The sequence below is a fragment of the Arthrobacter sp. T572 genome (assembly GCF_056780115.1).
This window is the reverse complement of the sequence record NZ_JBRAZQ010000002.1, coordinates 4,209,042-4,252,523: the sequence shown is the minus strand read 5'-3', so window position 1 is coordinate 4,252,523 and position 43,482 is coordinate 4,209,042. Positions and strand designations below refer to the sequence as shown.

At 62.5% G+C, this 43,482-nt stretch carries 34 protein-coding genes (1 of these 34 cut by a window edge); 23 read left to right on the top strand and 11 right to left on the bottom strand.

Annotation, left to right across the window (positions count from 1 at the left end):
• Window positions 1-465 precede the first annotated feature (465 nt).
• The 8 genes from rpmH to ACUYMZ_RS20885 all read left to right on the top strand — a co-directional run bounded on the left by rpmH (window position 466) and on the right by ACUYMZ_RS20885 (window position 6,117).
• Window positions 466-603 carry a 50S ribosomal protein L34 gene (gene rpmH, locus ACUYMZ_RS20920; protein ID WP_011776797.1) on the top strand — a complete coding sequence of 46 codons (138 nt, stop codon included), beginning with the start codon at window positions 466-468 and terminating at the stop codon, window positions 601-603.
• 41 nt (window positions 604-644) lie between these two features.
• Window positions 645-1,055 (top strand): ribonuclease P protein component, encoded by a 411-nt coding sequence (gene rnpA, locus ACUYMZ_RS20915; protein ID WP_426004995.1) that lies wholly within the window; start codon window positions 645-647, stop codon window positions 1,053-1,055.
• A 67-nt stretch (window positions 1,056-1,122) separates the two neighbouring features.
• Window positions 1,123-1,494, top strand: a complete 372-nt coding sequence (gene yidD, locus ACUYMZ_RS20910) for a membrane protein insertion efficiency factor YidD (protein WP_426007630.1) — start codon at window positions 1,123-1,125, stop codon at window positions 1,492-1,494.
• Window positions 1,495-1,510: 16 nt separating this feature from the next.
• Window positions 1,511-2,485: a membrane protein insertase YidC gene (gene yidC / locus ACUYMZ_RS20905; RefSeq protein ID WP_426004994.1), complete on the top strand. Its 975-nt coding sequence runs from the start codon at window positions 1,511-1,513 to the stop codon at window positions 2,483-2,485.
• Window positions 2,485-3,036: a Jag family protein gene (locus ACUYMZ_RS20900; protein ID WP_481605784.1), complete on the top strand. Its 552-nt coding sequence runs from the start codon at window positions 2,485-2,487 to the stop codon at window positions 3,034-3,036. Before yidC ends, ACUYMZ_RS20900 begins: the two co-directional genes overlap by 1 nt.
• Before the next feature lie 6 nt (window positions 3,037-3,042).
• A complete protein-coding gene (rsmG, locus tag ACUYMZ_RS20895) occupies window positions 3,043-3,693 on the top strand; it encodes a 16S rRNA (guanine(527)-N(7))-methyltransferase RsmG (RefSeq protein ID WP_481605782.1) in 651 nt (216 codons plus the stop codon).
• An 87-nt stretch (window positions 3,694-3,780) separates the two neighbouring features.
• Complete coding sequence (locus ACUYMZ_RS20890; RefSeq protein ID WP_426004991.1) at window positions 3,781-4,836, top strand: ParA family protein; 1,056 nt, start codon at window positions 3,781-3,783, stop codon at window positions 4,834-4,836.
• A 66-nt stretch (window positions 4,837-4,902) separates the two neighbouring features.
• Window positions 4,903-6,117: a ParB/RepB/Spo0J family partition protein gene (locus ACUYMZ_RS20885; RefSeq protein WP_481605780.1), complete on the top strand. Its 1,215-nt coding sequence runs from the start codon at window positions 4,903-4,905 to the stop codon at window positions 6,115-6,117.
• A gap of 6,113 nt (window positions 6,118-12,230) precedes the next feature.
• Here the strand turns inward: ACUYMZ_RS20885 and trxA are convergent.
• The 5 genes from trxA to ACUYMZ_RS20860 form a co-directional block, all read right to left on the bottom strand.
• The gene (trxA, locus tag ACUYMZ_RS20880) at window positions 12,231-12,557 is read right to left on the bottom strand and encodes a thioredoxin (RefSeq protein WP_426004988.1); all 327 of its coding nucleotides are present in this window, start codon (window positions 12,555-12,557) and stop codon (window positions 12,231-12,233) included.
• 33 nt (window positions 12,558-12,590) lie between these two features.
• Complete coding sequence (gene trxB / locus ACUYMZ_RS20875) at window positions 12,591-13,547, bottom strand: thioredoxin-disulfide reductase (RefSeq protein ID WP_426004986.1); 957 nt, start codon at window positions 13,545-13,547, stop codon at window positions 12,591-12,593.
• 240 nt (window positions 13,548-13,787) lie between these two features.
• Window positions 13,788-15,500 (bottom strand): ABC transporter substrate-binding protein, encoded by a 1,713-nt coding sequence (locus ACUYMZ_RS20870; protein ID WP_481605777.1) that lies wholly within the window; start codon window positions 15,498-15,500, stop codon window positions 13,788-13,790.
• A gap of 139 nt (window positions 15,501-15,639) precedes the next feature.
• The gene (murJ, locus tag ACUYMZ_RS20865; RefSeq protein WP_442423238.1) at window positions 15,640-17,643 is read right to left on the bottom strand and encodes a murein biosynthesis integral membrane protein MurJ; all 2,004 of its coding nucleotides are present in this window, start codon (window positions 17,641-17,643) and stop codon (window positions 15,640-15,642) included.
• 26 nt (window positions 17,644-17,669) lie between these two features.
• Window positions 17,670-18,173 carry an NUDIX hydrolase gene (locus ACUYMZ_RS20860; RefSeq protein WP_090822121.1) on the bottom strand — a complete coding sequence of 168 codons (504 nt, stop codon included), beginning with the start codon at window positions 18,171-18,173 and terminating at the stop codon, window positions 17,670-17,672.
• 196 nt (window positions 18,174-18,369) lie between these two features.
• Here ACUYMZ_RS20860 and ACUYMZ_RS20855 point away from each other — a divergent pair, with 196 nt between their 5' ends.
• From ACUYMZ_RS20855 to ACUYMZ_RS20835, 5 genes are all read left to right on the top strand, one after another.
• The gene (locus ACUYMZ_RS20855) at window positions 18,370-19,833 is read left to right on the top strand and encodes a CCA tRNA nucleotidyltransferase (RefSeq protein WP_426004983.1); all 1,464 of its coding nucleotides are present in this window, start codon (window positions 18,370-18,372) and stop codon (window positions 19,831-19,833) included.
• A complete protein-coding gene (locus ACUYMZ_RS20850; protein WP_426004982.1) occupies window positions 19,834-20,415 on the top strand; it encodes a histidine phosphatase family protein in 582 nt (193 codons plus the stop codon).
• Window positions 20,416-21,026: 611 nt separating this feature from the next.
• On the top strand, window positions 21,027-21,176 hold the full coding sequence (locus ACUYMZ_RS20845; RefSeq protein WP_426004981.1) for a hypothetical protein: 150 nt from the start codon (window positions 21,027-21,029) through the stop codon (window positions 21,174-21,176).
• Window positions 21,177-21,322: 146 nt separating this feature from the next.
• Window positions 21,323-22,834 carry a glycosyltransferase family 87 protein gene (locus ACUYMZ_RS20840; RefSeq protein ID WP_481605773.1) on the top strand — a complete coding sequence of 504 codons (1,512 nt, stop codon included), beginning with the start codon at window positions 21,323-21,325 and terminating at the stop codon, window positions 22,832-22,834.
• Complete coding sequence (locus ACUYMZ_RS20835; protein ID WP_481605771.1) at window positions 22,827-24,272, top strand: phytoene desaturase family protein; 1,446 nt, start codon at window positions 22,827-22,829, stop codon at window positions 24,270-24,272. The genes ACUYMZ_RS20840 and ACUYMZ_RS20835 overlap by 8 nt, the downstream gene beginning before the upstream one ends.
• On the opposite strand, the gene ACUYMZ_RS20830 is transcribed toward ACUYMZ_RS20835, so the two are convergent.
• Window positions 24,269-24,874, bottom strand: a complete 606-nt coding sequence (locus ACUYMZ_RS20830; RefSeq protein WP_481605769.1) for an NAD(P)-dependent oxidoreductase — start codon at window positions 24,872-24,874, stop codon at window positions 24,269-24,271. The two genes, ACUYMZ_RS20835 and ACUYMZ_RS20830, sit on opposite strands and share 4 nt — an antisense overlap.
• 84 nt (window positions 24,875-24,958) lie before the next feature.
• Here ACUYMZ_RS20830 and ACUYMZ_RS20825 point away from each other — a divergent pair, with 84 nt between their 5' ends.
• On the top strand, window positions 24,959-25,354 hold the full coding sequence (locus ACUYMZ_RS20825) for a winged helix-turn-helix transcriptional regulator (RefSeq protein ID WP_426004976.1): 396 nt from the start codon (window positions 24,959-24,961) through the stop codon (window positions 25,352-25,354).
• 48 nt (window positions 25,355-25,402) lie between these two features.
• Here ACUYMZ_RS20825 and ACUYMZ_RS20820 read toward each other — a convergent pair whose 3' ends face one another.
• On the bottom strand, window positions 25,403-26,101 hold the full coding sequence (locus ACUYMZ_RS20820) for an ABC transporter ATP-binding protein (protein WP_481605767.1): 699 nt from the start codon (window positions 26,099-26,101) through the stop codon (window positions 25,403-25,405).
• A 23-nt stretch (window positions 26,102-26,124) separates the two neighbouring features.
• Complete coding sequence (locus ACUYMZ_RS20815; protein ID WP_481605765.1) at window positions 26,125-27,201, bottom strand: ABC transporter permease; 1,077 nt, start codon at window positions 27,199-27,201, stop codon at window positions 26,125-26,127.
• A gap of 194 nt (window positions 27,202-27,395) precedes the next feature.
• Here ACUYMZ_RS20815 and ACUYMZ_RS20810 point away from each other — a divergent pair, with 194 nt between their 5' ends.
• From ACUYMZ_RS20810 to ACUYMZ_RS20780, 7 genes are all read left to right on the top strand, one after another.
• Window positions 27,396-28,688, top strand: a complete 1,293-nt coding sequence (locus tag ACUYMZ_RS20810) for a sensor histidine kinase (RefSeq protein ID WP_481605954.1) — start codon at window positions 27,396-27,398, stop codon at window positions 28,686-28,688.
• A complete protein-coding gene (locus tag ACUYMZ_RS20805) occupies window positions 28,685-29,341 on the top strand; it encodes a response regulator (protein WP_481605763.1) in 657 nt (218 codons plus the stop codon). The genes ACUYMZ_RS20810 and ACUYMZ_RS20805 overlap by 4 nt, the downstream gene beginning before the upstream one ends.
• A 184-nt stretch (window positions 29,342-29,525) precedes the next feature.
• On the top strand, window positions 29,526-33,371 hold the full coding sequence (locus ACUYMZ_RS20800) for an NPCBM/NEW2 domain-containing protein (RefSeq protein WP_481605761.1): 3,846 nt from the start codon (window positions 29,526-29,528) through the stop codon (window positions 33,369-33,371).
• Between the two features lie 118 nt (window positions 33,372-33,489).
• Window positions 33,490-35,472 (top strand): penicillin-binding transpeptidase domain-containing protein, encoded by a 1,983-nt coding sequence (locus ACUYMZ_RS20795; protein WP_481605759.1) that lies wholly within the window; start codon window positions 33,490-33,492, stop codon window positions 35,470-35,472.
• A gap of 44 nt (window positions 35,473-35,516) precedes the next feature.
• Window positions 35,517-37,199, top strand: coding sequence for an ABC-F family ATP-binding cassette domain-containing protein (locus ACUYMZ_RS20790; protein ID WP_426004968.1), 1,683 nt, complete (start codon window positions 35,517-35,519; stop codon window positions 37,197-37,199).
• Window positions 37,200-37,300: 101 nt separating this feature from the next.
• Entirely contained in the window at window positions 37,301-38,068 is a 768-nt protein-coding gene (locus ACUYMZ_RS20785; RefSeq protein ID WP_426004967.1) for a DeoR/GlpR family DNA-binding transcription regulator, read from the top strand.
• A complete protein-coding gene (locus ACUYMZ_RS20780) occupies window positions 38,065-39,258 on the top strand; it encodes an MFS transporter (protein ID WP_442423229.1) in 1,194 nt (397 codons plus the stop codon). The genes ACUYMZ_RS20785 and ACUYMZ_RS20780 overlap by 4 nt, the downstream gene beginning before the upstream one ends.
• Here ACUYMZ_RS20780 and ACUYMZ_RS20775 read toward each other — a convergent pair.
• The 3 genes from ACUYMZ_RS20775 to ACUYMZ_RS20765 are packed head-to-tail and all read right to left on the bottom strand — an operon-like array spanning window position 39,203 to window position 41,345.
• Window positions 39,203-39,907, bottom strand: coding sequence for a phosphatase PAP2 family protein (locus ACUYMZ_RS20775; RefSeq protein ID WP_481605756.1), 705 nt, complete (start codon window positions 39,905-39,907; stop codon window positions 39,203-39,205). The genes ACUYMZ_RS20780 and ACUYMZ_RS20775 overlap by 56 nt on opposite strands.
• A 35-nt stretch (window positions 39,908-39,942) precedes the next feature.
• Window positions 39,943-40,965 carry a cation diffusion facilitator family transporter gene (locus tag ACUYMZ_RS20770; RefSeq protein ID WP_481605952.1) on the bottom strand — a complete coding sequence of 341 codons (1,023 nt, stop codon included), beginning with the start codon at window positions 40,963-40,965 and terminating at the stop codon, window positions 39,943-39,945.
• A 2-nt stretch (window positions 40,966-40,967) separates the two neighbouring features.
• Entirely contained in the window at window positions 40,968-41,345 is a 378-nt protein-coding gene (locus ACUYMZ_RS20765) for an ArsR/SmtB family transcription factor (RefSeq protein WP_426004964.1), read from the bottom strand.
• Window positions 41,346-41,414: 69 nt separating this feature from the next.
• Here ACUYMZ_RS20765 and ACUYMZ_RS20760 point away from each other — a divergent pair, with 69 nt between their 5' ends.
• Both ACUYMZ_RS20760 and ACUYMZ_RS20755 read left to right on the top strand, forming a co-directional pair.
• Window positions 41,415-42,920, top strand: a complete 1,506-nt coding sequence (locus ACUYMZ_RS20760) for a phosphatase PAP2 family protein (RefSeq protein ID WP_481605754.1) — start codon at window positions 41,415-41,417, stop codon at window positions 42,918-42,920.
• 143 nt (window positions 42,921-43,063) lie between these two features.
• Window positions 43,064-43,482, top strand: the start of a protein-coding gene (locus tag ACUYMZ_RS20755; RefSeq protein ID WP_426004962.1) for an ABC transporter ATP-binding protein. 526 nt of this gene lie beyond the right edge of the window; only the first 419 of its 945 coding nucleotides appear in the window; the start codon lies at window positions 43,064-43,066; its stop codon lies beyond the right edge, outside the window.

Below are 43,482 nucleotides of genomic sequence, written 5' to 3'. Positions count from 1 at the left end.
CATTTACGTTCCTCGTACTTGCTTGCCGGCATTGCTGGCAGCCGAAAGTGTCTCCGACTGGGCGTTGCTCCGGGGTAAATCCACAGAGTTATGCACAGCGGGTGGACAATGGGCTACTGAGCCACTCTAGGGGATGATTTCCCCAGAAGATAGCTGGGAAGTTGCTTGTGGATAATTACACGGTTGTGGTTCGGGAACGGGGCCTGTGAGCCACTTCATCCACAGGCTGGGAGCCGTTGTTTGGCACAGCTGTGGATAGCTTCGGGCAGTCTCCCCGGTTTGACTGAGGGCGTGTTTTTGCCCTAACGTTGTGAAGTCCTTTGTGTCCGCTTTTGCGATCAGTTGCACCTCCGCGCGTTCTTCGTGCGGGCAGCAGCGGCGGCAGGCACATACAAAACTTAGCGTCGGCCAGTTCTTCCCCTTTTGATCGGGTGGGCGCACCTTTGATCCACTGGAGTAACTAACGTGAGCAAGCGGACTTTTCAGCCGAATAACCGCCGTCGGGCCAAGAAGCACGGCTTCCGCCTTCGTATGCGCACCCGTGCCGGCCGCGCCATCCTGGCTGCCCGTCGCGGCAAGGGCCGCGTCGAGCTGTCGGCCTAAATAACTGACTTGTCGGTCAGAGTCCTTTCGCAGGTTCGTCGGTGCTAGCCACCCCTAACCGTCTCCGGACGTCTACCGACTTTTCAACAACTGTACGTTCCGGCGTCCGCAATGGACGCCGGAACTTAGTGTTATATACGGCCTCTATCGGGGCCGGGGAGCCCAGCCGGATTGGCTTCATTGTCTCCAAAGCCGTCGGGAACGCCGTGACCAGGAACCTCGTTAAGAGGAGACTGAGAGAAGCAGGTGCATTGTCCTTGCGTGTGCATGGGACTGGCCTGGCGGTAGTGGTCCGGGCGTTGCCTGCAGCTGCATCGGCCAGCTGGGAGCAACTGCTGTCCGACTACAACGCCGCACTGGCAGTGACGACGAAGCGACTGGCTGGCTCCGCTCCAGCGAACGCTTCGCCGGAACAAAACGGCACCACAACGGAAGGGACACCGCGTGCGTAACCGCAGCACCGCCGTCGTTCCTTCCCCTGGTGACCCGGCGCCTTCCGCCGGGCATCCCGTCGCAGCAGTGCCGCCTTCCCGCAACGTGCCGGCGGCGGTGGGTGCTTTCCTTTGGGACTTGCCCCGGAACATCCTGATCCTCCTGCTGAAGGCCTACCGCAAGGTTGTCTCGCCCCTTTATGGCCAGGTATGCCGTTTCTTCCCCTCCTGTTCGGCATATGCCCTGGAGGCGGTCACGGTGCATGGCGCGGTGAAGGGCAGTTGGCTCGCAGCCAAGAGGCTCGCCAGATGCCACCCTTGGAATGCCGGCGGAGTGGACCATGTCCCCGCCGGCCACCGTCATTGGCCCGAAGGCCGGACGCCCACAATTGTTGTACTGAACAATCCGGACAAGTTCCTGGCTGCTCAGGCTGATGAAGAAGGCCGCTCCGCGGCCTGACGAATAGGGATATCGTATGGACTTCTTTGAAACAATCATGTTTCCGTTCAAGTGGTTGGTGTCAATCATCATGGTTGGCTTCCACGAGGGACTGAGCTTCCTTGGAATGCCCGCCGCGAACGGTTGGACCTGGACCCTGTCCATCATCGGCCTGGTGCTGGTGATCCGTGCTGCCCTGATTCCGGTCTTCGTCAAGCAGATCAAAGCCCAGCGCGGCATGCAGCTGCTCCAGCCGGACCTGAAGAAGCTGCAGACCAAGTACAAGGGCAAGACCGACCAGCTCAGCCGCCAGGCCATGGCGCAGGAGCAGATGGCCCTGTACAAGAAGCACGGAACCAACCCGTTCTCAGCATGTTTGCCGATGCTGATCCAGATGCCGTTCTTCTTCGCGCTGTTCCAGGTGCTTTCGGGTGTCACTGCCGCCCGCAATGAGGGCGAGGGCATTGGGGCCATGAGCCACGAGCAGGTCGTTCAGTTCGATCAGTCGAGCATCTTCGGCGCCCCGCTGTCCGCCTCCCTGCTGCACGGCGATCCCAGCGGCGGCAACACTGCCGTTGCTGTGTGGGTCCTTTCCATCATCATGATCCTCGCGATGACTGCCTCGCAGTTCATCACCCAGAAGCAGATCATGGCCAAGAACATGTCCGAGGAAGCCCTCGCCAGCCCGTTCATGCGCCAGCAGAAGATGATGCTCTACATCCTGCCGCTCGTCTTCGGTATCGGCGGCATCAACTTCCCCATCGGTGTCCTCATCTACTGGACCACCACCAACCTCTGGACCATGGGGCAGCAGTTCTTCGTCATCCGCCGCATGCCCACCCCGGGTTCCCCGGCCGCAAAGGCCCTGGAGGAACGCCGTGCCGCCAAGGGCCTGCCGCCGCTGCTGGGCGGTAAGAAGAACGACGACGCCGAGGCTGCCGCCGCCGCTGCTGCGGCTGAAATCCGCAGCCAGCGCGTCCAGCCACAACGTAAGAACAGGAAGAAGAAGTAATGTCTGCTGAGAGCACCGAAGAAGTAACCACGGCTGTGGCCGAAGACCAGGACGACGCGCAGGAAGCGACTTTGTCCAAGTCCGCCAGCCGGCTGGAAGAGGAAGGCGACATCGCAGCCGACTACCTCGAAGAACTTCTTGATATCGCGGATATCGACGGAGACATCGACATCGAGGTGCGCAACGGCCGTACCTACATCTCCATCGCTGCCGAGGAAGAGTCCGCCGCGCTGGAGAACCTTGTGGGCCGCGACGGCGAGGTCCTCGAAGCCCTCCAGGAACTTGCGCGGCTGTCTGTCCTTTCCGCTACCGAGAACCGCTCCAGGCTGGTGCTGGACATCAATGGTTACCGCAAGGACCGTGCCGGTGTGCTCCAGCAGATCGCAGAGGATGCCGTGGCCAAGGTCAAGGAATCCGGTGGCACCGTTGCTTTGGAGCCGATGAGCGCTTACGAGCGCAAGATCGTTCACGACGCCGTTGCTGACCTTGGCTTCGTTTCCGAGTCCGAAGGCGAAGGCTCCGGACGCCACATCGTGGTTTCGGCCGACTAACGGCCCATGGTTGAGATTACCGACGCTGAACTGCAGGCGGCCGAGAAGATCTTCGGCGACAGGCTGGATCTGGCCAAACGCTACGTTGAGCACCTGGCCACGTCCGGTATTGAACGGGGCCTGATTGGGCCCCGTGAAGTTCCACGGCTGTGGGGTCGCCACGTTCTTAACTGTGCAGTCATCGAGTCCGCCATCGCCAAGGACAGCCACGTCGCGGACGTTGGTTCGGGCGCCGGTCTTCCCGGTCTCTGCCTGGCCATTGCCCGCCCGGACCTCGAGCTGACACTCATCGAGCCCCTGGAACGCCGCGTGATCTGGCTCCAGGAAGTCGTGGATGATCTGGGTCTGGACAACGTGACCCTGATGCGGACACGTGCCGAACTCGCCGTGGGCCTTGTGGATGCGGACGTGGTTACCGCGCGTGCCGTCTCAGCCCTGACCAACCTTGCCGGCCTCACCATCCCCTTGCTCAACGGCAAGGGCGAGGTTGTGGCCATCAAGGGCAGGAGCGCGGCCGAGGAAATCGAGAAGGCCAGGAAGGTCATCCGCAAGCTCGGAGGTGTGGAGACGTCCGTTGTGGTGTGTGGACAGGAACTCCTGGAGGAACCCACCACCGTGGTGAGGATCATCGTCAACAAGCCCGGAAAGACGGAGTAGACGCCGCTTGGTTTCCCGCGTGTCGCCGGGTGAGCAGTTAGGCTAGAGAACGGCAGCATGCGCCGAATGAGAGTGAGAGTGTGACCAGTGGGCAGTAGCGAAACCTCAACGCAGCGGATACCCCCGTTTATGTCTTTGGGGTCCGCACGCTCCATCGCCGCTTCTTCTCCTGCACCCCAAATTCCAGTGGTTCGCACGGAATCGGTTGATGTTTCCGCCGTTTCACGTGAAACCCTGACGGACGGAGTTCACAACGTCATGGACTCCATTGATGATTCCAGTCCCATCGCGCGGCAACTGGCCAACGAGACACGACGCCGCGAACGGCTGATCGGACGCGAATTGCCCAAACCTGAACGGACACGAATCTTCACGGTGTCCAACCAGAAGGGCGGCGTAGGCAAGACCACCACCACGGTCAACATTGCCGCTGCCCTGGCGTCCGCTGGACTCAACGTTCTGGTCATCGACATCGATCCGCAGGGTAATGCGTCCACTGCACTGGGCATTGAGCACCACGCCGACGTCGACAGCATCTACGACGTCCTCATCAACGACCTTCCCCTGAAGGACGTTGTGGCTCCTTGCCCCGACATCCCCAACCTCATCTGCGCCCCGGCCACCATTCACCTGGCCGGTGCCGAGATCGAACTGGTCTCCCTTGTGGCCCGCGAACAGCGTCTTCGCCGGGCTATTGACGTTTACGCCAAGGAGCGGGAGAAGAACGGTGAGGGCCGTTTGGACTTCATCTTCATCGACTGCCCGCCCAGCTTGGGCCTGCTCACAGTGAATGCTTTCTGCGCTGCCAGTGAAGTCCTTATACCCATCCAGTGCGAGTACTACGCGCTGGAAGGCCTCAGCCAGTTGTTGAAGAATATCGAGATGATCCAGAAGCACCTCAATGCTGACCTGGTGGTCTCCACCATTCTCCTGACCATGTACGACGGTCGCACCAACCTTGCGGCACAGGTGGCCTCCGAAGTCAGGCAGCATTTCCCGCAGCAGGTATTGAGCGCTGTGGTTCCGCGCTCCGTGCGCATCTCTGAAGCGCCCAGCTACCAGCAAACGGTCATGACGTACGATCCTTCCTCGAGCGGTGCACTTTCCTACATGGAAGCCGCAGCTGAAATCGCTGAACGCTAGAATTCTTGAAACACTGCAACAGCTTGGGCCCGGACGTGCTCAGCAATCCATCGGAGGGATGAATCAATGAGCGAAAAGCGAAGGGGCCTGGGCAGGGGTCTTGGGGCTCTCATTCCCAGCTCTGCTGCGGCCGGGGCTCAGGGCAACGGTTCGTCACCTTCCCGTCCGGTTGACCTTTTCTTTCCTGAAGCGCGAAAGACCGTAGAGCCTCTTGACGCACCCGAGGCCGATGCTGCCCCGGAACCCAAGGACCGTAAGGCTCCCGCGCCGCGAACCAGCACGTCCAAGTCGCCTGCTGCCAAAACACCGGCTGCGAAGGAGTCGTCCGCAAAGCCGGCCACCAAGCGTGGAAGCGGCGCGCCGGCTTCCGCCGTGGATTCTGAAGAAAGCACGACGGCGGCTCCCGCACAACCGCAGGAACCCTCGGCTGCCTCCGGCGCACGTGAGGTTGAGCTTGTAGAGGTGCCAGGTGCCAGGTTCGCCGAGATCCCGGTCAAGGACATCCATCCCAACCGCAAACAGCCCCGAAGCGTCTTCGATGAGGACGACATGGCCGAGCTGGTGCACTCCGTCAAAGAAATTGGCGTACTCCAGCCAATTGTTGTTCGTACTTCAACCGAAAAAGGTGGAGAACCGTACGAGCTTGTCATGGGCGAGCGTCGATGGCGCGCAGTACAGGCTGCCGGACTCGATACCATCCCTGCCATCGTTAGGGATACGACTGATGACGACCTCCTGCGGGACGCGTTGCTGGAGAACCTCCACAGGAGCCAGCTGAATCCCTTGGAAGAAGCTGCTGCCTATCAGCAGTTGCTCGAGGACTTCGGTACCACTCACGAGCAACTGGCGGACAGGATCGGTCGCTCGCGCCCTCAGGTCTCCAATACACTTCGTTTGTTGAAGCTTCCGCCGTTGGTCCAGCGCCGCGTGGCTGCCAGTGTGCTGTCAGCCGGTCACGCACGCGCGCTGCTGTCGCTCCCGGATGCCGCCGCCATGGAACGCCTTGCCCAAAGAATCGTTGCCGAGGGTATGTCAGTTCGTGCGACAGAAGAGGCCGTTGCCCTCTACCAGGAGCCGGCTACTCCCACTAAGAACTCGATCCCCAAGCCAAATGCCCGGCATGAGCGACTGGATTACCTGGCTTCTTCTCTTTCCGACCGTTTGGATACGAACGTCAAGATTACCCTTGGGGCCCGCAAGGGCCGGGTGAGCATTGAGTTTGCCAGCGTGGAGGATCTCAACCGGATTATGGACGTGCTGAGCCCCGGGGCGGAAGAGTAATCGTGGTGAGCTGACGGAAAGGGTCTGTTTCTTGGAAACAGGCCCTTTTTGTTTATGGTTGGCACTGTCGTAGCAATCTTCCGAACCCAGACAGGACGCAGTGCACGCATAACGACATATGGGAGCGTCAGATGGCAACCTATGGGTGGTGTTCTTTGGCTGCAAGCAGTGTGGCTGTTGCCACCCTTGGTGTCTCGTTGGGCGTCGTTTCTTCCGTGCGCGTCTAGTCTAAGGAAGTCTGTAGTCCTGGGGATGATCCGGCGTGGACTGCGTTTCACGTGAAACATAGGGGTTAGAGACTATGTCGTGACGGGTGAGCCGATGCGCGGAGTGCTGGGCTGTCCTGCTTTGCCGTGAGGAATTTGCACTCTTTTCTGGCGATATCGCATTCTTCGGCTGACGTCGAGATGATTCAGTGTAGGGATTGTGTCGTATAGAGGGCCTGGAGCGTCTTTACAGCCTCGGAGCCCTCCCTAACGGTGTTGAGCGCCTGAGACCAACCCGGTGTTCTTCCAGGAGCCTGTGGGGCCACTCAGGCCTCCTGTAGGCGTGCCCTAGTAGCGTTTGCCTCAGCGTCACCTCTGAAATCCTGAGAGGCACAGGTCCGGGGATGGGTTGTTTGTCAGACGTCCAGGGTGGCTGAAGCCTAGTGGCGTGCAAGAACCTACTCGTCGGACTGCGGTTCACACGTTGCGCTGATGTCGTTAAACCGCGGGTAGCTTGTGTTCCGTGACCTTGGACCGCTCCGGCCTCCTTTCTGAAGGCCGCGCTCGTTGATATTCCTGCTCATCTGGCCAAAATTGGTTGGATCATGCCGCCCGCTAGCTCGTCCGCGAGTTGTTGTAACCGGGCTGAACGCTTTGGATCCTCTGTCGACGTGGTTCATTCCGCCCCTCCCCTCACATCTGTTGGTTGCCCGCCAAGGAGCAGGCGGATCCCGGCGATCGATGCGTTCGCGTACGCTGACTACGACTGTTTCCGGTCTTCTCGGGTGGCGCCATTGGTCGGTTATTACGGCACCGCCATTTCTTCTCGTCCTGGCACTTGACCTTCTTCCGCGTGTTGATCATTCGAACTTTCGGACTTCGGAACTCCACGCACGGTCAATCCGGGTGCGTGCCCAGCTACACAGCGTCTTCCCTGCATTGCGGCGTAGTCGTTAGCGCCCTCTATCCGGGCGCGATGACGGGGCCGAACGAGTCTCCTTGCCGACCGTCTCCCCGATACGAGGAACCTTTGGAGATTTCCGCCCTACGCTCCCTCACCGTGCCTAGAGACTTTCGTGGATGGCGCGTCTGCTTAGGACGAGCCAGCGCTCTAATGTTTCACGTGAAACGTGAACGCTTAGCAAAAGGGATCCAACCTCCCCCGAAGGTGCGTCGTGGGCCGCCATCCACGCAAGTTGCGAGTGGACTCGTGCTTAGCGCGGTCTGCGGTGACTGGGACAACCGATAAAAAGAGGGTTGTTTCACGTGAAACTTCCGCTCAGTCCTACCGGCGTTCGGGATTCGTCGACGGCGCTCCACACGGTGAGCATTGTCCCGCCATTCGATGTCCACTCACTATCTGGCTGGATTCACGTGAAACATGACTGCGACAAGGAGGGCACTCTGGTCTCAGGCCTGAGGATACTGATGCGCCCTTCTCTCGCCTATGAACCTGACGTCTTATGCGAGAAACTTCTGCCCCGTTGTGGCAGGCTATGCCGGCCTATACGACAACCCTCCGGGATAGTCGAGTCACTGGATTAAACCATAGGGTCTGATCCATCATCTTGCAAGGATGATGCCATGTTCGTGGCGGAGAGACACACGGGTGTGTGCGCCGGTTCTTCTTGGAGGGTGATATCCGGGCCATGTGCAAAGGGGTGATATCTGGGCGTTGTCTCGCTCCGTTCAGCCGCCTGCTTTGCATGCCAGTGCTGGGGACCCTTCACCAGCCGCTACTTTCCTATCACCTGCGCTGCGAGCCTACTGAAGGCACCCAAATCGTGGCCGGCGGACCCCATCGGCGCGAGCTCTCCGCCCCGTCCCTCGCTGCGGGCCCTAAGGCGGCAGTATTCGGCAGGTCAGACTGGAACGGTGCAGGGAATACCAGCTAATGGTTCATCGACCTCAGAGGCAGTGGCGGGCCGGGAGCCCCACGCCCTGCTGCCCTGCTGCGATCGGCTCGACAACACTTCCGCAGTGATGCTTGCGTACGCCTTCACAGGCTTCTTCCAGTGGTCCAGCGATCTGCGGCAGTCGTCGTTGATGTTCAACCTCGCCACTGGCCACTGTCGGCCCTCAATACCTCTGGTTCCAGGAAGGGCCGGGACAGAGGTCCAATGTGTCTGGATCAAAGCGCTGCAGTACGACCTTTGGTGGGGTGAATACCACAGGACGTGATCGCGTCTCAGTAGTGGGTTGTGGCGCTCCCATGGCGCAAACGATCAAGGCAACGGATCAGAGAACTTAGCAGCTCTCCAGTCTTGCAGGAAATCCGGTAAGGCGACTCACTGTTGGCACACCCCGTTGTCAGCAGTGTGAAGTACATCATTGATCGGATGTTGTACTGGTATCGAGGACGGTCGAACTCAACCTGGACTTCTGCCGTAATCAGGCGCGGGCCAGGTTATGTTCCTTCTCTGCCATGATGTGTATGAGCGGCAAGGAAATCAGCGAGGCGCTGGCAGGTGTGACCTGTCATGAGCGCAACTGGTGGTTGGGCTGGAAGAGCGGAGCGAACTGATCCCCACGGCGAAGCATGCTTGTGGAGTGGGCCACAGCCCGGTGGATATCTCTGTGGATAACTTTGGGGACAACTTGGCGGTTTACGACCGTCTCAATGCGCGGCAAGCAGGAGTGTACGGCTCCGAACGGCAATGGGGTGCGCGGTCTATACGTCACCGTCGCTGATGTTTCACGTGAAACATTGCGCAGCTCGGTGGAAGAGGACCTCAGTGACCAAAAAACGCGCCTGGATGGTGCTTTCTGTGGATTTTAGTCCACATTCCAGTCGTTTGACGCCCTCCCCCGAGCCGAGTGGGAAGGGCTCGCGTGTAGGTTTTGTGTAGCCCTCCTGCTTTCATGTGTTAGGCAGGCGAAGGGGACATACCAACATCCATGAGATTTGCAGATGTTCCGCCTGTGGGCGACGGTGGATAAGCCTGTGGATAACACTGTGCATAAATAGCGACGAAAGTCCCAGGAGCACTAGCCTCACCCCGGTCCAAGAGACCTCCTTAGCAAATGGCCGGACGCCCATTTTGGTTAGACGCCGATGCACAAGAGCGGATTCAAACCTGCGTGGCCGCCGGTCACGAAACTCGTCAACGGCACAGTAGAGCGCGTGTGTTCATCTAGACCAGAACCAAGAGAACGGACAGTGCGGTGTATAGGGCATCCCTTCAGGAGGAGCCCGGAAGATCGGATGTTTGTATATGGGTGAACTACCTTCGCGGGAGTAGTCTTAGCGATGCTCCCAACCCAAGTGCCTGCCCTTAGCCCGTGAATGATGGTGGTGCATGGGTGTGTCCCCGTGGTGTCAGTCCCGCAGCGTGCCAGGGTCGATATGAAGCTGACCGCCTTGGGGGCCCGGCCGGATAGACCTGCCAAACGCCTCCCCCGCGGAGCCAGTAATCACTTCTTGGCTTTCCCACGGACTTATCCTCAGCGTGTCGTGGTGTCGTGGTGTCGTGGTGTCGTGGTGTCGTGGTGTCGTGGTGTCGTAGTTCGTGATGCTTGTGCTGTCCCGCAGGTTGAGATGACCACCACCGTCGATCAGGGCTCTGTGGTGGCCAATACTTATGGAGTCTGCAGTACGGATATGATGCTCCGACGATGTGGACGCCGATACGGAGCTGGTCGTGTGCCATTATCGAATGAGTCTGTCTTTACTCGGGGTCCAGATCGAGGACCGATTGGTATGTTTCACGTGAAACATAGGGGTACAGCCCACGGCATGTGGGGCAGCGGTACACAGGCTCTCTTCGGATCTTCCGCGTCGTGGAAGAGACCGAACCGCCGGATGCTGTCCAAACGGGGCGCCGGCTAGGAGCGGCTGCCCAAACCACCAGTCGCACCTCGGTGCTGTGTAACAATCCGTCGTTCCGGCAATGAACGTGCTGACGGACGCCCTACGGTTCATGGGGATGGAGGGAACGACCACGCACCGGCCAAGACGTGGGCACCTGATGTTCGCTCGTGGGTCATGCGCATAGGGAACCTTCAAGGTGCCTCTCAGTGGGTCACCTGGGGCGGTGTTTCACGTGAAACACAGATCGACGAGCCGCCCTATCTTTGCGAGGCTCAGACGTACCAGAGCGGAGAATGCGCGAATTGGGCACAGTGATCCCCCGCAAAACCACAAGGGGTCGACGGGCGGTAGCAGTTGGTGGAGTCACCACAAGGTGTATCGAGCGCTCTCCCGCGTAGAAGATGCAGCTAACAGGCTCCCTAAGCTGGGCCAGGCACTGCCGTCAGCCCTCGAGACACTGTAACCCGCTCTATGCAGTTATTAGCGTTCGTCTCGCAGACATCAAGGTTTGTGACGTACTTAAGTCAGCAGCCAGATGCGGTTACCTCTCGATCGAGCAGTGACGTGTCCACCTGCATCCCGAATCAATACTATCGACCGATCGATTCGGCTTGCAGATACGGAACTTCTGAGGAATCAAAGGAGCGCATAAGTCCCTATGTGGCTGTATTGGGGCCTATCGGAGGGCCGGGCAGCATCAGGGCGGCCGCGGAATTATCGGAGCGCCCGCATCGATCAGCATGCCGGCGGTGCTTAGAGTGCACTGGTTTGCTCGGCCGGACCATTGAGCGGTCGCTTAGGACTTATCGAATGGGTAGCGGTCTCTCATGACAACACACCCCCGAGGGCCGATCTGTCGGCGGCTGTCGGTCGATGTATTGGATCTCTGGGCTGCCTGCCACTTTTGACCTGACAGTTTTATGAGGGGCTTCGAACTGACGGAAAGAAGCACCTGTCGAAGCATGTACCTCGAGAAACATGGGTAGGAAACTCAACCGGGGTGAGTAATCCGCCGCTTTCGAGTGCTCTGTAGGTTTAAGTCGCCCCTTCCATCTGAACTTAGGGCTGAGTAGTCAATGAAGAACGCCCTCAGCTGAGCGACCCGCGGGACGAACTACCTAGTGGCGGTGAAGGAGGGATCCTGGAAGTCCGAAAACAAAGGCCAACATCAAGGCCAACCTCCAGGCAAAAAGACTCGTTGCTGGCGACCCGCTATCTGGCTCCAACCAGACTAAGGCACAAATGACATCTTGGGCTGTGGACGTTTGCGTGGGTCAGTGGCTGCCAAAGCGATGTCAGAGGCTTCGAAGCTGAGAATGCCATGCCATGGGCTCATTTGTCCGCTCATCTGATGGGCGGGCTTTGCTCGTAAGCGCCGTGGACCCATGTTTCACGTGAAACAGCGGTCTTTGTCGGCGTCCCCAGCTGTTAGGTTCCTACAGTAGGAAGCAACGGACGTGTAGGCCCAGGCCTTCCTCTTAGGAAGGCGTAGTGGAGGCGGTCGGGGTGAGGGGCTCGCAGAACCGGCATCCTTTTAGCCAAAGCAGGGGCCTGCGGTAGTGATCAAGCACCATGTAATGCACTCACGCGTCGGTGCCGAGTTCCCTCCTCCAATCGAGGCATACGCGATCGGCGCAGAAATGCCGGAAGGGCCGAACTACGCCTTGGCCGCTTGCAGGGGGTCGTTGCTGTTTCACGTGAAACATCATTCGCGGCAGCCATCAGCAGCCAGCAGCCGTCAGCAACCGAACGCCCAGCCTGGCCAGGTTCTTCTGTACCCAGCTTCTTCTGTACCTTGCCGGAGAGAGGCATCACTTCCGCCGCTGGCGGTTAGTCGCGAAGCATTTCTCAGCTGCAGTGGACTTCACCCTGCCAGGAATCCACACGAATCCTGCACTGCGTGGACCGTGCAAGTTCCACCGGACTGGGGAGACAGTCCCCAGGTGAGTTGACCTGCGATCTAAGGATGAAGCACGAGCACCTGGAGGAAATACGCGAATAACACAACCGACAGGGGATGCAGAGACAAAAAAGACGACCTCCGCTCCCGGGTGGGAAGCAGAGGCCGTCGGATGTGGGCCCGAAAGACCCCGGAATCAGGACAGGACGTCCGCGAATTCCTTCTCGAAGAACTGCTTGGGCTTGGCGCCGATGACGGTGCTTTTCACTTCTCCCCCGCTGAAGAGGTATACGGCGGGGATGGAGGTGATTCCATACTCAGCGGCAATGGCCGGGTTGTCGTCCACGTTGAGCTTCACGACATCGACCTTGTCGCTGTACTCGACAGAGATCTCATCGAGGATGGGTCCGAGCTTACGGCAGGGGCCACACCATTCTGCCCAGAAGTCTACGATGACGGGCTTCTCGGAACCCAGGACATCTGTGCTGAAGCTTGCGTCGGTTACGTCTTTGGCGTTGCTCATAACTTTCCCTTCTTGGAGTTTGCTTGAAGCAGCTTAGGAGTGCAGGTCTGCAAGGTAGTGCTCGACGTCCAGTGCGGCCACGCAACCCGAACCGGAAGCCGTGATGGCCTGGCGGTAGGTTGGGTCGATGACATCACCGGCAGCAAATACACCCTTGATGCTGGTCTTGGAACTGCGGCCCTCGACGGCGATGGTGCCTTCGGGCGTCAGTTCCACCTTGCCCTTGACCAGGTCGGTACGCGGATCGTTGCCAATGGCCACGAACACACCCGTCACAGCGAGCTCGGATTCCGTGCCATCCACGAGGTTCCTCAGCTTAAGGCCCGTGACCTTGTCCCCGCCCAGGACATCGTCCACTGCGGTGTTCCACACGAAGTTGATCTTTTCGTGAGCCTGAGCGCGGTCGCCCATGATCTTGGAAGCCTTGAGGGTGTCGCGGCGGTGGACCACAGTCACGGACTTGGCAAACTTGGTGAGGAAGAGCGCTTCCTCCATGGCGGAGTCACCGCCACCGATGACCGCGATGTCCTGGTCCTTGAAGAAGAAACCGTCACAGGTTGCACACCAGCTGACGCCGTGGCCGGAAAGGCGCTTTTCGTTCTCCAAGCCAAGCTCGCGGTAGGCCGAACCGGTGGACAGGATAATGGCCTTCGCCTGGAAGGTCTCCCCCGTTCCAATGGTCACGGTCTTGATGTCGCCGTCGAGGTCCAGTTCGGTGACGTCCTCAAAGAGGATCTCTGTACCAAAGCGGGCTGCCTGCTTCTCGAAGTTCTCCATGAGATCCGGGCCCATGATGCCTTCCGGGAAACCCGGGTAGTTTTCAACGTCGGTGGTGTTCATCAATTCGCCGCCGGCGGTGACTGAACCGGCGATGAGCAGAGGCTTCATGTTGGCGCGGGCGGTGTAGACGGCGGCGGTGTAGCCGGCCGGACCGGAACCTACGATGATGACGTCACGCACCTGCGATGCGCTGGTTTCTGCAATGCTCACGTGGCGTGAACCTCTTCCTTTTATCGATGCTGCCGCTTTCGGGGCAGCCACCTGACTCAACCCTTGGAAAGCTCCAAATATTCCGTTGGTTTTTGAGGGACGCTGAAGACCCTAAAACCCACCGTCATTCAGGGTACCGGTAGAGGGGCGGCCGAATCGAAGCGGCCAAACAAAACCAGGTAGCAGTAGAGGCCGTTCTGATGGTTCAAAACGGCCCCTACTGCTACTTAGTTGGGTGAGTTACTGGACGGTAACCTCGGCCAGGCGGAGACCGAATCCGAAGCGTGTCTTAGGGGCTGCCAGCTTGGGCAGGGTCTTGATGACAACAATGACGTACTGGGCCTGGGTGGGCGCTGCCAGCGGCATGGTCAACTCGGGCGACGTGAAACTGTTGGTCCCCACCAACTTGGCACCGTCCATTGCGGGGCGATCGTTGGTGTAAACGCTGATGCTGCCGCCGGAACCACCCAACTGGTTGAGGACCACGGACTTGATTTCGGCCGGCTCCTTGAGCTTCACGACCAAGGGCATCTCGTCCGTCAGTCCCCCGCCCCAGTCAGCGGACGCGAATTCCATGTCCGACCAGTAGCTTGCAGCATTGCCGTCGAATGCCTTGACCAGGTCCTTGTCGAATGCAGCGGCGAAATCGAAGTTACCCAGTCGGGTAATGTCCTCGATGGCCGGAGGTGCTGCCGGAGCCGCTGTCTCCGACGGCGTGGGCTCGGTTGTCCCGCTGCCTGTGCCGTTGGATTGCGGCGCCGTGGTGTTCTGGGTCGCCGCAGGAGAGCCGCTGGGGAGCAGGCTTCCGAGGTTAGTCACTGCCAGAACAAGGCCCACGATCAGGACGGCGGCAAGAAGACCGCCCACCAGCCAGCGCATGGACCGCGGCTCACGTTCCGGTGTGTCATCTTCATAGTCGTCGTCGGTCTGGTAGTCCTCAACAGCAGCCGACGCCGGGAAGCTGCTTGCCGCGCGGTCGTACCCGGCGTTGGAGGTACTGGCCGCGGCACCACCGGCAGCAGCGCCACCGGCGAAGCCATAGTCTTCCTCGGACCACAATGAAACCTTCGGCTCCGCAGGTTCCCGTTCCGGCTTGGACTGCGGAGAGGGTTGGCGGGCAGCAGGCTGTGCATTGACTGCCTGGGTAGGCGGCTGCACGGGAGCAGCGGGCGGTTGCGCAGGGGCCGCGGGAGGCTTCGCGGGAGCGGAAGCAGCAGGCGAAGCGCCCGCTGCTTGTGCGTTGACGGCCTGTGTTGGCGGTTGGGCAGTGTCAGCAGGACCAGGAGCAGCCTGGGCTTCCTGGTTCTTGGACCCAGTCCCCTTCTTCAGGGCAGCAGCAGCGGCAACGCCTGCGGCTCCAGCACCCGCAGCTGCAGCGGCGAGTTTACCTGCCAGGCCCCCGCCGCTCTTGGATGATGACGGGTTGGACGCGGGCATGGGTGGGACGTGGCCGGCAGCTGCAGCCGGCTCGTCGGCGTCGTGCTCACGCTGGACGGGGTATCCATCCTGGTCGTACTGGATGTACTCGGCCTCGTGCTCGTCGTCCTCGTAGAGGCCGTCGTAGGTTTCGGGTTCGTAGGTCCTCGATTGGCCGAAAATTTCACTGCCCAGGGTTTCCGTGAAAAACGGTTCGACATAGGGCGGGTTGGTGGCGACCACCAGGTCCAGGAGGTCCGGGGCCGTGCTGTGGTTGGTGATCAGGTAGGTGGTGTTGTCGCTGACGCCGAGGTCCAGGATCTGCACGTTTCCGGGGCGCTCCCCAGTGGCTACCTCGCGGGCGCTTTGAGCTACTTGTTCGGCATTTCCGGGACCGGCTACGAGGATGCTCACGGGACGGTTGAGAACCTGGTCGACGCCGTCGAGCACCAGATCTTGGTCATGCGAGGTCAGTACCGTGGCTGTGACCTTGTAGCGGCCGCCAAGTACTGATCCGACGTCGATCGGGTGGGACACGTGTTCCTCCTAGGCTGTCCGGGAGCTGCGGGTCCTGCATGCTGGCCACCCGCTGAGCCGGGTAAAACCACTTTTGCAACTACCTGTATTGGTTTCTAGCCTAACGGATTGAGGCCCTTCGCCCACGTTGGCGGCGCCGTTACTCCTTGTCGTCCCCGGGGACAGGGAAGTATGGATTCCGTCCGGGGTCGCCTTGGTAGGTGCGGCGCCCAGGCAACGGAACCTGCGGACGGAAGCGGCTGCCTTTGGCCGTGCTGGGCACATCTTCCTCGGGAAGGTAGCTCTCGGCGCCCTCCGCAGGCGCTTCGGGCTCCGGCTGCAAGGCCGGCCCGGCCCTGAAGGAGGCTGCGTCGAATTCGCCCGAGATGCGCGGAATCAGGCCAGTGTCATCCGAGACCGTGGCGCGCGCCGGCGTCGTGGGTGTTGCTGCGGTGGCAGGACCGGCGCTGACGGGGACGCCGCGGCCCAGGCGGCCCAGCAGCGGCCGCAGGAGGTCGCGGAGTTCACTGACGCGGAAGACCTTCAGCAGGAACAGGTATGCAACCAGCATGACAGGCCCGACGACGACCACGGTCACCAGGGCGGCTGGCCGGCTGCTCCAAGCGAAGCCGTCGGCCCGGTAGCTGCCCAGCAGCCAGAGCGCGAGGGCACCGGCAAGCGCGGAACCGAGGCCTGCGTAACCCATGCGGATGTAGGAATTGGCAATGCGGGGACCATCCAGGTGGCCGAGGAGTCGACGGAGGAACACCACGCTGATCACCACTGACAGGATGTTGCCCAGGGTGTAGAGGATGGCGATCGCGTAGATGATCTGGCCGACGGGGAGGAACTGGATGAAGAATGCGCCCACCACGTAAATCAGGGCCAGCAGGAGCTGGACATACAGCGGCGTGCGGGCGTCTTCGTTGGCATAGAACACGCGCGACATCATGAAGTTCGCGCTCAGGAACGGAGTGCTCAGCGCAAGGATGGTGAGCGTTTGGGCCAGCATGACGCCGTCCTGGGGTTTGCCACCGGAGAAGAACATACCCAGCGGGCCGGCCAGGGCGAACAACGCCAAGGCACCGAACACGGTGGCCACGGCCATGGTCCGCAGGCCGTGGGAGAGGGCATCGCGCAGCTCGGCCTTGTTGCCGTCCTGGGACGCGCGTGTCATGCGGTTAAAGAGGACGGTGGCCAGCGACAGCGCGATGATCGAGTGCGGCAGCAGGTACAGCTGGCTCGCTACTTCCAGGACGGCGTTGCCGGGCAGTACAGCCGCGGCTGCATCGTCTCCGGCGTTGTCCAGGCGCAGCCGCTCGGCACCGGGAATCGTGGCAATTTTCATGACGTAAAGGAACGCCAACTGCCCGACGGCGGCAGTCAGCAACGTCCAGATGCTCAGCTTGGCTGCCTGGCCCAGTCCAACCCCGCGCCATCCGAAGCGGGGCCTCAGCCCCAGCTTCAGGCGAAGAACAGGGATGAGCAGAATGGCTGTTTGCGCCACAACACCGATGGTGGAGAAACCGGCCACAAGGAATGTCTGGGTTGGCCCCCAGTTGTCCAAGGTGTGCGGGTTGGTGACGTTGTCTCCCAGGATCCAGATGAACATCCCCAAACCGGCGATAGCCACCAGGTTGTTAAGGATGGGTGCCCACATGGCCGGCCCGAAGGCACCGTGGGCGTTGAGTACCTGGGTCAGCAGGGCGTACAGGCCGTAGAAGAAAATCTGGGGCAGGCACCAGAAAGCGAACGTGACAGCCAGCGCCTTCTGTTGCTCCGAGTAACCCTGCGTGGTGAGGTCGATGACCAGCGGAGCCGCCAACGTCACAAGTGCAGTGAGCCCGAGGAGAACCAGCACCGCCAGTGTCAGGAGGCGGCTGATGTAATCGGCTCCCCTGTCCGGCGCGTTGCTTGCCTTGATGATTTGCGGCACCAGGACGGCGTTGAAAACACCACCGGCAACCAGCAGGAAGATCAGGTTGGGCAGGTTGTTCGCGTTAATAAACGTGTCATTGACCGTTGAACCCAGACCGAGGGCGGCCCCGAGCATCCAGGTCTTAGCGAAGCCAAGGAACCGGGAAACCAACGTTCCGGCGGCCATGATGGCGCTGGAACGTGCTTCTCCGGATTGAACGGACTGGGTTGCTTTGGCGTCAGACATCGCCTTTATCGTCCCATGAGCCCGCGTCAGAGGTGTTCCGGCAGCACTTCCCGTGCCAGGTCGGCGATGCGGCGTTCATTGGGGAAGGACAATTTGCGGGCAAGTTCCTGGATGGGAACCCAGGCGGCGTCCACGGCTTCCTGGTCGGGATCGTTCTCGATGGTGAGCTCCCCGCCGGTAGCTTGCAGCAGGAAATGATGGACAGTTTTGTGCACGCGGTGGCCGCTGACCGTAAACCAGTAGTCGATACTTCCCAGGGGTGCCAGGATGCTGCCTTCGATGCCGGTTTCCTCGGCGATTTCCCGGACAGCTGCTTCCTCATTGTTCTCCCGGCCTTCCGGGTGGCCCTTCGGCAGGCACCACTCCAGCCGGCCGCCCCTGTTAAGGCGGGCGATGATCGCAACCCGCAACTCGCCGTCGGACGTGTCCACTACGACGCCGCCCGCGGAGACTTCCTCAACAGTAGGAAGCGAGGCCTGGACCGGGTGCTGCGGGGCGGGCGCGACGTGGGCGCCGATTGCCGACGGCAACGGTGCGTTTGTCCTCCTGCCAGGAGCGCTCGGTATCGGATTGGCCATGAAGTCCACTCTAACGACTCTTGCCCGTGAGTGATGACCGGGACATGGCCACAAGATGGACTGCAGGAGCCGGCTGTTCGGGGACGCCGGGTTTTTGCAGCGATCCGTGACCCAATGCAGGGTAAAAATCTGCCAAGCTTAAGGGACTATGGCGCACGTATTGGACAGTTCTTCAGTTAACTTCACCATCGACCCGGTGGTGCTCGATCTCGGGCAGCGCTTTGTCGACGCCGGATTTGAGCTGTCGCTGGTGGGTGGACCCGTGCGCGACCTTTTCCTGGGCAGGACATCCCCGGACCTGGATTTCACGACTGATGCAACGCCGGACCAGACGATCTCCGTCATCAAGAAGTGGGCGGATAACTTCTGGGAGATCGGGCGTGCGTTCGGGACGATCGGGATGCGCAAGGACGGCTTCCAGATCGAAATCACCACCTACCGTGCCGAGGCCTATGACCCCGACTCCCGCAAACCGGTGGTGGCTTTCGGCAACTCGCTGACCGATGACCTGCTGCGCCGCGACTTCACCATCAACGCCATGGCCCTGAAACTGCCTGGCCTGGAACTCGTGGATCCCTTCGGCGGGGTTCGCGACCTCCATGCCTCGGAACTGGCCACCCCCGGCGCGCCTGAAGCATCCTTTTCCGACGATCCGCTGCGCATGATGCGGGCAGCCCGGTTCGCGTCGCAGCTGGGTGTGTCGGTACATGACGACGTCCGCCTTGCCATGAGCCAGATGGCCGACCGCATCAAGATCATCTCCGCCGAGCGTGTCCGGGATGAGCTCATCAAGCTTATTAACGGAGCGCACCCCCGGGTGGGGATCGACCTGCTGGTGGACACGGGCCTGGCCGAGTTCGTTCTCCCGGAAGTCTCTGCCCTGCGGCTGGAGTCGGATGAACACCACCGCCACAAGGACGTCTACCAGCATTCGCTCCAGGTCCTGGAACAGGCTGCAGACCTTGAAACCGGTCCGGACGGCCCGGTGCCCGGGCCTGACTTCGTGCTGCGGTTCGCGGCGTTGATGCACGACGTCGGCAAGCCGGCTACGCGCAAATTCGAACCGGGCGGCGCGGTCAGCTTCAGGCACCACGACGTCGTGGGTGCGAAGCTCACCGCCAAGCGCATGAAAGCACTGAGGTTCGACAACGACACCATCAAGGCCGTTGCCCGTTTGGTTGAACTGCACATGCGCTTCTACGGCTACGGCGATGCCGGCTGGACTGACTCGGCCGTCCGCCGTTACGTTACGGACGCAGGTCCGCTGCTCGAGCGCCTGCACCGGCTCACCCGTTCGGACGTCACAACACGCAACCAGCGCAAGGCCGACAGGTTGTCGTTCGCCTACGATGACCTTGAGCAGCGCATTGCTGCCTTGCTGGAACAGGAATCGCTGGCAGCCATCCGGCCGGATCTGGACGGTGCCCGGATCATGGCGCTCCTCGGAATCAAGCCCGGCCCTGTGGTGGGCCGTGCCTACAAGTTCCTCCTGGAGGAGCGCATGGAACACGGACCGCTGTCCCCCGAGGAAGCCGAATCAAAGCTCCTGGCCTGGTGGGACGCCCAACCCGAGTCCGCCGTCGAGCTTTCAACCGAAACAGAGGAGCCCTAATTGACCGCCGCGACTTCACCGCGTCCGCAGCTCTGGATCCTTCGCCACGGCGAGACTGAATGGTCCAAGAGTGGCCAGTACACCGGCCTGACCGACCTTCCGCTGACTGTGGAAGGCGAACAGCAGGCCGTGGAAGCCCGCAAGGTCCTCGAAGGCATCGACTTCGACCTGGTCCTCACTTCCCCGCTTCGCCGTGCCCGCCGCACCGCGGAACTGGCCGGCTACCCGGACGCCGTCCATGAGCCGTTGGCCGTGGAGTGGAACTATGGCGATTACGAGGGCATCAGTTCCGACCTCATCCGCAAGGACAACCCCGACTACCTCATCTGGACCGATGGCGTTCCCAACGGGGAAACCCTGGACGAAGTCGCAGCCCGGGCCGACAAGATCATTGGCCGGGTCCTGGAATCCGGAATGGACAACGTCCTGGTGGTGGCCCACGGCCATTTCTCCCGCATCCTCACGGCCCGCTGGCTGGAAATGGACGCCCGTGAAGGCCGGCATTTCATTCTGGGAACCGCCAAGGTCTGCACCCTGGGGTGGGACAAGCGAACCCCTGCCATTGTCCGCTGGGGCCTGTAAACCCTCATCCCGCCCACCAACTAATCCTAAAATTTCAAGAAACTTTTGAAAAAAGTGCGAATTAGCTGGTCATGACAGTAATTCATGCTGTAGCTTATATCTTGTTCCCAGAGCGACCCGCCGGGAACCAGGCGTGCATAGGGCAGTCAGTCAGCTGTCCATGCCACAAGCAGAAAAGGAGGTTGGGAAAAATGATTACTTTGACTAGCGGATGGAATGTGACCGTCAATGCCGCCCCGGCCTCTGCTGCTTTGCGACGCCCTTTTACAAAGCACATCTCCAATCACTGATCACTCCTGAATTGCCGGACCGGGCTTGTTGCCGGCGGTTTTTCACTGTCACCTCCGGGTGGCGCTGAGTAGTCAGCTGTAGAGGCAGACCCTGGCAGAACGCCGCGGGTGTGCAGTTTCCCCAAAGATCGGAACCAGCTTCTTGTTGGGGGCCGCTGCAGGAAATCCAAATCTCCTGCGGGACCATTCGAGGTTTTTCCGTTCAGGTCTGCTTTATCCCTTATTTATCCTTGGGTAATTGTGCCCTTTTGCCATGGTTTTTCACTGCATAAATCAGGCTTTATTTGTTGTGCCCAAATGCCCCGTAGTTTATGGAAGGAGGTGATCGCTTTGCGCAAACGCCCGGAAGAACAGCGCTTCTACAAGAGCAGCGACGCTCCCAAAGACCGCACACTGTTCAACGGCCAGCTGCTTGACCAGCGCCGTGAAGACGTCTTCGTTGTCCTGCACCAGATGGGACTCATCCGCTGATGCATCCGTGCCGTGAATGAAGGAGTGTCCGGTGCCGCATATCCAGGCTGAACCCCAGGGAGCCCACGCTGCCATGCGTGGGCTCCCCCTTTTGAAGTCTGTTCCGGGTTGGTACCGCCGGAGCTACCTGACGGTAAGCTCGACTCATGCAGGAGACGAGGCCGCGCCGGCAAAGTAAACGTGCAGGCTTTGTGGTCCCCAGCCGGAATGATTCCCTGCTGCGCAACTTCACTGAGCTCGTGGGCGGTCCCCTGGGCAGGCACACGTCGCCGGGAAGGATCTCTCCCGGTCCGTTCACTGTTGAACGCGTCCTGATCGTCCTCACCGTCATCGCCGCCCTGCTTGCCATCCTGGCCAAGGATTACTGCAGGACCAACGGTTGGCAGACACCCACCCAGTTCTATGCCACGTGCTACTCGGACTTCCCGGAGCTCTTCCGCAACCGTGGCCTGGGCGATGGTGCTTTTCCGTTCCTCACTCCTGACGCCCTGTTCGAATACCCCGTACTTATGGGACTCATCGCGGGAGCTACGGCGTTGCTGGTCCCCGGCCAAGGAGTCAGCAACGAACGCATCCTGGGCTACTTCGATGTCAACGCCACCTCGATTGTTGCGGTGTGGATCATCACCGTTCTCCTGACTGCCCGCATGAACAGGCGCAGGCCGTGGGACGCCGCCATGGTTGCTGTGGCGCCGGGCATCATCCTGGCCGGATTCATTAACTGGGATATGTGGGCTGTGGCGCTCCTGGCCCTGGCCATGTACTTCTTTTCCCGCGACAAAGCGGTCCTGGCTGGTATCTGCATCGGTCTCGGCACGGCAACCAAGCTCTACCCCGTGCTGATCCTGGGGGCGGTCCTCGTGCTGGCCCTAAGGAGCGGGCGGATCAAGACCTTCCTGGTGACCACCGCTTCCGCGCTGGCGGCGTGGTTGGCGGTCAACCTGCCCTTCGCCGCCATGAACCCCGCCGGATGGCGGTACTTTTTCGAGTTCACCCAGGACAGGCCGGCGGGGTACAGCTCACCATGGTTCGCCTACAACCTGATTGCCGAGCGGCTCCAATGGGTGCAACTGAACGCGCTCACCATCAACGCCCTCGCCCTGAACCTGTTCGTCCTGGCGTGTGCCCTGATTGCCGTCCTTGCCCTCGTGGCTCCACGCAGGCCCCGGCTTGCGCAACTGGCCTTCCTGATCGTGGCCGCCTTTATCCTGACCAACAAGGTGTACTCGCCCCAATTCGTCATCTGGCTGATCCCCTTGCTGGCACTGGCAAGGCCCCGGTGGCGGGACTTCCTGATCTGGCAGGCAGCAGAAGGGCTGCACTGGGCGGCCATCTGGATGTATCTCGGCCAGGCAACCAGCGGAGGGGCAGCCCAGCACAACATCGACATGTCCGCCTACGTCATGGCCGTGCTGGTTCATATGGCGGCTACGGCCTACCTCATGGTCCGCGTGGTCATCGACATCTGGGACCCCTCGCAGGATCCCCTGCGGTCTTCGGGCGACGATGACCCGCACGGTGGTCCGTTCGCCGGAACACGGGATTGGTTGAGAATCGACCTGTTCCGCCCCACCGCCTCCATTCTTCCCTGGCGCAAACAGGAAGTATCCGTCCCACCCGAAGCACCCCCTGCAAAGGAGGTCGGCCGCCATGGCTGATGTCGCCGTCGTCGGATCCGGTCCCAACGGTCTTGCCGCTGCGGTGGTGATGGCCCGGGCAGGCCTGGACGTGCAGCTGTATGAGGCAGCGGACACGATCGGCGGTGGGTCGCGCACCAGTGAACTGATGGAGCCGGGATACCTGCACGATGTCTGCTCGGCGGTGCATCCCATGGCGCTGGTGTCGCCCTTCTTCCGCGACTTCGAGCTCGCCCGGCGGGTGGAACTGATCGTGCCCGAAGTCCAGCACGGCGTGCCGCTGGACGTAGGTGGTGCCGCTGTTGCCTACCAATCCCTGGTCCGCACGGTGATGGAACTGGGCGTCGACGGACCCGCCTACCGCCGCCTTATCGAGCCGCTGCTTGCGCGCGTGGATGGCGTAGTGGACTTTACGTCCAACAAGCTGCTGCGGATCCCCAAGGATCCGATCGCCGCTCTCAAGTTCGGACTCGCGACGCTGGACCAGGGTACGCCGGTGTGGAACCGGCGGTTCAAGGAGACTGCCGCTCCCGCGCTGCTGACCGGTGTCATGTCCCATGCGCTCGGGTCGCAACCTTCGCTGAGCTCCACCGGCGCCGGACTGATGCTCAGCATCCTTGCCCACGCGGGAGGATGGGCTGTGCCCGTAGGCGGATCACAGTCCATTGCCAAGGCCATGGCCGACGATCTCGTTGCCCATGGGGGGACCATCCATACCGGCCAGCGGATAGACTCCCTGGACCAGGTCCGGCCAGCGAAGGCGATCCTGCTGGATGTTGCCCCACCGACGCTGCTGCGCTTGGGAGGGGCGGAAATCCCGGACCGATACAGGCGCTCACTTGAAGCATTCCGTTTTGGGAATGCAGCGTGCAAGGTGGACTACATCCTGTCCGAGCCGGTTCCGTGGTTGGCGCCCGAGCTCCGGAAGGCCGGTACGGTGCACGTCGGCGGATCGCGCCGGTCGATGGCAGAGTCGGAAAACCAGGTTGATCTTGGGATGCACCCGGATGAACCCTACGTCCTGGTTTCGCAGCCCTCGTTGGTGGACTCATCCCGGGCTCCGGCCGGAAAGCACATTCTGTGGACCTACTGCCACGTGCCTGCCGGATCCACGGTGGACATGGCCGAGGCCGTGACGAACCGCATCGAGCGCTACGCTCCCGGCTTCCGGGACGTTGTGGTGCGGTCCAAAACCACGACGGCGGCGGAGATGGCCGAATACAACGAGAACTATGTGGGTGGGGATTTCAGCGCGGGAATCATGGACATGCCGGGGCTGCTCCGGCGGCCCGTGGTGTCACTGGTTCCGTGGCGGACGCCGCTGCGGGGCGTCTACCTGTGTTCTTCTTCCACCCCGCCAGGGCCGGGAGTGACGGGAATGCCCGGGTATCACGCCGCCGAATATGCCTTGAAAGACATATTCGGCAAGCGCGTACCAGGGCTGGGCGTTGGCAGTTAGTTCGCCGCGGTGAAGCGTGCCCGGCGGTGTGCCGGGCTTTCGATCTCGTCCAGCATGGCCACAGCGTAGTCCTGCGACGAGATGGAGTTCCCTGCAGGAGTGTCCTTGGCGACCTTGTACTCGCCGGTGCGCTCACCAGGCTGGATCAGGGGTGCAGGTGCCAGTACGGTCCAGTCCAGGGCCTCGGGTGCCTGCCGGACGATCTCCAGGGCCTTGGCACCCGTGGTTGCTTCCGCCTTGTAGGCCTCGGGGAAATCCGGAGAGTCAAGGAGCCGGACGCCGTCGATCTCCAGGGTTCCTGCGCCGCCGACGATCATCAGCCGGGTTCCTTCGGCATTGCTGTAGGCCGTGGCCATGGCGTTCAGCCACTCTGCATGGTCACCGCCGGTGCGGCTGGGACCCGTAGCCAGCACAACGACGTCGTGGTTTTTCGCTATGGAGGAGAAGACCTGGGCGTCGGACTGGTCGGCTGCCTTTGCCGTTGCTCCGGCCACCTCGGTGCCCTTGCGTGAAATGGCGGTGACCTCGTGGCCGCGGGTCAGGGATTCCTTGACGATCTGGCTGCCGACCATGCCGGTTGCCCCGTAGACTGCGATCTTCATAGCTGCTCCTTTGGGTTGGTATCCTTGATGTAGTTCAAAGGTATCTATTTGATACTGATAGCTTCAAAGGAACCCAGTTACCTGATGGAAACCAACCTCCCCGCCAACGTCCTTGACCCCAACTGCCCTTCCCGCGTGATCTTCCAGCGCATCGGCGACAAGTGGGCCTCCCTGGTCATCCAGGTGCTGGGGGCCGGGCCTGTCCGGTTCTCGGAGTTGCGCAAGATGGTCAACGTTGTCACTCCCAAGGTGCTGACGCAGACGCTCCGAGCGTTGGAACGGGACGGCTTGATCACGCGCACTGTCTACGCCCAGGTTCCGCCGCGGGTGGATTACCAGTTGACTCCGCTGGGCCAGTCCTTGCTGGAGCCGTTGCGCCTGCTGCGTGAATGGGCCGAAAGCCACGTGCCCAGCATCCTCGAAGCCCGTGACGCCTACGACGAAGCCCAGGACGACGCACTCCTCCCCGAACCCAACTGAGTCGCAGATGAGCGCGTTTTGAGCGGTCTAAACGCGCTTAAGTGCGACTCAGTTGGGTTGTGGAGCGGGGGTCAGGGCAGGGCTGATCCGTCCGTCGCTCATGGTCGCAACAGAATCCGTCAGGGGTAAGAAGCCCGTGTCGTGAGTGACCATCACCGTTGCTGTCGAGAAGTCGTCAGTGATGCGCCGAAGCAGCCGCACGATCGACTCGCTGCGCTCGTGATCCAGTGCCGCGGTCGGCTCATCCACCAGCAGGACGGACGGGCTGCCCATCAGCGCCCGGGCAATGTTGACGCGTTGGCGCTGCCCTCCTGACAGCTGATGCGGCTTCTTGCCTGCAGCGCCGCCCAAACCCACGACGTCCAGCAGATCCTCCGCCTTCCGGCGCCCCTGCCGCGGCGGGATGCCCCGCAGGTGACAGTGGATCAGCAACTGCTCGACGGCGGTCAGTGACGGCAGGAGGTTGGGTTGCTGGAAGATGATGCCCACCTTCTCCCGGCGCAGGGCAGCCCTTTCGGCTCCCTTGAGGCCGGTGACCTCCTGCCCGTCGATGATGACAGACCCTGAGCTTGGCTTGATGAGGGTCGCTGCCACCGCGAGGAGGGAGGACTTTCCCGATCCGGACGGACCGACAAGCGAGAGGAACATGCCGCTGCCGACTGTCAGGTTTACCGCATTCAGGGCGGTCAGCGTGGATTCGCCGTCCGGGTATTCGAGGCTGACATTTACAAGTTGGAGGGAGCTCATGTGTATTCCTTTCCGGGAATTCTTTAGTTGCCGCCGAGTGCAAGCAAAGGGTCGATACGGGTGACACGACGGACTGCGAGGACGGACCCGAGCAAGCCCAGGACGATGATTCCGAGCACGGGCAGGACGGTGGTGAAGGGTGTCAGGAGGAAGGGCGCTGCCTGCACGGCGGCGAGTCCTCCCGCCAGTCCCAGCACTCCACCTGTCACAGACCCGGCCAGCAGCACCACCACCGCTTGGGCCAACGCGTCGCGCAGGACGTAACCGGACGAGCCGCCAAGAGCCCGGAGTACCGCGATGTCGCGCGTGCGCTGCACCGTCCACACAGTGAGGAACGCGACGATCACCAGGGCGGATATGCCGTACAGAAATGCCTGCATGAGCATGAGGGATCCGTTCTCGCTCTTGTAGCTGGCCAGGGCCTGGAATGACGCAACAGGGTCGGCGCTGACCGTGCCGGCCGCCGCATTGGCGGCGTCGGTATCCAAGGAGGTACCGCCGTCGTGGGTTACTCCCAGGACCGTGGCCGTGCCCGGTGCCGCGTGGGCAATGGTCCGCCAGTCCCCCAGCGTGGTCCACACCACGGAGGTATGTGAATACCACTGGTCTTCCACCACGCTGGAGACGGTGAGGTGCAGGCCGCCCACCTGGACCCGGCTGCCTTCCCGCAGGTCCAGTTCGCGGGCAACGCCCTCGCCGATCACCGCGGTTCCTTCCTGCACCCGCGGGCCAAGCGAGCCGCCGAAGACTGCCACGTTCGCCGTTCCCGTTGCCGCGCCGTCCGCGGCCAGGGACTGGAACCGTGACTGGCTGATGCCGAGCTCCTGGACGGAAGCCACCCCCGGCTGCTCCCGCCAGGTGGTGAGCTGGCCGGTGGAGACCTCGGACTCGGTGAAGGACGCCTCGGGCTCCCCGCCGGCAGGGGCTCCGAACACGATCTGCTGCACCGGCAGAGCGGCGATGGCGGACGTGGACTGGTTGGCAAGCCCCGCCGTCAACCCGGAGAGCATGACGAGCAACAGGGTGATGAGGGCGATCACGCCGCCCATGAGTACGAAACGTCCTCTCGCGAAGCGGATGTCGCGGATGGCTAGAAACATCGGATTCCTTTGGTTCAACCCGGGCTTGTCCCGGCCCTTTCCACTCTTCCGGCCAGCACTCCCGGGCACATCGGGAGCAGGATGGATTGGGCCGGGACAAGGGGTTGAGGGTGCCGTCAACCGAATGGTTGATTCCGGCTGGAGGGCGGGGAATTCCGTCCCGCGCGGTGCGCGCCGCGGATACGCTGGAAGGCGTGCAGGACCAACCCAAGCCCGACGCCCGGGAGACGCCCACCGGTGCGATTCTCCGCGTCCTCCGTGTGAGCTTGCATGTGGGATTTGCCGTCCTGTTGCTGGTGGCCGTGGTCCGGCTGTTGCTGGGAGCCGGCGGAAGCAGGACACCGCTGTCCTTGGGTGCGGGCCTTGTGCTGTCCGGCGTGTTGGCCTTGGTGTATCTTGCCGGGACTTTCCTTGAGAAGCGCCACGCCAACTCCCCCGATGCGTTTGATCCCGCTCCGTACGCGCGCTGGTGGCTGGCCGCGGTAACGCTTCTGTGGCTGCTGCTCCTGTTGGTCAGCAGCGACTTTGCCTGGGTCGCCTTTCCCTTGTTTTTCCTCCAGCTGCATGTGCTGCCACGCCTGGTGGCGCTGCCGGTCATTGCGGCGTGCACCTTCTTGCTGATCGGGGCGCTCTGGTTCCATGGACAGGGATCGGCCGACGGCGGACTGCAGCTTGCGATGGTACTCGGGCCTGTGTTCGGGGCCGGGTTCGCCGTGGTCACCGGCATGGCCTACGGTGCCTTGTTCCGCGAGGCCGAAACGCAGAGAAGGGTTGCCGGAGAACTGCTCCGGACCCGCGCCGAACTTGCGCGGACGCAGCATGAGGCAGGCATGGTGGCGGAGCGGGAGCGCCTGGCCCGGGAAATCCACGACACCCTGGCCCAGGGCTTCTCAAGCATCGTCCTGATGGGCAGGTCGGTCGGGAAAGCCATGGACGCCGGTGACCTCGAGTCGGCGAAGGGCCTGCTCAAGGTCGTCCAGGAAACGGCATCCGCCAACCTGGCCGAGGCCCGCAGCTTCGTGCGCGGCTTGCGATCGCCCGACCTCGCGGAGTCCGGGCTGGTGGCCACCCTGCGCGGACTGTGCGAAAAGACGGAAACCGAGGCTGCCGCCAGGGGAACAACAATGCGTGTCCGGTTTCAGCTGGTGGGTGCCCCTGTTGACCTCCCGAACGCCTTCCAAACCACCCTGTTGCGGGCGGCACAGGCCTCCCTCGCAAACGTGTGGAAGCATGCCCAGGCGCGTGCCGCCGTCGTGACCTTGTCCTTTCTTGAATCCGAGGTGACCTTGGACGTGTTCGACGACGGCGTCGGTTTTGAACCCTCGACGGCGGCCCATGCGGTGCGTGGCGACGGTAGCGGCGTCGGGCTTTCCGGCCTGCGCGAGCGGCTTGCGGCGCTGAACGGGAGCCTGGAGGTGGAGTCGGCGCCGGGTGAGGGGACCGTGGTCGCAGCCCGGCTGCCCCTTCCCGAGGAGGATGCCCAGTGAACGACATCCGGATTCTGTTGGTGGACGATCACCCTGTAGTGCGGGCTGGTCTCCGTGCGATGCTGGCGGATTTTCCCGGGGTCACCGTAGTGGCCGAGGCTGCTGACGGAGACGCTGCGCTTGCCCACCTCGTGCGGCTGGGCAGCCTGGGTGAACCCGTTGACCTGGTGCTCATGGACTTGCAGATGGGGCAGGGCATGGACGGGGTGACGGCCACGGGGAAGATCAAGGCCGGGGAGGCCGGGACTCCCCCGCCACCTGTCCTGATCCTGACCACCTATGACACCGATGCCGACATCCTCGCAGCCGTCGAGGCCGGCGCGAGCGGCTACATGCTCAAGGACGCTCCGCCCGAGCAGCTCCGCCAGGCCGTACTGCAGGCGGCGGCCGGGCAAACCGCGTTGGCGCCCGAAGTCGCCGCAAAACTCATGGGCAGGATACGGAATCCGTCGCCGGCCTTGAGCGGCCGCGAGGTGGAATTGCTGGAGTTGCTGGCTACGGGCATGAGCAACCGGGCCATGGCCAAGCAACTGTTCATTTCAGAGGCCACAGTGAAGACCCACCTGGTGCACATCTACGCCAAGCTTGGCGTGGACAACAGGACAGCCGCAATCGCCGTGGCGACGCAGCGCAGGATCATCCGCGGGCATTGACCCCCACCCTCCCAACTGGATCGCATTAGTGCGCGTTTTGAGCCGTCATAACGCGCACAAGTGCGACTCAGTTGGGTGCGAATTTTGGTGAAACGGTTGACCTTTCGCCTTCAAGTAGTGACGATTAGTGCACGTTTCGCTATGAGTTAGATCACAAACTATCACTCGTCGAAAGTTGGCACCCATGTCCGCACCCCTCAAGGGCTTATCCGGCGCTGCGCCCAACAGCCCACGATGCGCCCCGCTTCCGTTCCTCAGGAAGGCCGCGTCAGTCGGCTTGGCAACGCTCCTGCTGGCCGGAACCATCCCCACCCTGGGCTTCACACCGGCCGCGGCCGCCCCAGGCGCCCCGGCAGCGATCAAACCCGTCACTCCTGAAGTCCCCGTTGATTCCGCGGGAGTACCCCTCGGGGCGGTGACCGGATACACCCAGGCGGGAAACGTCGTCGAGCTTTCAGCCGAAAAGGGTGCGATCCGCGTGACGTTCCTCGATGACGGGAACTTCCGCCTGGAGGTCGACCCCAGCGGCACGTTCACCGACCCTGCCAATACTGACCAAGGCGACCCGGCCCGGACCGCGAACATCGTGGTCGGCAAGGACAAGTTCCCGGGTGCCAACCCAGAGGTGACCGACGGCGACTGGATTGTCCTCAAGACGACCAGGATCAGTGTCGAAATCAACAAGGCCACTACCCGGTTCCGTGTTGTGAGGGCGGACGGATCTTTGGTGCTGCAGGAAACCGCGCCCATCACGTTTGGGGCGACCACGGCAACGCAGCACCTGGCCCAACAGGACGGTGAACAGTTCATCGGCGGCGGCATGCAAAACGGCCGTTCCGTCCACACCGGGGCCCTGATCAACATCGCCAGGAACTTCGACTGGGATGACGACGGCTACCCCAATGCCGTCCCCTACTACATGTCTTCCAAGGGCTACGGCGTCCTGCGCAACACCTTCGCGCGCGGTTCCTACAACTTCGCCGGCCAGCCCACCACCACGCACGAGGAAAAGCGGTTCGACGCCTACTACTTCGTGGGCGACTACAAACAGTCCCTCGGGGCTTACACCACGCTGACCGGCAAGCCGATGATGCCCCCGGTCTACGCGCTGGAATACGGCGACGCGGACTGCTACAACCGCTCCAACCCGGGCTACTCCTCTTCAGGCTACGGCGATCCCGACGGAGCCAAGCAACGCACTCCGGATGCCATCAAAACCGCGCGGAAGTTCGTGGAAAACGACATGCCGGCCGGATGGATGCTGGTCAATGACGGTTACGGCTGCGAATATCAGCAACTCCCGGAAACCGTGGACAACATCGAGGAAGAGACTGACCTGAAAATTGGCCTCTGGACCCAGCGTTCCCTGACCAACCAGGAATACGAGGTAGGCGAGGCCGGTGTCCGCCTCCGCAAGCTGGACGTCGCGTGGGTGGGCCAGGGCTACCGCCAGGCGCTCACCGGATGCGAAGCCGCCCACAGCGGAATAGAACAATACTCGAACGCGCGCGGCACCTCGCTGATGGTTGAAGGCTGGGCAGGTTCCCAGCGATGCGGCATGCAGTGGACCGGTGACCATTCAGGAAACCTCGACGCCGTCCGCTGGCAGGTCCCGGCACTCACCGGAGCCGGGAACTCGGGTCTGGCATTCTCCACGGGCGATGTCGACGGAATTTTCGGCGGCTCGCCGGAGTCTTACGTGCGCGATCTCCAGTGGAAAGCCTTCGCTCCTGCGCTGTACTCCATGTCCGGATGGGCGGCCACGGACAAGCGTCCGTGGTTGTACGGCGAGGAAGCAACCGCGATCAACCGCCATTACCTGCAACTCCGCCAGCAGCTCATGCCGTTTATCTACAGCCTGGCGCAGGAGTCTTCCACCACAGGTGTTTCCATGATGCGCTCCATGGCGCTCGAGTTCCCGGACCAGGAATGGTCCTACGGAGCGGAGGCCAACAACCAGTTCATGCTCGGATCGGATTTCCTGGTCGCTCCGGTTTTCACCCAGACAGATGTCCGCAACGGAATATTCCTGCCGGCAGGCCGGCAGTGGGTGGACTACTGGTCCGGCAAGCTGTACCAGGGCGGCCAGATCCTCAACGGCTATGACGCACCCTTGGACAAACTTCCTGTCTTCGTGCGGGCGGGCGCGGTGATCCCGCAAGGCATCGTGGCCAGGAATGCTTCCCTGGTTCCCGAAGATTCCATGATCACGCTGGACGTCTATGCCCAGGGCAAGGACAGTTTCACCCTCTACGAAGACGACAAGGTCACCCGGGAATACAAAGAGGGCAAGTCCTCAAGCCAGCTCTTCGAGGTGGACGCTCCGGGCAAGGGCAACAGCAGCGTGAAGATTTCCATCGGCGAACGGAAGGGCGACTACACCGGCAAGGCAGCAGCCCGCCCCTACCAACTCAAGGTCCACGCCGGTGCTGCACCCAAGGAGGTGAAGATCGGCGGCGCGAAGCTCACGCAGCTCAGCACCAAGGAGGCGTTTGACGCGGCAAACGCCGGCTGGTTCTTCGACGAATCCATCAACGGCATCGTGTGGGTGAAGACCGGAACCATCGCATCAAACCAGTCCGCGACAGTCCAGCTGCAGCAGGCCGGCCCGCTGGGTGGAAACAGCCAGGACGCGGTTGCGGCCGAAGTCCGCGTTACCACCGGGAAGCAGGTCTTCCAGGATCAGCAGACCACGGTGACAGCCGAATTCGTGAATACCGGCGCCAAGGCCAAGACCACCGTGGAACTGGCTCCGGTCCTTCCCGAAGGCTGGACCGTCATCTCCTCCGCCGGGACGACGGCGGCCACGGTGGAGCCCGGACAGACGGCAACCGCAACGTTCGTCGTCTCACCCGGCTCCAGTGCGAAGGCTGGTCAACAGACCGTGCGGGTGTCGGCGTCGTACGCTGCTGCCGACTCAACCACACAGACGGTGACCGGAGGCAATTCTATCTACGTGGCTTATGGGTCACTGGCCGCGGCCTACAACACCGTCTCGGTCACCACCGTGGCGGGCAAGGCGCTCGGAAACTTCGACGGCGGTGGCGCCACCTTCGCGGCCGAACAGCTGGCTGCCGCACCGGTACCGTCGGGCGGCGTCCGGCCGGGCAGCACGGTGACGGTGGATGCGGGGAAGCCCACCCAGGTTGATTACACATGGCCGTCCGTTGGGCCGGATGTACCCAATTCGGTAGCACTCTCCGCCCAGACCATCGCGGTCAAGGGCAAGGGAACGCACTTGGCTGTGCTGGGCTCGGCAGCCGTCGGCAACGGCACCAGTCCCGAGCTGACCTTGACATATGCCGATGGGAGCATGGAAAAGCAGTCCGTCTTCTTCCCCAACTGGCTGCAACCTTCGGTCCTGAACGGTGCCGTGGTGGCGGTCTCTGAGCAGGGCCGCAACAATGCCAACGGACCATCTCCCGAGTACACGCAGTACAAGTACCAGGCCTTCTCGAACACGGTCCGGCTCAACCCCACCAAGGAACTGGCCTCGGTCACGCTGCCCACGGACACACGCGTGAAATTCTTCGACTGGAAGGTGGTTTCCCAGCCGCTGCCGGATGTTCCGCGAGGTTCCGTGTACGCCTCGGAAACGCCGTGGGTGCAAGCCATCAACGGCTATGGCGTGATCGGCAAGAACGTGGCGAACAAGGACAGCGCATCATCCCCGGACAAGCCGCTCGCCATCAACTACACCGATCCCGCCACAGGCCAACAGCCCGTCTTCACCAAGGGCCTGGGTGTGCACGCGGCCTCGAAAATCACGTATTACCTGGGTGGAAAGTGCACATCGTTCACGTCCCAGGTGGGCTTGGAGAGCGGTTTTGGCGGCAACATCATCTTCAAGGTCAATACCGACGGCGTGAACAAGTACCAGTCGCGGACCTATACTCCCGGTTTTGCGCCCGAGTCCGTGAAGGTGGACCTGTCCGGCGCAGCGTACGTGGAGCTGGTTGTTGATCCCTCCGGTTCCATCAACGGGGCACACGGCGTATGGGGTGATGCCAGGTTCACCTGCGCGCCCTAGCTGATTCCCTGGCCCTCCGGCCCGCAGCATCGTTGACCACGGCTGCGGGCCGGAGGCGTCCCGTCCGGGGTGTGGGCGCAGCAGGAAACTGTCAGGGGAACCCGGCATAATGTCGCAAATGGGGAAACTTAGGAATCTGGTCCTTGGACTCGTGGCGCTGGTGATGGCTGGATCGCTGGCTGCGTGCGACGACGGCCGTTCAGGAGCGGAGAGCGCTGCCCGGCAGCTCGCGACCGCCCTGGAAGCGCTCGACGTCGGGCAGCTCGCCGTGGAAGGCACGGACGCTGCCGCGGCCAACGAGGAACTTAAATCAGTATTGGGAGGCTTGGATGCCAAGCCGTCTGTCCAGTCCGGTGACGTAAAACTCGACGGCGACACCGCCACGTTCCCCCTCAACTACAGCTGGAATATCGGTTCTACCACGTGGGACTACAGCCTGGACGCCACGCTCAGGAAATCCGGTGACAAGTGGGCGGTCCAATGGAGCCCCCGCCTGCTGGCTCCTGACCTGGGTGATGGCGAAACCCTCTCCGTCAAAACCGTCCCGGCCCAACGGGGACAGATCCTCGGTGCAGGGGATGCTCCTATTGTGGAGGACCGCCCGGTCTTCCGCGTGGGAATAGATAAGACGAAGGTGCCGGCCGAGCAAGCGGATGCCTCGGCACGGGCCATGGCTGCGCTGCTGGGGTTGGACGTTGAGGAGTACGCCAAGCAGGTAGCTGCCTCCGGTCCCCAGGCGTTCGTAGAAGGCATCGTCCTCCGTGCTTACACAGCCGAGATCACGGAGGCCGGGATCAAGGCCATTCCCGGCGGCGTCAGCATCCTTGATTCCATGGCACTGGCTCCCACCCGGACCTTTGCCCGGGCCCTTCTGGGCAGCGTTGGCCAAGCCAGTGCGGAGCAGATTGAGAAGTCCAACGGTGCGCTGCGGGCCGGTGACGCCACAGGAACGGGAGGCCTGCAGCAGAAGTACGACTCCCTGCTCCGGGGCAAGGATGGCGTTGAGGTTGTTGCCACCGCCAAGCCCGCGTCCGAGGGCGCAGAGTCCCAAACCAAGGTGCTGTTCTCCACAGCCGCTGAAGCCGGCACAACGCTCAAGACCACACTGGACATCGAGCTCCAGCAACTTGCCGAGCAAACACTGGCAGGGGTGGAGCCTGCATCCGCCATCGTCGCCATCAAGCCGTCCACCGGGGCTGTGCTCGCTGCCGCCTCCGGGCCGGGAAGCAACGGCTACAACACGGCCATGCTCGGCCAGTACGCTCCCGGTTCCACCTTCAAGATCGTGGATTCACTGGCCATGTTCCGCAACGGCGCCACACCGGACTCCAAGGTAGAGTGCCCGTCCACACTGACCGTGGACGGCCGGACCTTCAAGAACGCCGAGGGCTACCCCGAAAGTTCGCTGGGTTCCGTTGCCCTCCGGGATGCGTTCGCCCACTCCTGCAACACCGCTTTCATCAATGCCCGTACCACCGTCTCCCAGGACCAGCTTGAATCCGCCGCCCTGGCATTGGGCGTGGCGGTGGAAGCGCCAAAACTTGGGGCCGATGCCTTCCTCGGATCCGTCCCGGCCGAAGCCGAGGGCACAGAACATGCCGCTTCCATGATCGGTCAGGGCAAGGTTTTGTTCTCCCCGCTTTCGGCAGCGGTCATGGCTGCTTCGGTGGCCAACGGAGCGCCGGTGTCACCGCAGCTCGTCCTGAACGCCGATGCTGCAAGTACGCAAACACAGAACCCCGACGCCGGTACCGCCCCTGCGGAAGGCGGCACCGCATCGCCGTCGTCCGCTGCCGCTACGGTTCCGGCCTCACCAGCCTCAACCACCCCGATCACCAAGGAAGAAGCCGCAGGATTGGCGGACATGATGCGGGCAGTAGTGACCTCAGGGCACGCCGGCTTCCTCGCCGAGGTCCCCGGGGCACCGGTCGGTGCGAAGACGGGCACGGCGGAGTTCGGCAACGAAAACCCGCCAAAAACCCATGCGTGGATCGTGGCAACCCATGGGGACCTCGCAGTCGCGGTGTTCGTTGAGGACGGCGGCCTGGGTGCCACTACCAGCGGTCCTTTGCTGAAGCAGTTCCTGACAGCAGCCGGCTGACAGGCGTTTCGGTGGGCTGAGAGCCTGCATGGGAAGATGGGGCAGTGGCCCATATTGACGTTTCCGGCATCGACTACTTCCTCTCAGACGGCACCCAACTGCTGAACGGCGTGACGTTCAAGGTGCCGGACGGCACCAAGACAGCCCTGATCGGACCGAACGGCACCGGCAAAACCACGCTGTTCAAGATCATTTCGGGAGACCTCACCCCGGACGAAGGCGCCGTGGGCCGTTCCGGGAACATGGGAATCATGCGGCAGTTCGTGGGCCAGGTGCGGGACGAATCCACAGTCAGGGACCTTCTGGTTTCAACGGCGCAGCCCGGCTTGGCAGCGGCTGCGAAAGCCGTGGAGGAAGCCGAGCTCGCCATGATGGAGCGGGATGATGAGCCCACCCAGATGAAATATGCCCAGGCGATCGTGGACTGGGGCGACGCCGGCGGTTATGACGTGGAGACCGTCTGGGACGAGGTTTGCATGGCTGCCCTTGGGATCTCGTTCGACAAGGCCCAGTTCCGCCGGGCCTCCACGCTGTCCGGTGGCGAGCAAAAGCGTCTGGTCCTGGAGGCATTGTTTGCCGGACCGGATGAGTTGTTGCTGCTGGACGAACCGGACAACTACCTGGATGTCCCTGGTAAGCGCTGGCTCGAGTCCAAGCTCAATGAATCCAGGAAAACGGTGCTGTTCATCAGCCACGACCGCGAATTGTTGAACAACGCCGCAAGCCGCATCGTGACTTTGGAACCGGGGATCAATGGTGCCGGCGCATGGATCCATGGTGGCGGGTTTGGTTCCTACGTCGACGCCCGTGCCGACCGGAATGCCCGTTTTGAGGAACTCCGCAAGCGGTGGGACGAGGAGCATGTCAAGCTCAAGGAACTCGTCAACATGTACAAGAACAAGGCTGCGTTCCGTTCCGACATGGCCAACAGGTACCAGGCCGCGCAGACCCGTTTGGCCAAGTTCCTGGAGGCTGGCCCGCCGGAGGCCTTGCCCATCGAGCAGAACGTGCGGATGCGGCTCAAGGGCGGGCGTACCGCCAAGCGTGCCGTGGTTGCGGAGAAGCTCGAACTGACGGGGCTCATGAAGCCGTTCTCCACGGAAATCTGGTTTGGCGACCGCGTGGGTGTCCTGGGGTCCAACGGCTCGGGCAAGAGCCACTTCCTGCGCTTGCTCGCCACCGGCGGCACGGATCCTGAGCGGGAACACCTGCCCGTCTCGGACGTGGTGATCGCTGAGGTCCCCCACCAAGGCACCGTGAAACTGGGTGCCCGCATCCGGCCCGGGTTCTTTGCCCAGACGCACGTCCGCCCCGACCTCCTGGGCCGCACGCTGCTGGAGATCCTGCATCGGGGTGACGAGCACCGCTCCGGCCTGCCCCGGGAGGCTGCGGCCGGAGCCTTGGATTCCTACGGCCTGGCCGGTCAGTCCGAGCAGAAGTATGAGTCCCTGTCCGGTGGCCAGCAGGCGAGGTTCCAGATCCTGCTCCTGCAGCTTTCCGGTGCCACCCTCCTGCTGCTGGACGAGCCCACTGACAACCTCGACCTGCACTCCGGCGAGGCCTTGGAGCGGGCCATTGATGCGTTCGAGGGCACCGTCCTGGCGGTGACGCACGACCGCTGGTTCGCCAAGTCCTTCGACCGCTTCCTGGTGTTCGGCTCGGACGGCAAGGTGTACGAGTCGGAGGAACCGGTCTGGGACGAGAAGCGCGTGGAGCGCACCCGCTGATCCTCTCCCACATCCCGTCGTGTTTGGGCGGATCCGAAGCAGGGATGAGCAAATGATCACGGTAGGTGATCAATTGCTCAAAGCCGTGCTACGGTTGAAGCATGGGAACTGCTGACCGTCATCGCCTCATTGGCGAACTTCTGCGCCAGCGCGAGGAAGTCTCCGTGGAGGAGCTCGTTGCGGCGTGTGGTGCCTCCGGTGCCACCATCCGCCGGGATCTCGAAATTTTGTCAGCCAATGGCGTCCTCCGCCGCGTCCATGGGGGCGCCCGCAGCCTGCTGGACCGTGGCGACAACCCCGGCTATGGACAACGGGAACTGGAAGACCATGACGCGAAGCTCCGGATTGCCAAAGCGGTGGATTCCCTCATCAGGGACCGCGCGCACGTCTGGCTGGACAGTGGATCCACGGCTACGGAGATCGCCCGTTGCCTGGGCAGGCGTACGCTGACCGTCATGCCGATGTCCCTGCACGGCGTCGATGCGCTGATGGACAGCAAAACAGGTGGGCGCTCTGACCTCATCCTCCCCGGCGGCGAACTGATTCCTGGCGAACAGTCCTTCCGGGGCCCGATGACTGAATCCAATATCCGCTCCCTCCGTTTTGACACCGCCGTCGTCACACCGTGCGCCATCAACGTCAAGGACGGGCTCCTGGCCCATGACCTCAATGACGCCGCCGCCAAACGCGCAGGCATGGAATCGGCGTCGAAGGTGATCGTTGCCGCCTCCGGCGCGAAATGGCTTGCCAGCGCGGTGGCATTGGTGTCCGCCCTGGACGCCGTGGATGTGATCGTGACCGACCTGGAACCCTCCCCTGAAATTTCTGCCCGGCTCAACAAACTCTCCGTGGAAGTTGTGATCGCATGACCACCAGCACCAAGGCCGCCCCGAACGTCAAGGCAGCCGCCGTGGCTACCTTCCTGATCTTTGGCATGAACGGCCTGGTATTCGCCAGCTGGGCCGCGCGCATTCCCGCGGTGACTGAGGCATTGAGCCTCACCTCCGGCCAGATGGGCACGTTGCTGCTGTGCACCGCCGTCGGGTCCCTGTTGGCGCTGCCGTCCGCTGGCTGGGTGGTGGGCCGGATCGGGACCGCCAATACGGTGCGTGCGGCGGGAATCGTGGCGGGCGCTGCCGGGGTGGCCATTGCTGTTTCGCTGATTGCGGCGTCGGTCCCTGCCACCGCGATTGCGCTGTTCTTCTTCGGTATCGGCATCGGCCTGTGGGATGTCGCCCAGAACATCGAAGGCGCGGACGTCGAGCACCGCCTCAAGCGGACCATCATGCCCCAGTTCCACGCTGCGTTCAGCGGTGGCGCCTTTGTGGGCGCGCTGATTGGGGCGGGACTTTCGCAGCTGGGAGTGGGGCTTCCGGTACACCTCATGGTGATCGCGGCGATCGCCGTGACGCTTGCCTTGACGGCGCCCCGCTACTTCCTCCCGCACGTGGCTGCGGCCTCGGAAACGCACGACGGCGAGCGGCCGGCTTCCAAGGGGCCGTCGGCTTGGCGTGATGGACGGACGCTGCTGATCGGTGTGGTGGTGTTGGGTGCCACCCTTACCGAAGGCGCCGGCAACGATTGGATCGCGAAGGCCGCAGTCGATGGATTGGGAGCCTCGGAAGCCACCGGTGCGCTTCTGTTTGCGCTCTTCGTGGCCGCTATGACGGCCATGCGCTTCCTGGGCGGGAAGGCCATCGACAGGTTCGGTCGTGTGGCGGTGCTTCGGGCCAGCATGGCGGCTGCGGCAGCGGGCCTCGCTCTCTTCGTCTTTGCGGGCAACGTGGTCCTTGCCGGATTCGGCGCGGCCCTGTGGGGCATCGGTGCAGCGTTGGCGTTCCCCATGGGCATGTCCGCCGCGGCTGACGATCCCAAGCATGCGGCCGCCCGGGTTTCGGTGGTGTCCACCATCGGTTACGTGGCCTTCCTGGCCGGACCGCCCCTGCTGGGATACCTCGGCGACCACACCGGGATCCATCTGGCACTGCTGGCGATCGGGGCGCCTATTCTGGTTGCTCTCCTGCTTGCCGGCGTTGCAAAGCCTTTGCCTGCCAAATAGTCATGCCGTCCGCTTCGGCGTTCTCTTTGATGCATGCTTTGCGGAAAGCCACCCAAAAGAGCAGCACGGTGCCGGCGGCAAGGCAGGCGCCGCCCAGGACATCGCTGAGCCAATGAGCTAAGAGGTAGGTGCGGCTCACCATCATTGCCACGATCCCGATGGCCGCCAGCACCTTCATCCATGCGCGCCCCATCAACAGGCTCAGGATGACGAGGAAGGCTGTGGTTGCCGATACATGCCCGGAAGGGTATGAACCAGTGTCGGTGAGAACCCTGGCTCCTTCCGGCCTGTCGCGCCCGACCACTGCCTTGGCAAGCTGGGTCAGCGCCAGGGCAGTCAGTCCTGAGGTGCTGGAAAAGATGGCAGCTTTTGGTCGACGCCAGATGAAGAGGGCGGTCACCAGGACGACGTGGAAGAACAGCATGCCCGCATAGCCGGCCCAGTTGAGGAAAGCGTTCACGGCATCTCCTGCCGGCGACTGCAGGGTGAAGATGTAAGCCTGCCACTGGGTATCCGCGCGGTTGAATGCCGGTTCCCCTTGCCCGGCCATGAGGATGACAGCCGGAACTAGGAAGGCGCACAGCAATACGGTCCCTGCCGTGATCAGTTGCCAGTCCGGCCTGGTACTTGGTGACAGGACTCGGATCATCCATTCATCGTAGCCACACCGCCGTCGGCTGGGCCTCAGGCGGTGTGGAAGCGAGGTACGACGGTGACGGGACCCACGTTGTCCAGCGTGCGCCGGACTGTCTCCTCCACGTTGTGCGTCTTTCGTGCCAGACCTTCAAGGGTCACGGTGTTGTCCACGGGCAGGGTGACTTCGGCGTGGAGGGCATGGCCGGACCACCGGAGCCTGGACGAAGCTCCGGGATATCCTGCTTCCTTCAAGGCACAGGCCAGTCGTTCCGTCAGGCGGGGATCCACGCCGTCCATCAGCCTCCGGCCGACATCGCGCACAGTCCCCCACAAGAGGACGCCGATCGCCGCGGAAATGAGAACCCCTACGATCGGATCCGCCAGGGGGAAGCCGAGCCAGATCCCCACCACTCCGGCTACGACGGCGAGGGACGTGAAACCGTCCGTACGGGCATGGACGCCGTCTGCCACCAGTGCCGCGGAGCCGATCCTGCGCCCCACCCTGATCCGGTACATGGCCACGAGCTCGTTGCCCAGGAAGCCCACCAGCCCCGCAGCCAGGACCCAGCCGAGGTTCTGCACGGGTTGGGATTCAAAGAACCGACGGACGGACTCGACGGCGGCCACTACTGCGGAAAGGGCGATCATGGCGACGATGAAAAGCCCGGCCAGGTCCTCGGCCCTTCCAAAACCGTAGGTGTACGTGGAGGTGGCCTTCCTCCGGCCAAGCAGGAAAGCAATCCAGAGCGGAACAGCCGTGAGGGCGTCCGAGAAGTTATGGACCGTGTCCGCCAACAGTGCGACCGACCCGCTGACGAGGACAATGCCCAGTTGGAACAGGGCAGTCACGCCCAGTCCGAACAGTGAAATCTTGACCGCACGGATGCCCTGCGCGCTTGAAGTGAGTGCAGCATCCATCGAGTCGGCCGGATCGTGCGAGTGGGGAGTCAGGACGTGCTTCAACCAGCCCATGAAACCGCCGCTGTGATGGTTCCCGTGGTCATGGTGGTGATGTGGGTGTACGTCAACGGACCGCTGATTGTCACGGTGCATTGGTGCCGTATGGTGCATGTTCACTGGCCGGCCGCTTCCCGGGGCGGGTGTGGCTGGATCCGGTGGTGTGGTGCAGTCCCCAAGGCGTGCTCCGCCTGGTGGATGGCATCGGCCACAAGTTCCCATGCATGGCCGTCCTGCAGCCTATAGAAGACCTTGGTGCCCTCCTGCCGGGTGCCCACCATGCGGGCCAGGCGCATCTTGGCCAGGTGTTGGGAAACTCCGGCCGCGGGCTTGCCGGTCTTTTCGGCGAGTTCGTTCACCGACAGCTCACCGTGGCGCAAGGCAAGGATGAGCCTCACCCTTGTGGCATCGGCCAGCATGGCAAACACCTCCACGGCCAGTTCCACGTACTCACTGTCAGGCGAGAGGGTGCAAGCCCGCTTATCTGCATTCATACGCAGATAATCGCACACCTCTGCCTCCACGCTCAAGCAATGCCGCTGGCAGCGCGCTACTGTGGTCGAATGCGACGCTTCCTGGGCAAGGGCCCACGCCATGTGGCACGACTTGACCAGTTTCTTGTGCGTGCGGTGTCACGGCAGCCCCAGGGAGACCACGACGATTTCTTCCGCCAACTGTCCGCAGCAGCCACCAAGGGCAAGTTGTGGTTCGGCGTGGCCGGAGTACTCGCTTCCTTCCCTGGCCGCCCTCGCCGCGCAGCACTCCATGGGCTGCTGGCCCTTGGCGTCGCATCAGGCGTCACCAATCTGGTCTTTAAGACAGCCCTGCCCAGAACCCGCCCTCAGCCCGAGCACCTGCCGGTCTTCCGCTTCGTGCACCCGCAGCCGGTCAGTTCCTCCATGCCGTCCGGGCACTCTGCGTCAGCAGTCGCCTTTGCCGTGGGTGCCGGAATGGTGTGGCCCGCGCTCGGGATCGGCCTGGCTCCGGTCGCTGCCGGGGTCGCGTATTCGAGGGTCCATACGGGTGCGCACTGGCCGTCGGATGTAGTGTTCGGTTCTGCGCTGGGGGCCGGCGCTGCTCTTCTGACCAGGAAGTGGTGGCCGGCAAAACCCCTTGAGCCGAAGCCGCGCCGTACTGCCGCGGAGGTGCCGGCAATCGCCGACGGCGAAGGGCTGAGTATCGCCGTCAACACCCTGGGCGGGTCGTATACCCCCGAAACGGGCGAACTCCTCCGGCAGATATTCCCCAAAGCGCATATTCACGGGATTGCCGAGGGCGACGACGTTGCAGCCGAGATCGAGGCGGTCGCGACGCAGCCTGGCACCGTAGCCCTGGGCGTGTGGGGCGGTGACGGAACGGTAGGCACCGCTGCCGCCGCCGCCGTCGGGCATTCACTGCCACTGCTGGTCCTGCCGGGCGGAACGCTCAACCACTTCGCGCGCGACCTCGGGACCAACTCGATGGACGACGCCCTCGCCGCACTCACCAGGGGCCAAGCTGCTTTGGTGGACCTGGGACACGTGGTGGTGGAGCGCGGGTTGCCTGAACTCCCCGAAACCACGGAAATGGCCATGCTGAACACAGCCAGTGTGGGCGTTTACCCCAATCTGGTCCGCAGGCGGGAGCGGCTCCAGCCCGCCCTCGGCAAGCCGCTGGCCGGATTGCTGGCGTCGCTGAGGACATTCGGCGCCAACTCCCCGACCACGCTCACCGTCGATGGCCGCAGGCACAAGCTCTGGATCCTCTACCTGGGCCGAGGCCGCTATTACCCCAGTGACCACGCGCCACTGCGCCGTCCAATACTGGACGACGGCGTGTTCGACCTGCGCATGATCAGTGCCGATGAGCCCTTCGCCCGTGCACGGCTGCTGTGGGCAGTGGTGACCGGGACGGTTGCGGCTTCCAAGGTCACGCACTTGTCCGAGGCCACCGAGATCACCGTGGAATCCGTGGGGCAACCGCTGGTGCTTGCCGTGGACGGTGAACCGAAGCCGGGTGTGCGAAAAGCCGTGTTCTCCGTCCGCAGCCGGGAACTGCGCGTGTACTCGGCCTTGCCCGAGGTCGACTGATGACCCGGATCATCCGTGAGGACTACCCTGACCGGACCCTGAATCATCCCTGAGACAGGCGAATTACGCACCCTCCGTGACTAGCGTTGTAAGTACAGTCAACGCTCATCCGCACGCAGGTGCTCTGAGGAGGGAACGCTTCCATGATCGAAGCAAAAGGCCTGACCAAGGTCTACGGCGAGAAGACCGCCGTGGGCGGCGTCAGTTTCACTGTCCAGGCCGGACGTGTGACGGGCTTCCTGGGCCCGAACGGTGCCGGCAAGTCCACCACCATGCGCATGATCATGGGGCTCGACACCCCAACCTCAGGTTCGGTGACCGTCAACGGCGAGCCGTTCGCACGGCACAAGGCACCGCTGCGCGAAATCGGCGCGCTGCTGGATGCAAAAGCAGTCCACACCAGCCGCACCGCCCACAACCACCTGTTGGCCATGGCCGCTACACACAGCATCCCCAAGGCCAGGGTCCGCGAAGTCATCGAAATGACCGGACTGGGTGATGTCGCCAGGAAGAAGGTCAAGGGGTTCTCGCTGGGCATGGGGCAGCGCCTGGGCATAGCCGC

Excerpts from the sequence above, each read along its gene's own strand:
- ACUYMZ_RS20795 (WP_481605759.1), top strand. The coding sequence starts at position 33,490 with ATGGGGAAACTTAGGAATCTGGTCCTTGGACTCGTGGCGCTGGTGATG.
- ACUYMZ_RS20780 (WP_442423229.1), top strand. The coding sequence starts at position 38,065 with ATGACCACCAGCACCAAGGCCGCCCCGAACGTCAAGGCAGCCGCCGTG.
- ACUYMZ_RS20785 (WP_426004967.1), top strand. The coding sequence starts at position 37,301 with ATGGGAACTGCTGACCGTCATCGCCTCATTGGCGAACTTCTGCGCCAG.
- ACUYMZ_RS20815 (WP_481605765.1), bottom strand. The coding sequence starts at position 27,201 with ATGTTTCTAGCCATCCGCGACATCCGCTTCGCGAGAGGACGTTTCGTA.
- ACUYMZ_RS20840 (WP_481605773.1), top strand. The coding sequence starts at position 21,323 with ATGCAGGAGACGAGGCCGCGCCGGCAAAGTAAACGTGCAGGCTTTGTG.
- trxA (WP_426004988.1), bottom strand. The coding sequence starts at position 12,557 with ATGAGCAACGCCAAAGACGTAACCGACGCAAGCTTCAGCACAGATGTC.
- ACUYMZ_RS20835 (WP_481605771.1), top strand. The coding sequence starts at position 22,827 with ATGGCTGATGTCGCCGTCGTCGGATCCGGTCCCAACGGTCTTGCCGCT.
- ACUYMZ_RS20820 (WP_481605767.1), bottom strand. The coding sequence starts at position 26,101 with ATGAGCTCCCTCCAACTTGTAAATGTCAGCCTCGAATACCCGGACGGC.
- ACUYMZ_RS20885 (WP_481605780.1), top strand. The coding sequence starts at position 4,903 with ATGAGCGAAAAGCGAAGGGGCCTGGGCAGGGGTCTTGGGGCTCTCATT.
- rsmG (WP_481605782.1), top strand. The coding sequence starts at position 3,043 with ATGGTTGAGATTACCGACGCTGAACTGCAGGCGGCCGAGAAGATCTTC.
- ACUYMZ_RS20775 (WP_481605756.1), bottom strand. The coding sequence starts at position 39,907 with ATGATCCGAGTCCTGTCACCAAGTACCAGGCCGGACTGGCAACTGATC.
- yidC (WP_426004994.1), top strand. The coding sequence starts at position 1,511 with ATGGACTTCTTTGAAACAATCATGTTTCCGTTCAAGTGGTTGGTGTCA.
- ACUYMZ_RS20825 (WP_426004976.1), top strand. The coding sequence starts at position 24,959 with ATGGAAACCAACCTCCCCGCCAACGTCCTTGACCCCAACTGCCCTTCC.
- ACUYMZ_RS20900 (WP_481605784.1), top strand. The coding sequence starts at position 2,485 with ATGTCTGCTGAGAGCACCGAAGAAGTAACCACGGCTGTGGCCGAAGAC.
- ACUYMZ_RS20765 (WP_426004964.1), bottom strand. The coding sequence starts at position 41,345 with ATGAATGCAGATAAGCGGGCTTGCACCCTCTCGCCTGACAGTGAGTAC.
- ACUYMZ_RS20770 (WP_481605952.1), bottom strand. The coding sequence starts at position 40,965 with ATGCACCATACGGCACCAATGCACCGTGACAATCAGCGGTCCGTTGAC.
- ACUYMZ_RS20855 (WP_426004983.1), top strand. The coding sequence starts at position 18,370 with ATGGCGCACGTATTGGACAGTTCTTCAGTTAACTTCACCATCGACCCG.
- murJ (WP_442423238.1), bottom strand. The coding sequence starts at position 17,643 with ATGTCTGACGCCAAAGCAACCCAGTCCGTTCAATCCGGAGAAGCACGT.
- ACUYMZ_RS20760 (WP_481605754.1), top strand. The coding sequence starts at position 41,415 with ATGCGACGCTTCCTGGGCAAGGGCCCACGCCATGTGGCACGACTTGAC.
- ACUYMZ_RS20830 (WP_481605769.1), bottom strand. The coding sequence starts at position 24,874 with ATGAAGATCGCAGTCTACGGGGCAACCGGCATGGTCGGCAGCCAGATC.
- ACUYMZ_RS20800 (WP_481605761.1), top strand. The coding sequence starts at position 29,526 with ATGTCCGCACCCCTCAAGGGCTTATCCGGCGCTGCGCCCAACAGCCCA.